The organism is Nitrospira sp. (assembly GCA_030653545.1).
Classification (GTDB): domain Bacteria; phylum Nitrospirota; class Nitrospiria; order Nitrospirales; family Nitrospiraceae; genus Nitrospira_D.
Genome location: JAURZE010000015.1, coordinates 1 through 57,204, shown reverse-complemented (window position 1 = coordinate 57,204; position 57,204 = coordinate 1). Strand labels below are relative to the sequence as shown.

Below are 57,204 nucleotides of genomic sequence, written 5' to 3'. Positions count from 1 at the left end.
CCATGCCGTATGAATCGTTTCCCAGGCCCGCCGGATCCGTGCGGCCTGCTTCGGGTCTGTCGGAACCACCTTCTTCGGCTGACGGTCTTTGCCATACATGAGGGTGGATCCGACGGTCACTGCGCCATATGAGGTACACAGAACTTCAGCGGTCGGACGCACCGCCCAATGCCATTGAGCCTGCCCGCCGACAGCAGACCAGACCGGGGCAAGTAGTCGCCCGACTTTCAAGGCAATCCCAGTCTCATCGATGCGAAAGACCGCACGGCTTTTTGCGCGCGTCAGGACACGCTTCAGAGAAGGCGGCGCTTCGCATTGATCCCCTGCGACTCCAAGGGGTACGGCACCGGCCTCCTCCGCTTTTTCAAAGTTCTGCGCCAGGTTGCCCGGCACGTTCCACGGCACCTTCTTGCCCATGCGGCACCAGGCGGTCGCAGCGGCGGGATCGAGCCACAGGGCTTCTTGCGCAATATCCTGCGCCAGTCGCTTGCACAGCCGCGCGAGCCGGCCATCCAGACCAGTCACCTGCGGTTTACCTTTGGGAAACAGCTCGTCGAGATAACTATTTTCGAAAAACTTTTCCTGACACTCAGCAAACAGCTGTTCGGCAAACTCCCGGCGGTCCGACTCCGTCCGCCACTGCTGCCAAATATCCAGAAAGTACACACAATCGTTCAGCGACTCGATCCACCCGACGACTTTCCAATTGGACAAGTCCTCAGCTTTCAACCTGCGACTGAGAAATTGCACATAGTCTGCTGGAAACACGAGCTGTGATGCCAATTCAGCGTAATCGTCCTGCAACTCCCGGCCGAGATCCTGGAGCAGCTTCCGCATGGACAATCGAAGTTCAAGATTCAGTGCGATGAGCGATGGGGAATCGAATAGCAGCACCTTCCGCCTCCCGTAACAGCCGTTTTGAAATGAAGGAGACTGTAACGTAGGAAGGACGGGCCTGCAAGAAGGAACCTGAGCTGGAAAGATTCGGAAACGGCAGGGAGAATATCCCATGCGTGGGTTCGGGCGCGGTCAACGCACTCAGATTGTGGCGAAGGCCCTGCACCAACCGATCAGGCGGTGGCTTTCAGATGCTCTGCAAACTCCGGCACCAGCACGCCAGGCTTCAGGAGCTTCATCGCTCCGGATTTCTGAATCATACGATGACGGAGAATCAACGGATCCACGATATTACCGCAGGACACACAGCGCATACCGCGCATCCACATGGGCACGCAGCTTTCCTGCAAATCGACCAGATTGTCGACCACCATGAGACCTTCGCATCTTGTGCACTTCATAGCATCCTCCAAATCACAAATGGCGCAGGCTGCTTCACAGATACCGCACGGCCGCTATACAGAGCCTAGCAGCTTGCTGAAATCCTGCTTACCCGTGAACAAAGCAAGCTGGATGCCAGCCAGCGCATCTTCATGCCCTTGCGGGTTTTTGCGTTGAATCGTAGAGTGTGCGCAGTCGAAACAGGGCTGCGGTGGAGGAGATTTGACCGAATTGGCCCCATGCGACATAAATGGAGAAAGACCGGTGCCGCCCCTCAACCCTACGGCGGAGTGACACAGACAAACAATGGCACTGACGGCGACAGAAATTACCCAGGTCGTAGCTGAACTGGCTCCGGCGCTGATCGGAGGCTGGATCCAAAAAGCCTATCAACCGACATCACGGACGGTCGTGCTGGAAATCCGAACGCCCGGACACACGCATCGCCTGCTGCTCTCGGCCCATCCCGCATCGACGCGCATTCACCTGATCACTCATGCGTTGCAGAATCCGCCAGCTCCGCCGCCCTTTTGCCAATACCTTCGGGCTCATCTCCACGGCGCACGGGTTGACGACCTTCGTCAAGAAGGGCGGGACCGTATCGTGGCCCTGTCGCTCACGACCAAAGCAGGTCCCCAACGATTGATTGCAGAACTGACCGGCAACCGAGCCAATCTTCTGGTGCTTGATTTTGAACGACGGCTGTTGAGAGATCTGAATCGTTCGACCGACATGTATGGCACACCATACCAAACACCGGCTCTTTCAGCCGGTGCCGGACCACGGGAACGAGACACCCGTTTCGCAGCCGATGCGCACGGGCCGTGCGGCTTATCCGCCGCAATTGAATCCTACTATGACGAGAAAGAATCGACGGACAACTCGGCCGCCGTCCGAGACGCCCGCGCAAACCAGATCAGAAAAGCGATCAAGAAACAGGGGCGGCGCGTGGAGGCCTGGCGAAGCGACCTCGTTAAAGCGGAGAAATATCGCCATTATGCCCGCTATGGAGAATTGTTGAAGGCCAACCTGGGCACGATCAAGAAAGGGCTGGAGTCGATCGTTGTCGTCGACTACTTCGATGAGGCCCTGCCCCAACTCACGATCCCGCTCGATCCGACGAAGTCTGCTCAAGGCAATATGGACGACTATTTCCGCAAACAACGGAAGCACGCGACAGCGGAGCGAGAACTGCTTCCTCGGATTGCACGGGGAGAAGCCGAGATCGATGCGCTCCGCCGGGAGCTCTCCGCCATCGAGCAAGGAACCTGGCAACCGGCACCGGTCAAACCGTCAACCACTGCGCCCACTCGGCAACGGGATCGATTGACAGCGAACGAACGGCCGGAAGAACGGCGCGGCCCCTTTCGCCGCTTCACCTCATCGGATGGGCTCCCGATCTTTGTGGGACGGAATGCACGGGAGAACGACGAATTGACCTTCGGCCTCGCCAAAAGTGACGACCTCTGGCTCCATGCTCGCGGCACACCGGGATCCCATGTGGTCGTGCGCCTCGAAAAGGGCAGCGACCCGCCACCGGAAACCATCCGGGACGCCGCAACATTGGCGTTACTTTATAGCGACCTCAAGAAAAGCGGAAAAGGCGAGGTGATCTATACGCGGCGCAAGTGGGTGAAGAAAGCCAAGGGTCAGGCGCCCGGCGCCGTCACAGTGACCCAAGATAAGTCTCTCCATGTCAGTCTGGATAAAAAACGGCTGGATGCCCTTAAGACCCGCTCAGCTCAGGATTAATCCGTCAGATCTCGCCTTACCTTCCCTAATATTCCCATGCCATGCTACAGTGCCCATATATGGGCACTGTAGAGCCACAGGAGAACTCTCTGCGAATTATCAGCGCTCTGCTCGCCTGTCGCGGGCTTCACGAGTTCGACCTGAAGCTATCACAAGAACTGCTCAAAACCTTGAAAGGCGATCTCGTAGGCTTCTACCTGTATAGCGAAACCACGAAGACCTTCGCCCCCGTCTCCAATCTACTCAGAACCCCCGGTTCCCCCGGCTATCTCATCGGTCAACTGCCGGCAGAGGGAACCATCAAGGAAGCCGTCGTCCGACAGGGACATGCGCTTCTCGAGAACAATTTAGCCGACTCCTCCTGGGCGGAAACCGTCGTGTTGAAGACCGCCCCGTTCCAAACCGCCTCAGTGCTGGCGGCTCCCGTCACTCTCGCATCCCCGCGAGAAGATCAGTCCGCTCGTACGATCGCGATCATCGCGACCATCGCCGTCAATAGGGTCAGCGCATTTACCGAAGAAGACCGCATCCTTCTTGAACAGCTCGGCGCCCGGTTGGGGCCGGTCCTCCAGAACGTTCTGGCCTCCGAAGAACGTGACGCGCTGATGACGATTAACAGCCGTGTTGTGGTCGGCACGATGACCATCGAAGAACTCATGCCGGTGGTGAACGAGGTTCTGCATCGTGTCATCCGGCAAGACATGACCGGGCTGGTCCGATTCGTTCAATTGCCACAGGGGCCCTGGTTCGAGATTATCTATCGCGACGGCGTCGAGATCGATCTCGCCCAACTCCGCCGGTTTCCCGTTGAACAGATGGCTCCCGCCGAGATGATGGCCACCGGAAAACCGCTCCTCATGACAGGGCACAATCACGAGCGTTTCCCCGAGCGCGCCTATATCGAGTCCGTCGGCATCCTCTCCTGTATGCTCTGCCCCCTGATCGTGCGCGGAACACCGTATGGATTTCTCGCCATCGGCAACCGACGCCGCAATGCCTTTTCCGATCGGGATCTGGCGTTCACCGAACAGATCGGATTTCACCTCTCACAGGCCATCGCGAATATCACGGCCTACGAAGAAATCCGTTCCTTGAAGGAGCAACTCGAACAGGAGAATGTCTACCTCCGCGACGAGATGGCCGCATCGGTCGATTTCAACAAACTGGTCGGAGAAAGCCCCGCGCTGCAGAAAACGTTGAAGGCGATCGAGCACGTGGCGCCGACCGAATCCACCGTGCTCATCACGGGGGAAACAGGCACGGGGAAAGAACTGGTCGCTCAGGCCATCCATCGCTTGTCGCCGCGAAAGGACAAGCCGTTGATCACGATCAACTGCGCCGCGCTGCCGCCGACCCTGATCGAATCGGAACTGTTCGGCCATGAAAAGGGCGCATTTACCAACGCCGCGGCACGCAAGATCGGCCGCTTCGAACTCGCGAACGGAGGCACGATCTTCCTGGACGAAATCGGCGAACTCCCGATCGATCTCCAGGCGAAATTCCTGCGTGTACTCGAAACGCAGGAGTTGGAACGCGTCGGCGGCACACACCCCATCAAGCTGAATGTCCGCGTCCTCGCCGCGACCAACGTCAATATTGAACAGGCAGCCAAGCAGGGCCTCTTTCGATCCGATCTCTTCTATCGGCTCAACGTCTTTCCGATCCGGATCCCCCCGCTCCGGGACCGTCGCGACGACATTCCGATGCTTGCCCGTCACTTCGTAAAGAAGTTCAGCGAGCGGCACCGCAAAACCATACGACGCATCGGGACCACCACGTTGAAAACCCTGGTTGCATACGACTGGCCCGGGAATGTGCGCGAGCTTGAACACATGATCGAACGGGCCGTGATCGTCAGCCCGGGACCAGTTCTGGTCATCGATGAATTGGACCCTCTGCCAAGCCATGCCGACGGAAAAGAATCCCCGCGCACATTGGCAGACGCCGAACGCACCCATATCATCCAGGCACTCAGCCAGACAAACTGGGTCCTGGCCGGAAAACAGGGCGCGGCCGCACGCCTCGGGATGAAGCGGTCGACACTGCAGCATCGAATGAAGAAACTCGGGATTACCCGCCCCCCGCGCCGCAAGAAATAATCTGCCCGCATATCGGCAGTTACACCCCGCGTTGCCCATCTGCCGGCACATTTCAGCTTGCGTCAGTACCGGCTCATTCCCGTCATTCTCCCGGCTCTTCCCATTTCATCAGGGACTTGCGCAACCATCATGCACACGTTCGCCGAGCTGGCATTGTCCCTGCTTTACATCGGCGGCATGAAACAGCATCTTCCTGTGACTCCGGAACATCTCAGCCGAACCATCGAAGCGTACTTCGCTGAGCGACAGGCCGCCATCCTTCCCTCCGGTGAACAGACCACAGACGGCAAGCAACTGTCTTGGTGTGGAGAAGTCTTGGAATATCTCACGGAAGGATTGGCCGAACGGCTGGCCGGGCGCGGCATTACATTTAGCAAGGCATTCCCCGGACCGTTCCGACTCATGGACGAAGATCAGATGGCCGACGGCCAACATGTTCGCCGATTCTGGACGATGGCGCTGGACCATGGCTGTCCCATCGCTCGTCTTTGCACCATTTTTTTTCATCGCCACGATAACGTGACTTTGCCTCAACCGCCCCGGGTGATGGCGTATCCTCCCGATCATCCGGAACCCCATATGGAGGAACCGGCGTGAACTACGTGGCGCTCAGAATGCTGTTCGGCGATCGCGCCAAGTATCTCATGCTGCTCTGCGGCTTGACCTTCGCCGTGATGCTCATCGTTCAGCAGGGTTCCATCTTCTGGGGGCTCATGATCTGGTCCCAATCCAGCGTCAGCAATCTCAACGTGCCGATCTGGGTCACGGATCCCGGCATTGCCCAGGTCGATGAAGTGAAGCCGATCGCCGACACCGCGGTGGACCGTGTGCGCAGTGTGCCCGGCGTCGAATGGGCCGTGCCGCTCTACAAAGGATTATTACGCGCCCGCCTATCGAACGGAGACTATCATCAGATCACTCTCACGGGGCTGGAATCCTCAACACTGATCGGGCGGCCGGCCGAAGTCTTAGAAGGACGGTTCGAAGATGTGCTGCAGCCCGATGCCGTCGTGCTGGACCAATGGGCGGTGGAACGGATGGGCGGCCCGAACGTCATCAAGATCGGCACGGTCTTCGAACTGAACGACAAGCTGGCCCGCGTCGTCGCCATCGCCAAGACCCAAAAGAGCTTCACCAACATCCCGGTCGTCTACACCACCTACGAACGGGCCATCCGCTACGTGCCTCGTGAGCGCCGGACCCTGTCCTATGTCCTCGCCAAAGCGAAAGACGGTGTCTCTCCCGCAGAAGTCACCGCACGCATCCATGAACAGACCGGGCTGGGCGCCTTCACCGCCGAAGACTTCGGCTGGAAAACTATCGGTTGGGTCCTCAAGAATACCGGCATTGGGATCAACTTCGGCACGACGATCCTGCTGGGATTCATCGTCGGCATGGCGATCGCCGGGCAAACGTTTTACTTGTTCACCGTCGAAAACCTCCGGCAATTCGGCGCCCTCAAAGCGATGGGCGCATCGACCTTTACGCTGGCACGGATGATCCTCTTGCAAGCCTTCACGGTAGGCCTTACCGGCTATGGAGTCGGCATCGGCCTCGCCACGGTGTTCGGGTTCTTCACGGCACGGAGCGGCGGCTTACCCTTCATCGAGACCTGGCAACTGCTGCTCCTCGTACTGGTGGCACTCTTGGCCATCTGCACATTTTCAGCGTTGATCAGCATCATCAAACTCGCCCGGCTCGAGCCGGCGATTGTCTTCCGGTGAGCATGATGGACCATCCAGTGGAACGACAGACACAACCGGCAGCCGTCAGGCTTCGCGGGATCGTGAAATCCTTCGGCACCGGCGACACGAAAGTGACCGTCCTCAGAGGAATCGATCTCGACATTTATCTGGGCGAGATGCTGTTGCTCGTCGGCGAATCCGGGGGCGGGAAAACCACCCTGTTGTCAGCCATTGCCGGCATTCTCGACATTGATGAAGGCGACATCGATGTGCTGGGGGTGCCGCTGAGCGATCTGCCGGCAGGGAAGCGCACGACATTCCGCGGCCAGACGATGGGCTTCATCTATCAGCAATTCAATCTGCTGCCTGCATTGACGGCAGCCGAGAACGTCGCCGTGCCGCTCCTGATCCAGAAGATCGGTCGCTCCGAAGCCTTACGGCGGGCGCGGGCCATGCTCGAGCGAGTCGGCCTCGGTGACCGGGCTGAATTCCTGCCCAAGAACTTATCCGGTGGGCAGCAACAACGAGTCGCCATCGCCAGGGCGCTGGTCAATGAACCGCGCCTGCTCATCTGCGATGAGCCGACTGCGGCACTGGATGGCCAAAACGGACAGAAGATCATGGAGCTGTTACGCGAAGTGGGACGCGCACCGGACCGCTGTGTCGTCATCGTCACTCACGACAGCCGCATCTTTCACTTCGGCGACCGTATGGCCAACCTCACGGATGGACGGATTGTCGGCATCGAAACGATTACGAGAGAGGGCACGGCATGATTATCCTCAAACGCGTCAGTGTATGGGCCGCCCTGGCCGGGATTGCCTTCGCAGCCTGGGTCCTGATGGGCGCCAATAAAACCGAACCGATGCCCACACCGATTTCTGAGCCGCCCCGTTCACCCTATGAACAGACCGTGGCGGCATCCGGAATCATCGAGTCCGTGAACGAAAACGTCCGCATCGCCCCACCGGTCGCCGGCCTGATTACCAAGATGTTCGTAGCCGTCGGCGATCAGGTGAAAGAGCAGGCCCCGCTTTTCCAACTCGACGACCGGGAATTGCGCGCCCAATTGCTGATCCGCGACGCGGCAATTCCGCCGCTGCAAGCCCAGATCGACGAGCAGAAATACCGCATCGGCGATCTCGACACCCAGTTGCGCCGACTCAAATCCGTGCACGATGAACGTGCCGTGAGTGAAGACGATCTCAAGCGCACGTGGTATGCCCTCGAGGTTGCGAAGCGCACGCAGCAGCGCCTCGAAGCCAATCTGAAGCAAGCCATCGCCCAGCGCGAGGAAGTCACGATGCTCCTCGACCGGCTGACTGTTCGAGCTCCCCGCGATGGAGCCATTTTGCAGGTCAATGTTCGAGCGGGAGAATACGCGACTCCGGGATCGAGCGAGCCGCTCATGCTCCTCGGCGACACCCAGCGGTTGCAAATTAGAGCCGACGTCGACGAGGTGAACGCCCCGCTGGTCGTTCCACAGGCATCGGGAGTAGCCTCTCTCAAATCGATGGCCGGCACAAAGATTCCGCTCACCTTCGTCCGCATCGAGCCCTATGTCGTCCCGAAGAAATCGCTGACGGGAGAGAATACCGAACGAGTCGACACCAGAGTCCTTCAGATCATCTACCGATTTGATCGTCCGCCGTTTCCCGTCTATGCCGGCCAACAAGTTGATGTGTTCATCCAACGCCAACCTGCCGGCCCGGCAGCATCAGCATCCCACCCTGCCGCAGCTCGCCAGCAGGAGCCGGCGCCATGACGCGGCGCACGTCGACCCTTACAATCGTACTCGCGGCTCTGAGTCTGACTGCCTGCGTACAGGGAAAGAACTATGAACGCCCGGCCGTCGACGTTCCGAGCAACTGGTCGAACATCGCAGAGGCAGATCCGGCGCAATTTCCCGCCGATCAGCAGCCCGATGCCGAATGGTGGTGCGCATTCGGAAACGACGAACTCACCGGTCTCATCGAGCGCGCCCTGCAGCAGAATCACGATGTGAAACGCGCGGTGGCCCGCGTGCTCGAAAGCCGCGCGGCCGTCATGTCTGCCTCGGCGGGACTCTATCCCCAGGTCAACCTACAGGGCAGTTACAGCAGTCTGGCCGTCTCGAAAAACACCTTCGCGGGCCTGGGGCTTGCCCGAGGCGGACAGCCGGGGCCGCAAGTCTTCGCCACCCCCGGCAGTACATTCAACCTCTGGAACGGATCCATGGATCTGCGCTGGGAACTGGATTTCTGGGGCCGCATCCGCCGCGGGGAAGAGGCTGCCGTCGCCGAGGTCGGCGCGAATGAACAGGATGCCAGGGCGGTCGCCCTGTCTTTGATCAGCGATCTTGGACAGTCTTACTTCCGCATTCGTGAGCTCGACGAACAGATTGAGATTGCTGCCAGAACCGTTGCAGTACGACAGGAATCCTTGGACATTATCAAGAAGCGGGCATCGGTCGGCCTCGCCTCCGACCTGGATGTGGCGAGAACCGACGTTTTATTGGCCGAAGCTGCCGGATTGCTCCCCGACTTGACGCGAAGCCGGACGGTGGAACTGCATCGCCTTGAGGTCCTCACGGGTTCATCGCCCGGCTCGATTGACCTTCCTCGCAAGGCTCTGAGCGCCGCCGTGACGCAACCGGAAATTCCCGTCGGTTTGCCCTCTCAGTTACTCGAACGGCGACCGGATATTCTCCAATCAGAATCCACGCTGATGGCCGCGAATGCCCGGATCGGCCAGGCCCGCGCCTACTTCTTCCCGACCCTGTCCATCACCGGACAGGGCGGCCTCCAAAGCGCCGAATTCGCCAACTGGTTTTCAGGAAACAGCTGGAACTACAGTATCGGTCCATCGATCACCCTGCCGATTTTCCTCGGCGGAACGAATGTGGCACGGCTCGATCAGGCGGAATCGCGCTACCAGCAAATGTTGGAAAGCTATCAGCAGACCATCCTCCAGGCCTTTCGGGAAGTGGCCGATCTGCTGGTGTCCCTGAATAGCAGAGGCGAGCAGTTGGCTCGCCAGCAGGAACAGCTCGCGGCTGCCAGGACGGCTGTGACCCTGGCCACAGTCAGGTATCGCAAAGGCCTGGTGAATTACCTGGATGTGCTTGATGCCCAACGGGTTGTGCTCTCGGCCGAAACCCAAGTAGTCCTGACTGAACGGGCACGATTGACGGATATGGTCAGCCTGTTCAAAGCGTTGGGGGGAGGATGGAAGCAGCCGGCCCCACCGATTTCTCCGTCATAATCCAGGCCGTCAAAACCGAGTCCCGGTCTCGATGATCGACCTGCCGTCCTGCCCCCCCTCCGCGACTAGCACAAAATACATATTTTCTGGCGCTGATGACGACTCAAGAATAGGCTGAGTCTAACCGATTAAGTAGTAGCCCCATATGGATCAGACTGCCGCCAATAGCCCAGCGTCTCACTCACCCGCAACAATTCTCGTCGTGGATGACGAGCCGTCCATCATCAAGTTATGCCGCGCACTCCTCCAGGCTGAAGGCTACACAATCCTGGAAGCGGATGGCAGTTCGGAGGCGCTGAAAATCTGTTCAAAGCACGAGGGGCCGATTGATGTCTTACTGACCGACCTGGTACTGCCTCCTCCGGGATTCCAGCTCGCTTCCGGTTCGAATGCGTTTCCCCATGTCCATGGGCATGAACTGGCCATGCGCGCCGCCACCATGCGCCAAGGGCTCCGAATCATCCTTATGTCGGGGAATCCTGACAAGGAACTCACCAGCCACGGCATCAAGCGAGGCGCACTGCCATTCCTGCAAAAGCCGTTTGAAAAAGCTGCTTTGATTCAGCTGATCCGCGATGTCCTCCAGAGTCCCCCTCCGGCGCTCAATCTGCATCTGGGGAAAGCGGCGAACGATGTCGACTGGTTCGGGTAACCCCTCCCTCAGACCTCATCCACATACACTATGAACGTTGTGCGTCCTTGAACCAGGCGGGATGGCTAGGCATGCTCCGTCATGAACCAGCCTGCGATGGAGAGGCGTCGGTGTTGACCGGCCGTTTGATCGACCCGACACACACGGTGAAACCGCGGCACGGTGAACATGACCAGGGACCCCGGACGAGGCTCGATACAATGCGTGACGGACAATGCCGGCTTCTCTGCCGTGTGGGTCGAACGAGTGGCATAGACGATCAGTTCCCCTCCCCAATCCGACTGCCACTCCTCGTGGAAATAACTCACCAGCGCAATTCGCCGTGACGGGGCCCGTCGGCCTCCGACCGGCTGCCCCTGATCGGTATCGTCGTGCGTCAGCAAGCAATCCCCGGCCGAATACGAGTAGTAACTGAACCCCATGTGGCGGCCGATGATGTTCGGAAACGATTCCATGTGTTCCTGAATACAAGGCAGCTGCAATCGGGACAAGAATCGATTCCCCTGCGCCGGGCCGATCTCCGCTTTCGCCCAATTGCCTGAATCCGGGAAATCTTCCCGCACCTTGGGAAGATCCGACAAACTCTTCCAGGCCGCCTGATTCATCGCGTCGCGGAAATACTGCCGCTCATCGGCCGACCAAAAGTTTTCCACGACCAGCACCGGACTCTGGCGGAATGAAAACGACTGCAGCTCCGAGAGCGCCACCGTCGACGAACGTACCTCTCCCTGACTCCCCACAATCTTCCTCCTTGGAACAACGGACCGGCGCCCCGACCAAGCTGTCTTATCACCCTCGTCTTTAGAATGACAAGGCCGCCGGTCGCAGAAACGCCGAAGGGGCTGCCACCTTGCGGTGACAGCCCCTTCACGACTCATGGCACAGAATGTATTACCAGCGGTCGCGCTTACCGCCGCCACCACCGCCGTTACCACCACGGCCACCCCCGCCCCCGCCAAATCCACCGCGTCCGCCACCACCGCCGCCGCCCGTGCGGGGCTCCTGTGGGCGCGCTTCATTGACGGTCAAGGTCCGGCCGCCGAAATCGGCGCCGTTCAAAGCCGTAATAGCCGCTTGAGCTTCTGAATCAGAGGCCATCTCCACGAAGCCGAAGCCCCGTGACTGGCCGGTGAACTTGTCCGTGATCACGCGCGCGGACTCGACAGCCCCATGCGCGGCAAACAGTTCACTGAGTTGTTGTTCGGTCGCCGCATAAGGCAACCCACCGACGTAGATCTTCGAACCCATGTGGGTTCCTCCTTTGAAAATGATGATATTGTCTTGGACTCGAGTGACGGAGGAAGGAGCGGGCCGAAGACGCGATCAATGCGGCGACTCAGGTCTGACTTCCGACGAAATTCCCGGGCAAGGCAACATCGTTGCGGGCCTGCTTTATTTTAACGATTCATCGCGAGGCCCTGGCGATGAGGTAATTGTAGCCTACCATAGGGGTCCGGTGAATTCAATGTCACTCCCCGACCCGAACCAGCAGACCCTGGTTCCGGCAATAGGCAAACGTCCGGTGAAACCAGGCGATCATGGCCGTCAAAAACAGGAGGTTCAGCCCGATCGCCCAGCAAAGATGCTCAACCGGCTGACCGGTCTGGCTGAGGACGCCGCGCATTCCTTCAAAGACATGCGCGGCCGGATTAGCCCAGGCGACCGGCTTCAGCCAGGCCGGTAGAACATCCATCGGATAGAACACACAGGAGATCGGCTGAAAGAGGAACACCATGCTCCAGGCCAACACCTCGGCCTCCTGCCCGAACCGCATGATCAGTGAGGTGGTAAAGACGCCGATGACCCATCCGGTGACCACCAAATTCAGCACGAAAGGGAGCAGCCAGAGTCCGATAATCAAAATACTGTAATCGTAAAACAGCCAGGCGCAGAACCCCATCACCAACGACACACAGGCGACCTTGAAGATGCTCATGATCATTGTCGCAGCAAGAAACTCACTCGGCTTCAGCGGACTCGCGAACAGATTCATCAGGTTGCGGGACCAGAGTTCTTCGAGGAACGAAATCGTGATCCCCTGTTGCGACCGGAACAGCACGTCCCAGAGGATCAGCGCTCCGAGGAAAAAGGTCACGAAACCGGGAACCTGCGTCTGATACCGCGCGAGATAGAGGGTAATAAATCCCCAGATGACGAGATCGAGAAACGGCCAGTAGAAAATCTCCATTATCCGGGGCAAGCTCCGGCGATAGAGGTAGAGGTGACGGAACACGATGGCAGTAATTCGGTGGAGCTTCATTGGGCCTTAGTGGTGATGTTCCTCACCGCATCCTCCGCACTCATGATGCCGTCCCAGCATGGTATCCATCATCGTCTGGGCTCCACCCACGAGCCGCTCGCCGACACGCGTGCCGTCCGGTAATTTTCTCAGACCCAATCCGAGCAGCGTCACCGGAATTCCCGCCACTCCCAGCAGAAAGGGCCAGGTACCCACGCGCGCGCTATCCATCATCCACGCCACCGCTGTCACCATCAGGAGAGGGACCAATCCCGCCGTCAGGCTGGCCCGCACCACTTGCCACTTACTGGTGCCGCGCAGCACACCCACGATGGCCAGGATCGACCAAAAGAGTCCCCAACAGGCACTGATTCCAAATCCGCCCAGCACCAGCCCTAGTACAAACGAGATGGCTGTCTCTACCATGATAGGAGCGCTCCATTCCTTCCCCGCCTTGCGGGGCCGCTACGATTCTCGGGCTAACTTCAAAAACACATCTTCGAGATCTGTCTGTCCGAAACGGGAGACAATTTGAGCAGCCGTACCCTCTGCCACAAGATTTCCTTTTTGGAGGAAGATAATGCGATCCGACATTTCTTCCATCTCCCGCATGTTATGCGAGGTATAGAGAACACTCAAACCGGAAGCGCGCTGTTCATCCTTCAGCAAGGCCCGGATCTTATGCGCGATATCAGGATCCAGGCTGGCTGTCGGTTCGTCCAGGAAGAGGATCTTCGGCTCAGTCAAAAAGGCCTTCGCCAACGTGAGCCTGGTCATCTGCCCCGACGAAAGCTTGCGCGTGACCTTGTGCCGAAACTCCCCCATCTCCAACTTCTTCACAATGTCATCGATCTTTCGCTGGACATCGGGCAGGCCATAGAGCCGGGCCACGACCCACAGATTTTCTTCGACCGTCAGCGATTGCGGCATCGACATATACGTGGATGAAAAATTCACCCGCTGCAGAATCGCCTCCCGATGAGTCTCCAGATCCATCCCGAACATCGAGATCGTCCCGGAAGTGGGTGTAATGAGACCCAGCAGCATGTGCATCGTCGTCGTCTTGCCCGCGCCGTTCGGCCCTAAGACTCCGAGGATCTCACCAGGGTGCAGGGCGAACGAAATGCCGTTGACGGCCGTAAAGTCGCCGAACGTTTTGGTCAGATTACGGACTTCAAGAACGGGTGACGCCATCGCAAAAGTCTCAGATCTCAATTGAACAATAAGGCCGCACTGATTTTTTCAGGGATATGGCACGTCTCGCACTTTCGGCTGACCGGCTTCCCCTGATACTCCTGCTTGCCGTCATGGCAGCGAAAACAGTCGGACAACGTCCTGGTGCGGAGATACGATCCTTCGGGATGATCGGGATACCAGGGCTGGCTGTCAGCCGACACATGGCCACGAGGAATCACGATCGGATAGCCCTTGATCGGCTTTTCATGCACCACGGCTGAATGGCATGTGGTGCACCCCTCGCCCTGCCCCCTCACACCAAAGGCCTCCATATGCGCCCGGTGACTCATCACCAGCCCCACGTCCTTGACAGGCGGAGGCAGATCCCGCGTGGCGATTTCAGACACCCTCAGAATGTTCCGGTGACAACCCACACAGACATCCGACTCCACCTTCGCCTGAAGATTGTGGGAATCGGTCGGCGTGCCGAACAGATGAATCATCGAATCCTTCGTCCCATTCCATGCTTTGTCATGAATCCATCCTTCAAGGCCGGGACGGACATGGCAGGCCACACAGGTCACCTCTTTATGGGACGACGTCACCCAGCTGTCATACGAGGGCGTGATGGTATGACAACTGGCACAGAACTTCGGATGATTGGTCAGGGGAATTGCGATCCCGCCGAAGACGAATGCTCCGACGATCAGGGCCAGAACCAGCGTCGCTTTACGGTTCCAATTCATGCGTGACGCGCGGAAAGTGCTTGATGATGAGGGCCGCGACACCCGTGACATCGTTCAAATCGAGCACCGGCACAGGAAGATCGATCGGCTTATCGGATACCACCGCCAACAGCCCGTCGGGAGAGACCGGCACTTCGCCGACCTGTTCACGGATGACGACGATCTTCAGATACCCCTCACTCTTCCAGCCTTCCGCAATAATGAGATCGTAGGAGCCATCGAGAAACCGGTCCCGAATTTCCTCAACCTTCATTTCCTCCGGCACATCGGCAAACATCGCCAGACTGCCGCGGGACATCACGATGACACTGCTGGCCCCCGCACGTTTATGGCGCCAGCTATCTTTCCCTTCGGTATCGAGATCGAACCCGTGGCCGGCATGCTTCACCGTCGCCACGCGATAGCCCGCCCGCACCAACTCGGGAATCACGCGCTCAATCAGCGTGGTCTTGCCGCTGTTCGACCGGCCGACAAATGACACGATGGGCACCGGCATGAACTCAGTCCCTTTCCACGATCAACAACAGGACGTCTTATGCCCGATGCTGTGAGTCTCTTCCGACTGCGTCTTCCAGGCTTCCCCGCTCAATAATTGCACGGTCACCAGATCGCCAGGATTCACCCGTTCCACTTCGACCGGAATATCGATCAAGCAATTCGCCTTCACCATCGACGTCAAGATTCCCGACCCTTGCGCACCGGTCGTCCGAACTTTGAAGACACCGTCTTCCCGCGTCAGCACGCCGCGAAGGAAATGCCGGCGGTCCGTTCGTTTCGAAAACTTCTCCTGGATGACTGCATGCACCAGCGGCCGCCCGTAGGTCCGGTGCCCGTTCATCTTCAAGATGGCCGGCCGCACCAGTTGCTCGAAAGTCACCATCGACGAGACCGGATTCCCCGGCAGGCCGAAGGCCAACTTGCCCTGAATCTTGCCGAAGGCCAGGGGTTGCCCAGGACGGATCGCAAGCTTCCAAAAATTCATCTCGGCGCCCAATTCGCGGAATACGGCTTTGGTAAAATCGTAGTCTCCCATCGACACGCCCCCGGACAGGACCAACACATCCGCCGTCAGCCCATGGGAGATCTTCTCCTTCAACGCCGCCGGAGTATCGCGGGCAATCCCGAGCAGGAAAGGAATGCCGCCGGCCTCCTGCACCGCCGCGGCAATCCCGTAGCTGTTCGAATTGATGATTTTCTCTTCGCTGAATCGCTCATCCAGATCGGCCAACTCATCGCCCGTCGACAGAATGGCCACCCGCGGGCGCTGATAGACAAAGACAAAGGACTTCGCGAGAATCGCCAACATGCCCGCGTCACCGGGACGAATCTGTGTCCCCTTGGCAATGATGCATTCGCCCTTCTTCACATCTTCGCCTTGCGGCCGGATATTGGACCCGCGCGGTTCAGGTTTGAAGACGCGAACGGAATCCAGCGTGTGTTCCGTATCTTCCACTTTCAGTACCGTATCCGCTCCTTGCGGAATCGGCGCCCCGGTCATAATACGAATCGCCTGCCCGGGACCGACGGACTTCGTCGGCATTTTCCCGGCCGGGACATCTTCAATCACCTTCAGCGTGACGGTCTTTTCGATCGCATGCTCCTGTTTGATATCCTCCCAGCGCACGGCGAACCCGTCCATGGCGCTGTTGTTCCACGGCGGATTGTCCCGCTCGGCGACGATATCCTCGCCCAATACACGTCCCAGCGCGTCGAGGATCGACACTTTCTCCAGGCCCAGCGTCGGAGTGGCCTCCAAGACGATCCGCTGCGCCTCTTCAAGGCGCGTGAGTCCTTCTGTTGCGTCGTTCGCCTTCACAATCGCTCCCATCTCAATGTGGCGCGTGCCGCGGCGCCACTTTTACCAGCGACCCGCTCTTCTTGCAAAACGCTTCGATCTGATTGGCGATATTGTGATAGCACTCAGCCGTCGCCGTATCGGAATTGAACATCGCAAACGGCTCGCCCGCATCCGACTGCATCACGACATCGGGATCGAGCGGAATCCGCCCAAGGAACGGCACACCCATGTCGTTGGCGGAAGCTTCCCCCCCGCCCTTCCTGAACACTTCGATATTCTGATGACAATGCGGACACTCCAGACCGCTCATGTTTTCCACGATACCGATGATCGGCACTTCACTGTCTTTGCAGAACGTCACCGACTTGCGCGAATCCAACAGGGCGACTTCCTGCGGTGTCGTGATAATGACCGCGCCGCTCACATTGCCGAGCAGGTCGATCGTCGTGACCGATTCGTTGCCGGTCCCCGGCGGCAAATCGATGAACAGAAAGTTCAGATCCTGCCACTCCACGCCGCCCAACAGCTGATTGATGAATTCATACTTGTACGCGTCGCGCCAGATGATGGGGTCATCAGGATTCTGGAGCAGGAACGACATGGAAGCGATTTTCAGGTTATAGGCCTGAAAAGGAATGATGCCGCCTGAGGTGCTGATCTTGAGCTTCTGTCCTTCTGCCCCGACCATCTTCGGAATGTTCGGCCCATGAATGTCCATGTCGCAGATGCCCACGTGCCAGCCCTTGAGTGCCAGGCTGACCGCGAGGTTGGTCGTGCAGGTACTCTTCCCCACACCGCCCTTGTTGCTCATGATCAGCACTTTGTACTCGATGCGCTCCATCCGCTTGGCGACGAGCCATCGGCTATGGCCTTCTTTATCCTTCTGACAAGATTCGTTCTCGTCACAAATCGCGCAGGCCCACATGTAGGTGCAGGCATCGCTTCCCCCGGATGCGGACGGTTGAATGACATTCAGTTCACGGGCCATAGTGTGTCCTTCTATATGACATGAAGCCTCAGGCTTCGGTTATCGACGGGGATTCCCGCTCGGCACTCCAACATACTCGCTGTCGCCGGACTTCGACATGCGCGCGGCACCGGCCGGCACGGTCGCCGGCGTCAGCGGCGGCACATCCGCGGCGTCGGCTTCTTCCGGCGCCGGTTTCTTCTTATTGAAGAAGCCGGCGCTGATGATGCCGACTTCATAAAAGACATACATGGGCAACGCCATGAGGCACTGGTTGAAGGGATCGGGCGTCGGCGTGAGAATGGCGGCAATGATAAAGGCCCCCAGCAGCGCCCATTTTCGATAGCGCCGCAGAAACGGCGCATCGACCCAGCCTAGCTTGGCCATCAGCGTAATCGCCAGCGGCACTTCGAAGATCAGCCCGAAGACGAGCAAAAACCACAGGGCGAAACCGACATACTGGGCGATCGACAACTGGGGAATAAAGCCGGCATTCACGCCGTATGAAATGAGAAAATTCAAGGCGAAGGGCAGCACAAAGAAAAATGAGAAGGTCACTCCGGCCAGAAACGCCAGCGTGCTCAACATGACGAAGGGGCCGACAAAACGACGCTCCTGCACGTGCAGCCCCGGTACGACAAACTGCCAAAACTCCAAGAGAATATACGGCGTCGCCAGCACCACGGCGAACAAACCCGCCACTTTGACGTTCTGCCAGAGGGCTTCACCGGGAGCCAGAAAGACAAACGGGACCGTTGGCAGGTCCGTCGGCTCCCAGGACAACGTGCTGGGCACAAACATATTCTGGAGGGGGATGCGGAGCCACTTCACAAGGGCATCGGCGTAGAAAAACGTGACGACAAACACGATCGCCGTCACGATGACGGCGCGTGTGAGCCGGACCTGGAGCTCCACCAGGTGCTCCATGACCGGCATTTTTTTGTCTTCCAGAGGCTTGAAGACCGAGTCTTGCAACCACCGGTTGAAATCGTTCAGCACCGCGCCCTCATCGTACAGAACGATGCGGCGCCGGATCACACCTGATCACCGGCGCCGCATACTCATCTACTTTGGATTGACTGCCACGAACAGGCTATTGCCCTGCCGATTCACCAGCAGCACGGCCAATTCGTCTTTCTTGATCTTGTTCGCAGCCTTCAGAAAGTCGTCCACGGTCTTGACGGTCTCGTGATTGACCTCCTGAATGATGTCTCCACGCTGCAATCCCGCCGCTTCGGCCTGACCGCCCGGCTCCACGCTTGTGACGACCACGCCCGTCGTCTTGGCCGGGATGTTCAGCTGGCTCATGATCGCATTGTCCAACGCTTGAATCTTGAGCGACGCCAGCACATTGTCCGGCAACTTGATCGTCTCACCCTGTTCCTTGGGTGGAGCCGCATCCTTCTTGGCCAGCAACTCGTCGGACGGCCGTTCAGCGACCTTCACGGAGATGGTTTGCTCTTTCCCGTCGCGCAGGACTTTCACTTGGGCATCTTTGCCTACCATGGTCCGCGCCACCAGATTACGCAGCTGGCTCACGCTTTGAACTTCCTTACCGTTGAACGCGATGACCACGTCGCCGCGCTTCATTCCGGCGGCAGCCGACGGTCCATTTTCATTCACGTCGCTGATGAGCACGCCCTTGCGTTGCTCCGGCAACTTAAACGACTTGGCCAAGGCCGGCGTAATTTCCTGAATCGCCACGCCCATCCAGCCGCGGACGACTTTGCCGGTTTTTTGAAGGCTGTCGACAATATCCACCGCAATGCTGCTGGGAATGGCAAACCCGATTCCCTCTGAACCACCGGTGCGGGAGAAAATGGCGGTATTGATACCCATCAATTCGCCGTTCATGTTGACCAGCGCCCCGCCGGAGTTACCCGGATTGATCGCCGCGTCGGTCTGAATAAAATCTTCGTAGTCGGCGATGCCCACGTTCCCGCGGCCCAACGCACTGATGATGCCCAATGTCACGGTAGAACTCAGCCCGAACGGACTGCCGACGGCCAACACCAAATCTCCCACGGCTAGCTTGTCGTAGTCGGCCCATTTCAGTGAAGGCAGGTCCTTCGCCTCGATCTTGATCACCGCCAAATCGGTCTTCGGATCGGTTCCCACGGTCTTGGCCGTGAACTCCCGCCGATCACTCAGCGTCACCGTAATCTGTGTCGCACCTTCGACCACGTGGTTGTTCGTGACGATATAGCCATTAGGATCCAGAATGACCCCCGACCCGGCACTCTGCTCAGGTCGTCCATGCCCCCCTGGAGGGCCCGGCGGCATCGGAGGCGGCGTCGGAAGATCTCCTCCACCCGGCTCTTCACCACCACCAGGAGGTCCGCCGAACGGTCCGGGGGGAAGCCCGCCCCGGCGACGACCACCTTCCCCGCCACCGCCTGTCACGGCGATATTCACAACCGCAGGGGTCACTTTCTTGACGATCTCAGAAAAACCTTGGGTAAATGCCGGAGGAACGCCTGCCGCCAATGCAGCGGGGGCTCCGATCAACCCGCCTGCGACCGTGGCCGCAAGTACAAGCCCACAACCAATCACAAACTTGGTCGCCTGCTGACTCCGATAGACCATGCTCAGTTCCTCCCGACGGTTGAACTCACAAGACACCTCACTCTGATCGGTAACCAGCTGGGTAGCGACCGACCGAACGGTACATCTTACACTAATCATTCCTTGGGCTTCAAAGAGGAAAAGTCCTCTTCAGGCTGCCTATACAGCGACCTGAAGAGGACTTGCCGAAAGACATGAACGCCAGACGTGACGAGCCAGCCATAAGACTCAACTGCTTCGGCGAGCCGCCGCATCGGCTTCCAGCTGACCCAGCCAGGAGTTCTGAAGCTTCAATGCAAGCCGTTTCTCGGCTTGCTCAAACGATACCACGCGCAAGGTATTGGGAGCTCCTTCATAAGTTGGCGGCCAGATCCGCCGCTCAGGCTCCTGCGGCCTGAGATAGACGACCGGGTACCATTGATTGATCCCCGGGGCTGTGGGGCGATCCAACGTCGCCCATCCTCGCCCCTCGGCCTGCATGACCGCCTTGCCGGACTTGACCTCGATCAACGCAAACTCCAAGAGCGACCAATTATCCCGTCGGTAGCCCGGCTGCGCATGCGAGGTCCATCCCAGGAAGAGCGTGACGGGATATTCCTGCTCTGCGCTCGAGACCACCACCACCGCCAAATAATCCAAACCCTTACTCTTCGCCAGATCGACCAGTCGGGTGAGATCTCCGCCTTGATCCTGAGGACGCACCCCTCCCGCCGAAAATACCTCGGTCACGGTCACAGGTAAGACCCGCGCAATATCCTGCTTGAGCGTATCCCCTAATCGCACGAGCGCCTCTTCGGGTAACACGGCTGCGGCAGTTTGATCCGGCTCATCCGGCACGAGCACCAAACCGGCTTTTAACGGACGCGGCTCCGTTTTGAGGAGCGATTCAGGGGCTGAGGGTTGGTCAAACTTGAGATAGTGGCCCATGCGACTCGGAGGAACCGCGTTTGCACAGGCGGCAACGAGCACACACACTGTCAGAAGAGCGGCACCGCGAACCAGATTGTGCATGAGGCACCTCCAGGCTCAAGTGGATGGTAATATATCGACCCTCACTTAAGTATACGTTCGCTCCCCCTCTGCAGATCTGTCAAGTCCTCTTAGGGTCGATCGGCCCCACTTGAAATCGCGCACAGAGTCCTTTACCGTGGCATCACTTCAAGGGTACTTCCACGCAGGACGCGAAGGGGAAGATCCGGTGACGCAGGAAGAATTCTACAGAGTACTGGATCTCTCCATCGTCATCCCAGCCCACAACGAAGCCACGCGTATACTCCCCCATCTACGCTCGATTCACGACTCGCTTTCCCGACAAGACCGCTCCTATGAAATCATCGTCGTTGATGACGGCAGCCAGGACGACACGATCAAAGTCGTCCGTAGCTTTGCCAAAACCGACCCGGCGTTACGGGTGATTCCGCTCCCGACCTGCATGGGAAAAGGCGGGGCCGTCAGGCAGGGCATGCTGGCCGCACGAGGCCGGCTGCAGCTATTCACTGACGCCGACGGGGCCACCGCCATTACGGAACTCGACCGGCTCGAACAAGCCATCAGGAACGGCGCCGACGTGGCCATCGGTTCACGGAGCCTGGCCTCCCGGCAGCGAGGATTCGAAGTGAACGCCCGCTGGCACCGGAGCATCCTGGGCGGCTGCTTCAACGCGATGGTCCGCTTGGGAGGAATTCGTGGAATCGGCGATACGCAATGCGGATTCAAACTATTCGAACGATCAGTCGCTCGCGATCTTTTCTCCGTGTCGACCATCAATGGCTACGGCTTTGACCTTGAACTCTTGTTCATCGCTCAGCAGCGCGGCTATCGGATCGCCGAAGTTCCCGTGAATTGGGCCGATCAACCGGGATCGAAGGTGCGGCTCGTTCGGGATAGCATCGCCATGCTCCGTGAATTCACCATCATTCACCGGAACGCGGCCAGAGGATACTACTCTCCGCTTGCGGCACCAGACGCTGTCGCCTCCCTCAGTAATTCTTCCCCGATCACGGAGTAGCGCCCTCAGCCGGAAACTTCCCCCTCGTATAAATCACCACCTTCATATCCTCGTATTCGTGGCTCCACCCCGGCGTCGCGGCCAACAGAGCCGCAAGCGCCGTCCCTCGTTTCAGCAACGCCCAATCCACCGCGTATTTGTCGAGGAGATCCGTCCGAGGAACCGGTGCCGAAAGAAGATCGACATAATCCTTGAAGATCCACCGATCTCCGATTTGCCAGGCCGGCATCCGCCCATCAATAAATGTCTTGAGTCCCGGCAGCTGCCACAGCAGAAAGCCGCCATACTGATAGTCGTGGACCGGTCTGGTCCCCAAGCGATCGCGATGGGCGCGAATCCACTGGACCGCTTCAATAGGATAGGACGTTTGGCGAAATGCGACGTCAGGGTTCGCTCCGAACCGCCACACCGCTCTCACATGATCGGGACCGAGAACGATCAGCAAGCAGGCCAGTGCCCCCGTGATGCCCATCGCCCACTGTGCCGATCCACGCTGCTGTAGCTTCAGGACCGAAATTATCCGGTCACACCCAATTTGTAGCAACTCAACGGCGAGAGGGAGACTCACGATCAAGAAAAGCGGGATGTTCCGCAGATGCCGGCAGGCTACGAAGAGAAATGCCAATAACACTCCAATGCGCACGGGCTCAAGTCGCCGATACCAAAGCACCACCGCAACCGTCAGTCCCCCCAGATAAACACCAAACAGTCGGCCAGCCAAGGTCTCCAGGGAAGGCGGCTGCCATTCCTGGAGCGTCGCCACCATAAAGTGATTCGCCAGCGAATCCATAATTTCTTGGTGGAGCCGCCAGCCATAGGGATTCAGAAGCGTCACCAGACCGGCAAGCCCGGTAGCCAGCGTCAGCCGCCACAGATCAGCCGAAGGCAGATGCCACTCATCCAACCTTCCAACCACATCAAACCGCACACGAACAATCATGGCCACACACCAATTCAACCCGACCACGACCGCCACGAGAAAGAGCCCCGCCGTAAATCCGCCGTGCAGATTGGCCCAGAAAAGAAACAGCGGCGGGAGGATCCAGACCATCCAGCTTGCACCTTGTCGCAACCGATCAAGCACCATCAGGACCACCGCCACACCAAGCAAGGTCACCACTTGCGTACGCGCCCCCAGAAACGGCAGTGCCACCCATAAGGACAAGGCGCAGGCCGCCAGGCGAAGCGGCCAGATCGCCTGCCCGGTCCGCGCCGCAATGATCCAGGCCGCAGCTGTGACGAGACCGAAGAACGCGATGACAAGCAGGCCCCCGGCGGGACCTCCGGAGCTGTAGAGCCACCCGAGCACGAGATCAGTCAGCCACGCATGCTCCACCCAGGGCCAATCCGGCATCGTGTGCGAGTAGGGATCGAGCGACGGCAGATGCCCTCCGGTCATGAGCCAATCCAATCCGGTCCGCAAATGCCAGCCAAAGTCCGGCTCGGTCAACGGCTGGAGCGCAAAGTTCGCAATGATCAGAAGCAGAAGGGCATTCAATGCCGAAGTGCGAATGGCGGGTCCCTGACCTGAGCTCGCCGGCATACCATTCCGACGCGAGCGTTTCATAGCAGGCGGGAACCGGCCTGATTTGCCACAAGCAGGTTCCCCAATACCAGCCAATCGACCTCGGTGCGCTGGAAGCAGCGAACCGCTTCTTCCGGCGAACAGACGATCGGCTCCTGCACATTAAAGGAGGTGTTGAGGAGAACCGGGACCCCGGTCCGCCGGGCGAAGGCCTGCAGCAATTGATGAAAGAGGGGATTGGCTTGCCGATCGACCGTTTGAACTCGCGCCGACCCGTCCACATGCACCACCGCCGGGATAATGCCTTTCGCACTAGGCTTCACAGAGACCGTCAACATCATAAATGGAGAAGGGGCCGGCACATCGAAATACGCGTCCGCTTCTTCTGCCAGCACGGAGGGCGCAAAGGGACGGAATAATTCACGCTGTTTGACCTTGGCATTGATGAGCGCGCGAATGTCCTCCCGGCGCGGATCGGCCAGCAGGCTGCGATTGCCCAACGCCCGCGGCCCCCACTCCATCCGCCCCTGGAACCAGAAGACTAATTTGCCGTTTGAGAGCTCCTGGGCCACGAGGTCGCACAACGCCGCATCGCCTAACCGCTGAGCCTGTAACCCCGCTCGCCGCAATGTCGTCTGACAATCCATTTCACTGAACTGCGGCCCCCAATAGGCCGTCGTCATGACCGGACGCTGAGTCATTGCCCCGCGCCGAAACGTGTGCCACAACGCGGCACCCATCGCGGCACCGGAGTCACCGGCGGCGGGAGGAATATAGATTTCGCGAAAGCCCGCCTCCCGACACAGTCGACTATTGGCGACACAATTGTAGGCCACTCCGCCCGCGAGGCAGAGTTGATCAGCCTTCGTGTTCATGCGAAGCGCGCGGGCCAAGGCCAGCAAGACTTCCTCTAACACCAGCTGCACGCTCGCGGCCAGATCGCGATGTCGCTGCATCACCTCCTCGTCCGGTAGCCGCGCCGCCCCCAGCAAGGAGATCAACCCGGGAACAAAGATCCCGACACGCGCCAGATGGAAATCCAGCAACGTGGTATTCAGTGTAAAGGTTCCGTCGGGAACCAGCCGAAGGATATGTCGGCGAATGGTCTCGGCATAACGCGGCTCTCCATACGCCGCCAGCCCCATCACGATGTACTCATCGCGGTCCGGCTTGAACCCCAGAAATGCGGTCATGGCAGCATAGAATTGGCCGAGGGAATGAGGAAGCGGCGTGCGCCTGATCGCTTGAATCTGTTGCCGGCCGGCCATCGCCACCATGGTCGAATGCGACTCAGAGGCTCCGTCGACAACCATGACTGCCGCTTGTTCAAATGGGGAGACCAGAAACGCGCTGGCAGCATGGCACATGTGATGATCGAGGAACGTGACAGGCGGGCATGGCGTCCCGTCGATCTGCTCACTCAGCTTCCGTCGCATCCAGGCCAGTTCCCACCACTCCTGACGCAGACGCTCAATCGACCGCCGGCCCTTCTCTCGAAACAGTTCGGGCGAGCGGAACATCGCGCTGAACGCTAACCTTGCGCGCGCGCCGACTTCCCAATACTTCCACGGCACCGCCACCGCGTCGAGATCGCAGAGACGAAGTCCGGCTTCTTTCAGGCAGTATCGAATCGCATGAACGGGCAAGGCGGACACATGCTTGATGCGAACGAACCGTTCCTCTTCCGCAGCCGCCACAATCCGCCCGTCTTGGACGAGGGCGGCTGCCGCATCGCGCATATTGGAAAGCCCCAGAGTCAGCATGGGCACCGAGCATAGATCGAGTGGCCGCAAGGCCGCAAGAGATGGGCGGCTCCGTGTTGCTTTCACCTTTTGAATCCGGTACGGTGACCCGTCCAAATTAACCCCAGCCCTCGGAGCGAGAACTCCATGAACGGTTCCTTGTCCATGCCCGCCAGCCCCCCCAGAAAGCCACTTCGAACCATCTTGACGGTGCTCTTCCTGATCACTGGGGTCGGATGTGCGAGCCGCTTGGAGTTTCCTCCAATGGGTGATCCGTTGCCCGTCTCGGTCAAGCTGGAAATCCCTGCTTCGATCAAAAATCTGCGGGCGGAGTATACCGACGGATGCGGACATCTCATGCAGGTCCCGCTCGGAACTCGACTCGAAGAAGCTCTCGTGGAAGGGGCCTATCGGACATTCAAATCCGTCTCCTACGAAGGAGGCGGAAGCAAAGATGCAGTTCCGGAAGCCCTGGTGCGCGTGGATCTGGTGAATTGGTCATTCAAACTTCAGCAAGACAACGTCTACGACCGCGTCCCGGCGAATATTCAATTGAATGCCATCGCACGGGTCTACGATCTCACAGGGAAAGTCTTGCGCGAATCCGAGGTGAAGGTCGTACGCCAAGAACGACTGCGCCTAGAGGCCACCCAACGCAACTGCGACTACATCATCGACCCATTTATCCAAGACACCTCTGTCGACTTTGCCGCGAAGGTCTCGATGGATGTTCGGCAAGCCTTCGGAGGAGCGACCCAGGGGGCTGCGCCGGCAGTGGCCTCCGCCCCGGCGACGCTGCCCCAGCCTGCAGCGGGACTCCCGACAAGCAAGCCTCAGCCTCCGGCTGCAACGGCGACCGCGGCTTCTTCCCTCCGCTTTAAAGCGATGGTCCTTGATGAAAATGGAAACCTTGTCTTGGAAGGCGGTGAACGCGTCCGGGTCCGCGTTGATATTGTGAACGTCGGCACGACGGCGATTCAGCAGGCCATCGTCTCCCTCTCCGGCAGTCAGGCGCTGATTACGCATTTCCCGTCAGCCGTGCTTCCCGTCCCGACGTTGCAAGCGGGAGAGACCAAGTCTATTGAGTTTGTGGCCACTCTGCCGCCTTCCGTGCAGCCGCAGAAAGCCGAACTCCATGTCACGGTCGAAGAACCGGCCACGCACCAGGCGGCCCCATCACAAACGTTGGCAGTCGTGATGCAAGCGACCGGGATTAAAACCGATGACGTGGATCAAATCCCCGTCTCCACCACGGAATTCCGCCAACCCAACACCTACCTGATCTCGATCGGAATCGGATCCTACCGAGACCAGCAACTCCTCCCCCGCAAGTTCGCGTCACTCGATGCAGAGATGGTGTCCAACTACTTTCAGGCCCTGGGGGGAGTTCCTTCATCCAATGTGCGCCTCCTACAAGACTGGAAAGCCTTACGCCCGGATATCGACGAAGCTCTCCTGGACTGGCTCCCGCCGCATATGTCCAAGGACGCTGTGGTCATTGTGTACTTCGCCGGCCAGGCTCTGGTGAACCATACAGGAGACGTGCTCCTGGTTCCCTACGAGGGGAGCCCGACCGCGACTTCGCGCCTCTATCCGCTGAAGGATCTTGAAGCGGCGCTGGCACGACTCAAGGCGAAACAGACCATTCTGCTATTTGACGGGATGGTGTCGAGACTCCATAGCGACCCCAAAATAAAAAACCTCCCTCCCCGCTGGGACTCAGCAGGTTCATCAATGATCCGCATCATCAGCAGCGATAGCCTCAGCAAGGGCCTCGAAGACGACAAACACCGCCATGGACTGATGACGTACTACCTGCTCCGCGCGCTGCGAGGAGAGAGCGACTCAAATCGCGATGGGTCCGTCACCCTAGCAGAAGTAGCCGCGTACGTGAGCCAGAAAGTTAGCTGGGCGGCGAAGACTCAATTCAGCAGTGATCAACGCCCTCTCATCACCCCCCCGCTCAAACAGACAGATCCGTCCTCTGGTCTGGTGCTGAGTAAACTCGCAGCGATTCGAGGCGAGTAAGCTCTCTATCATCTGCTATCTGACCTAGAAGACATTTCCAGCCGGTCCAGCGTGGTGCACAGCCGCCGACCAGCTTCCATCCGTAACGAAGGCCTTCCCCCGACAGTTCATGGAACCAGTGACGAGTAACTAGACGTGGATTTTTAGGACAGCGGTGCCGCTGGAGTGGAAGACGCCGGCCTCGCTAACGCAGTCAGCTCAGGCCGGTCTCAACAAAAAACGAGAGGGGCGGGAGATCGCTCCCCCGCCCCTCTCTCTCAATCACAGCAACCTCTGAAGGAATTACTCGCCCTTGCAGAAGCTCCGCTCGTAGTTGATGATGTTCCAGGCTTCCTCTTCGTTGATGGCGGCAGGGATCAAAGACACCATACCGGTGCCCGCGCTGCCATTCTTGATGACCCAGAACAACTCGCCGTCTTTCCGCTTCTTGTGGAACTTGCAGTTGGTGAAGTCCCGGGGGCTCGGATCCAGAATCGCGCCGGCCGGTCCATCGCCCTTGCCTTCTTTTCCATGGCAATTGAAGCAGGTGCCTTTGCCCTCGAACAACGCCTTACCCTTGGCAATGCTTTCCGGAGACGAAGCAACCGGATTCTTCATAGCCTTTGCATCGCTCATCTGATCGGCTGGAACACGGGGCTTCAACGGATCTCTTTCCGCGGCTCCCGCCACCGTCACAGACATGAGCATCAGGGCTGCAGTGATTCCCAAGAACTTCGAGAAGTAACCCATCGCACGTCCTCCTTTGTGTTGAACCCACCACACGTGAACTCGGCCACAGGCCACAGGCCGCTGGCCGCTGGCTTTAGAATACCTGTACCAAAAGAATGCACTTAAACGGGCGGACTATAGCAACCGCGCTCATTTCTTGTCAAGAAATCCAACTCCTTCTTGACCACTCACAGCACCTGAACTCGCTTCCCTCCGCCTCGTTACGTTCAGCCTATGTATCAAGGGGCGTGCCACAAGAGTCACAACATGAAAGGCCTTATTTGAGCCACTTACAGCGATCAATCCGGACAAGATCCTCAACTGGACTTCGTCGTGACACCTTTGCGCCACAAACTCTCATTGTTGCCCCATGCCAGAACTAATAAAGATCGAGGCTGACCAATCTGCTCTGGTCATCGCCTCTGCCAATGGCGGGCGAACACTTGGAAGTGGGTACGAGACCTGATGGACGGGACTCCGCTTGAGGAGAAACAGAATGAGCGACACTACAGCCTTACCGCTTGATCACCACATCGCGAGCCACTTTCCCACTTGGACCAAATGGCTTAAGCGGCTTCCCATTGAGTTCAGCTTTTACGCCTCCGGCATTGCCCAACGTTAGGACGAATTGATCCTGCCCTTTCCAATGAGCTTTCTCTCCCGGGCGCAGCAATGCCTCCTGCGGACTCCCGCTGTCGATCTGAACCACAACCCAACTCAATTCATTGGCCTCAAGATCCAGGACCAATTGTCCGTCGGAAGACTGCCCAGTACCTTCGATTGAAATGCCACCAAGCGGGCCATCCGTGCCAGGCGAGGCCGTTGAAACGAGATCCGGCTCAGGCTTCGATGCAACCACCGGAGCATGGCTTCCTGCCGGTTCAGCTGCACGCCCCTCCACCGCAGGCTTCGTGGGGGCTGGAGGTACGACTTCACTGGACTTGGCTGGAATGGGAATAGGCTCTGGATCCTGGTGGGTGCTTGGCTCAACAGCTTCCTTTGTCGCCTGAGCGCTCCGCTTATTCGACGTCAGCTCGGAGGTGCTGCGTCGCAAAACCGACGATTGCTCACGGCTCAGCAAGAAAATGAGCGTCAACACCGCAATCCCGATCGCCACCGCCACCGCTTTCCGGTTGGCTTGGCGCTTCCGCTCTTCTTCAACCTGCCGAACCTTCAACCGCTCCCGCTCATCCTGCTTTTCATAAAAAGCCCCGGCTGACTGGACGAACCGGTGAATGGCATCTTCTTCGTCGAGCCCCAGGGATCGCGCATAGGATCGAACAAACCCTCTTGCAAAGACCTGATCGGGCAACTTGGCAAAGTTCCCATCCTCCAAGGCTTTGACAAAATCTGACCGAATGCGCGTCTTCGCCGCGACTTCATCGATGGTCAGCCCCTTAGTCTCACGAACCTGCCGAAAGAATTCACCAACCGATTCCATACGCCCTCGACTACTTTAACCGAGCCAAAAGTTCTGTTGCTGCCGCGGCATACTCGCCGCCCTTATCCATCGCTTTCACCTTACTGAGAATCTCTCGCGCCTTGACGGCATATCCCAACTTGGAATACACGCGCCCCAGTTCGAGATGGGTCAATGCCGGAGGCACACTGGCCGGATTCGCGGCCACCGCGTCCTCCAACGACTCCATCGCCTCCTGGAAATCTCCCCGTTGGGCCAATGCCCGGCCTAAATGGAACCGCGCCAAATCCGGAGTGGCATAGAGAGGATTGGCGAGTGCGGCCCGGTAAGACCGGATCGCCTCATCCCACTTCTCCTGGCTGGCCAGCACTTGCCCCAGATAGGTATGCGCTTCTGAATAGGCGTCGTCAATCTGGATGGCGGTTCGAAACTCTTCTTCAGCCAGGGCTAATTTCCCCTGAATCGCATAGACATGGCCCAGGCCATAGCGCGCCTCTTTATTCTTCGGATTCAACTGGACGGCTTTCTGAAACGACACGAACGCTTTTTGCCGATCCCCGCTGAGCGACGCGATGCCTTCCTGATAATGGCCCTGAGATTTCTGAATCGCCTCGTCCGTAGCCGCACAGGCGCTGATGAGCAGACAGACCCCTACGAGCAGGCTGCGCCCGTACTGAGGCTCTCGTCCCAGCTCTCGTCCACAAATCGGTTCACCCTCAGGCATTACGACACATCCTCAAAATGAGTCAATCGCTTGAATTCCTGGAAGCGCGCCTGAATCTCTTTGTAATCCAGGATACGTAAACGGTCAAGACTAAAGGATTCTACGGTAAAAGACGCCATCACGCTCCCGAAGATGATGGCTTGCTTCATCGCCTCAGGAGAACGATTTCCTGTGGCGGCGAGATAGCCTAAGAAACCGCCCGCAAAAGTGTCGCCGGCGCCAGTGGGATCCCGCACATCCTCCAGGGGAAACGCGGGAGCGCCGAACACCTGCGTCCCGTTGAACATCAGGACGCCATACTCCCCCCGCTTAATGATGAGATGCTTGGGGCCCCGTGCCAACACTTGCTTGGCCACCTTGACCAGATTGGAATCTTGCCCCAGCGCGCGAGCCTCACCGTCATTGATGATCAGGATATCGATTTTCTCTAAGACCTTCCACAAGGCATCGCGCTTCCCGTTGATCCAGAAATTCATCGTGTCGCACGCGACCAAGCCGGGGCGCTCGACCTTCTGCAAGACGTCGAGTTGCAGCTCGGGATCGATGTTGCCTAGAAACAGCACATCGGGCGAACGATACGCCTCGGGAATCTTGGGACGGAAGGTTTCGAACACATTGAGCTTCGTGTCGAGCGTCTTCGCCTCATTCAGTTGATGCGAGTATTCCCCCTTCCACCGAAACGTCGCCCCAGGTCGCTGCTCCAACCCCGTCAGATCAATTCCACGACTCTTGAGAAACGCAATGTGCTGGGCGGGGAAATCATCTCCCACGACAGCGATCAGCGCGACCGACGTAAAAAAGCTGGCCGACGTCGAGAAATACGTCGCGGACCCTCCAAGAATATCGGTCCCCTCTCCAAACGGTGTCTTCACCGTATCGAGCGCAACCGAACCCACCACTAGTAACTTCCCCATGGTTTACCGCGCTCCTTTCTTTGGCCCGAAGACACGCCGCGTAAGAATCCCGAACTTCTTCCGGACTGCGGCCGAGATGCCCGCTGGAGCAGTCACGATCGCATTATCCAGCGCCCGATGGCAGGGACAGGCTGGAGCCTCGGCCACAGACGGCACGACGGCCTTGAGCATCTGCTTGGCCAAAGCCACGTTGTGGTGGAGCGTGGCCAGAATCGCCTCCACCGTCACAGCCTCCTGCGTCTCATGCCAACAATCATAGTCCGTGGCCAGCGCCATCGTCGCGTAACAGAGCTCGGCTTCGCGCGCCAACTTCGCCTCCGGCATATTGGTCATCCCGATCACATCTACGCCCCATTGCCGATACAGCCGTGACTCTGCTTTGGTCGAAAACTGCGGCCCCTCCATGCACAGATACGTGCCGCCGCGATGAAGGTGCGCGCCAACCCCTTCACCCGCAACCGCCAGCGCCTGGGCCAGCGACGCACAAATCGGTTCTCCGAAGGCGACATGCGCCACGATGCCTCCTTCAAAAAACGTGGAGGCGCGCCGCTTCGTGAGATCAATGAACTGATCAGGGATCACCACGTCGCCGGGCTCAATCAGCTCCTTCATGCTCCCAACCGCGCTGACAGAAATGATTCGCTGCACACCCAACGATTTCATCGCATAGATGTTTGCGCGATAGTTAATTTCTCCGGGATTCAATCGATGGCCTCGACCGTGCCGGGAAAGGAACGCGATGGACACGCCATCCAACTGTCCCACGCGGATCGCATCCGACGGCGAGCCGAACGGGGTCCGGATCCGCACATCGCGCACACCTTTCAGCCCTTCAATGTCATACAACCCGCTCCCGCCGATCACCCCTACTGAAGCCTGTGACCCATTGCTCTTCCGTGCCATACACTCATACTCCCGGTTGCATGACTCACGAGACAGGTTCAGCACGCCGTGTGCCTAGCGATGCCATGAATTGCTCAATCAGCTCAACGACCCGATCGGCGGTGTGACCCGTCGACTCCTCTGCGTCGATCATCAACCACGTAATTCCCGGCTCCTTTCGAAACCAGGTCATCTGGCGTTTCGCAAATTGCCTGGTATCCTGCTTGAACCGTCGCACCATTTCTGTCGCATCATATTCGCCCGCAAGTTGCGCGGCGAGATGCCGATATCCCAATCCCTTCATCGATCCCAGCGCACGGCTATACCCGCGAGCCAATAGCGTCCGAGTCTCTTCTACCATGCCATGCGCCAACTGCCAATCGATACGGGCTTCGATCCGCCGATGGAGCTGCTCTTTGGAGCGCTGCAGCCCGATCAGCAATGTGGGGAACGCCGCTGCCTGCGATTGATGGTGTGCGTGCAAAGAAGCGAGAGAACAGCCGGCCAAGCGATAGACCTCCAGCGCCCGAATCACTTTCGACTCATCGTTGGGATGCAGCCGTGCCGCGGTGACAGGATCCACTCGTACAAGCTCGGCATAGAGACCTTCGCGCCCCTGCGCGGCCACCAACGCCATGAGCTCCCGCCGAATGTCCGCATCGGCCTCCGGCGCGTCGCAGATTCCCCGAATCAACGTGCGGATATAGAGCCCGGTTCCGCCGACGACCAACGGAAGACGACCCTCCTTGATCACCCGATCGATTTCTCCTAAAGCATCCCGCTGATAGCGCCCGGCGTTATAGGGCTCATCGGGATCCACCAGATCGATTAACCGATGCACAATACCCTGCCGCTCTTCCAAGGACGGCTTATCCGTACCGATATCCATCCCGCGATAGACCTGGCGGGAATCGGCCGTCAGGATCTCGGTGTCGTAGCGCCGGGCTACCTGGACTCCGACAGCGCTCTTCCCTGTGGCCGTAGGCCCCAGCAAGACGACGAGCGGGCGATACCGGCGAATCCGGTCGGCCATCATATCGGATTGAGTAGGCATGGCGAGAATCTCAATTCTGTCCGACTACCACCCGACCCGACCAAACAGCTTTTCAAGCTCTTCCGCAGTCAGTTGAAAGACCGTCCGCCGTCCATGCGGGCACGTTTGAATCTTTCCCTCGGCGAGCCAATCCTCGGTCAGCCGCTGGATCTCCGGAAGCCCCATCGCCCGGCCGGCCCGCACCGCACTGTGGCAGGCCAACGAGGCCAGCACGGGACGCACGCGCGCTTCAAGACTGGATGCTTGCCCCCACAGACTGAGATCTTCCAGCAAATCTTGCAAGAAAGCCGGAGCATTGATCGCGCCAACCCCGAGCGGCACGCTCCGCACAAGGACTGCCGACTTGCCGAACGGCTCGAGTTCGAGGCCCAGCTTCTCCAGCTCGCCTTGATAGCGCTGCAGCAGCGCCGCATGAGGCGCCGAAAGCTCTACAGCCTCCGGAATTAACAGGGGCTGCGAGGCCATCCCGCGCACGACCCAGGCTCGATACAATCGCTCAAACAAGACACGTTCATGAGTCGTATGCTGATCGAGTATGGTCAACGCACCGCCCACCTGCACCACCAGATACGTGTGGTGAAGCTGTCCGAACGCCACCACCTCCGACGACGGCACACGTACATACGGCTCAGCCGCTTCGTTTACAAACGTGAGCTGATCGGCTGAGGCTGGAATACTGCCGATAGCCGCCTGAGGGCTTGCCTGGCCTGTTCCCGCCGAAGGCGCCGTGGCCTGAGCGGGAAACCACGCCCGCGCCAGCTCCTTACTCACACCCGGGGCGTCCGGCTCCCGCGGGACGAAGGACTCCCCGGCGACCGGCTCGTTTCGACTGAGCGCCTGCCGCACCGCGCGCCGGACCAGCTGATGGATCGCTTCCTGCTCCGCAAAGCGAACTTCTCGCTTCGAGGGATGCACATTCACATCCACACGATCCGGATCGATCTCAAGAAATAAGACGAACTGGGGTTGCTGTCCCTTGGGAAGGAACGAACCATAGCCTTCGACTATCGCATGGGACACAGCGGCACTCCGAACCGGCCGGCGATTGACGAAGAGTTCTTGCGGGATGCGCGACGCCTTCGCATAATTCGGGTCGATGATGATGCCGCTGAGCTTCGCTCCCGGTTGTCCGGCCTCGACCGGAACGGGATGGTCGAGCATGAACCGTGGATACACTTGTCCGATACGATCCCGGTCCGTCGCCACCGCGGGATAGTTCAACGTCTCCTGCCCATTACCGATCAATTTGAAATGCACGGCCGGCCAGGCGAGCGCCGCCTGCTGTACGACGCGTGTGATGTGCGATGATTCCGTCGGGACAGATTTGAGAAACTTTTTCCGGGCCGGCTGATTGTGGAAGAGATCGGTGACTTCGATGCGCGTCCCGACAATCGGAGGCGCATCTAGGACCTGCGGGGCCGCTCCGCCCCGCATCTGTAACTCGGTACCCACCGGATCCGACTGCATGGCCGTGACGAGCCGCACATTCGAGACCGAGGCAATACTGGGCAGCGCTTCCCCGCGGAATCCCATCGTGCGGATGGACCACAGATCCTGATCGGACCGCAGCTTGCTGGTGGCATGACGCTCGAAGGCTTGCGGCGCATCGGCCCGGCTCATGCCCTCGCCGTCGTCCGTGACGCGAATACTCGCGAGACCCCCGTCCTTGATCTCGACGGAAATGGTCTGGCTCTGCGCATCCAGACTGTTTTCGATGAGCTCTTTGACAACGGCGGCAGGACGTTCGACGACTTCGCCGGCGGCGATCCGGCTCACGACGTCTCCCGGCAAGATGCGAATTTTTCCGCTCGAACTGGTCGTCAGCACAGCACTACGCTCCACAGTACCGCGATGAAGGCTGACTGCGTGAGGCGGGAGATCGCGCGCCTGCGACCGTCACCGAATGTCGGCGAGTTTATTCTTTGCGAGCTTGGCTTCATCCGAGGCAGGGAACTCCTCAATCACCCGCTTGAGATATTTCCTGGACTTCACCAAATCACCGGCTTCCGCCGTCGCCAAACCCAGCTTGTACAGTGCGGCAGAGACTTTTTCGTTCCCGGGATATTCTGCCACGAGATACTCGAACGTCGTCGTGGCGCGCGCGTAGTCTTTCTGATTATAGAGCGACTCTCCCAACCAGTAATGCGCGTTCGGCGTCAATGACGTCCCGGGGAAATCTTTGGTGAATCGCTGAAATCCCGACACCGCCAGATCGTACTTGCCGTTCAGGAAATCGTTGTACGCGAGATTGAAGGCGGATGTCGGGGTGATGCCAGGCATGCCAGACACAATAGACGCACTCTCGCCCTGCGCGGCGGGCTTGCTCGGCTTCGTCGCTTTGGGCGCGTCGGACGCGGCAACATCGGCCCGGGTGGATGCGAGTCCGGCTCCGTCTTCAAGCTTGGCCAGCTTCGATTCCAGCTTTTGAAGGCGCGCCGCCAGCTCGTCAACCCGCGGCTTTCCCGACTCAATATCCTTGACACGTTCGACCGATTCGAGGCGCCGCAAAACCGCGTCGACCCGCTGATGATCCTGCTCCTGGGAGCGGGACACCGTCGAGAGCTGATCCCGCAGCTCGACAAAGTCCGCATGTTTGGCACACCCCGGCAAGATCAGTAACGAACCCGCAACTCCGATCGCCGTCGCATAAGAGACAATGTAAGCTTGCATGAAATCTATCGACCCTCCTTCAACTGAACCAGCTTGTCAGATGCTTTTCCAGCTTCCGGACTTCTCGGATACAGCGTGACCACTTGTTTAAAAGCGGACGAGGCCCGTTTCTTATCCTTCAAGGCAAGATAGGCATAGCCCTTCTTCAGAATGGCGGCAGGCACTTTCTCGCTTCTCGGATAATCGGACTCGACCTTGTCATAGGCATCGATCGCACGCTTGAAGTCCTTGGACCCGTAGTAGGCTTCTCCGAGCCAATAGCGGGCATTCGGAGCAAGGTCCGAGTTCGGATAGTTGGCGATGAACGTCGAAAACCCCCGTCGCGCTCCCTCTAAATCGCCTTCGCGGAAGAGGGCCAACACCCGTTCATATTGTCCACGGTCTACAGCAACATCGACTGGAGCCGCGGCCGCAACAACCGGGGCTTCCACAGGAGCGGAGATCGCCGCCACCGGAGCAGCTAAATTTTCCCCTTCCTCCGATGAGCCCTGCTGAGACTGAGCCTGGTGCGAGGACAGAGCAGACTCAAACTCCTGCGCATGCCGCTCAGGCGCGGGGGCTTCCATTGAGGGAGAAAGGGTCGACCGCTGCGCCTGCCTGGAATTCTGCGTCCGCCCTGCGTTCTTTTGGCTTACTTGCTCCAATGACCGGCCTAAGGAATCGATGCGTCGATCCTGCTCGTCAAACCGGGCCGTGAATTTTTGGCTGACGGATTCCAGCGTCTTCACCACCGACGCGACGCTCTTGTTGACCCCATCGAGGTGGCCGCTCATGGTCCGATTGGACTCGTTAATGTGGGACACCGCCGCCTTGTTATCGGCATCGACCTTCCCTGAGATCGCCCGCGCCTCTTGCTCATCCTGCGTGACACGATCATTCAAGCTGGTGAACGCCGTCTTGAATCCGGTGAGCGATTGGTTGAACTGGGTCAGGTTCTGGGACACTTTCTGATCCAGATTTTGCTGACTAGCCTCCAGGTCTCTGCGCTGTCCGTCCAGCCGTTCGGCCACTTTCCGATCCAACACCTCATTGCTCTGCTTCACGGCCATCAGCACGTCACGCTTCAGATCCTCCGTCGCTTTGCTCACCGTCTTGGACAACTCATCAAGGCGCGCATTCACCTTGGCGTCTTGCGTCTCAAGACTCTTTTGCAGCCAGACATAGCGAGTGTTGGTATCCGTCTCTAGCTTGGCCGCCAGCTGTTCCAGCTTCTTCGTTTGCAGTTCCAACTGCGCCGAGCGATGCTTGAGATCTTCCTGCCTGGACTGAAGCTCCTCCGCTTGGTGACGAGCTTTTTCGAGTTCCCCACGAAGTTGCGGCAGATCCTGCTCCCGCAGATTGGAAATCTCCTGGCTCTGCCGCGCGCGCGTCTGAGAGAGCTGATCGTCCTGCTGCCTAATTTTCTGCTGCAGGGCCCGCTCGGTGTGCTTAAGATCGGCCTGCTGCGCCACACATCCGGACAACAGCGTGAAGAGCATGACTAGAACGACAGCCACCGCACACCTCACTTGCTGAACATGATCCTGATCTATTCTCGCCATCCGTGCAGCACCCCAAGGCATACGATCTTACTTCCCGGACTTCACGACCACATGGCCGCGACGATTCTGGGCATAGCAGGCTTCGCTGTGCTCTTTGCAAAACGGCCGCTCTTTCCCGTACGACACCACGCCCAAACGATTGGCGCTCACGCCGAGCTCCACCAAATAGTTCCGGGCAGCCTTCGCGCGCTTTTCCCCCAGCACCAGGTTATAGGCGGACGTCCCGCGCTCGTCGCAATGTCCTTCGATTTTCAACTGCGCCCCGGGGTTCGCCTTGATCCACTCCGCATTGCGGGCCAGAGCCTGCCGCCCTTCCTCTGAAATCGCAAAGCTATCATAGCCAAAGAACACATCTCGCAATCCAGCCGCATCCGCGGCGGCTTGCTCGGACCGGATTTCATCCATCTGCCGGCCGCTCTGGGAAGGATCCAGCTTCGCCATCATTGTCCCGCCGTTCACGCGCTCCTCGCCGGGATTCTTATCGAGTCCGCGCAACCCGCCTGATCCGTCGCGACCGGCCAGCGAGGTGTCAGGAAAATTGGAGCTGACTCCGCCACCGGTTGATCCAGTTGATCCGCCTGTTCCGCCGGCACCGGGAGTTCCTTTGGCCATGCCGGCCTGTGAGGACTGGGTGTCCCCGCCTGATTGCACGGACTTCTTCGAGCAGCCCGGCATCGTGACCAGTAACAGACCGGCCAGCATGGGAATCGACCATTGTGACAACGTTGCGCTCATAGATTCGCTCCTTCTACTAGAGACCTCTCCCGGCCTATCCGGCGAGACATCTTCAATGTGTGATCGTGTGTATCGACCAGGTGAATTACGACGCCGGCGACCAGGCCGGCGCACTGTTGTGCGTGCCAGTAAATGTGACCCGCTCCAAATCTTTTCCGTCTGCGTTGATCATATAAATCTGGCTCTTCCCATCGACGGTCGAACTAAAAACGAGATGCCTGCCGTCCGGAGACCAGGATGGCGAATCCTCAACTCCAGGCCCTGCCGTGAGTTGCACACGCTTCTGCCCGTCCGGCGTGATGAGGCACAACTTATACTCTTTTTTGGGCGTCCGGCACACATACGCAATCCAGTTTCCCCGCGGCGACCAAGCCGGTGCGGCATTGTAGTCCCCCTCAAACGTCAGGCGACGAACATTGGTGCCATCGGCGCTCATGAGAAATATCTGTGGGCCCCCACTCCGATCCGAGGCAAAAGCAAGTTCCCGTCCTGAGGGAGCCCAGGACGGTGAGAGATCTCCTGATGCGTGCGTTGTCATGCGCTGCATGGCCTTCGTTCTGGTATCCAGCTTGTACAACTCTGAATTCCCCTCGTGACTCGACGCGAATGCCAGGAAGTTGCCATCGGGGGACAGCGCCGGCGTGATGTTCAATCCAGCCAACGACACAATCGTCCACCGTTTTCCGGTGGCTAATTCGATCATATCGATATCCTGCGTGTTGCGATTGCGATATGCCGTAAACACCAGAAAGCGGCGATCGGGCGACCAGCGCGGCATCAGATTCAAGAAGCCATCCGAGGTCAGCTGGCGTGGCTCATACCCGTCATAGTCCATCACAAACAGCTCCCGCGCCGTTCCCTGCTCGGACACATAAGCAATTTTCGTGCGGGCAATACCCGGTTCGCCGGTATATCGAAACACTAATTCATCCGCGAAGCGATGGGCCATCAGACGGACAACCGAAGAAGACCCGACGTAGCGCTTTCCGCCGACAATCTCATCCGATTCGCCATCATAGACGAATCCGTCCATACTGACATCGGCTTCCTTGTCCCCGGTCTTCGCGCCAGCCTTCCCCCAGACCAGCACCGAGACACCATTTTCTTTGGCCTGCTTGAACGCCGGATGTGGGCCGGTGCCTACATCCCGCACCTTGATCCCGAGACTCGGGAGATCCACGAGGGAAAACACGAGCGATCGCCGGATGTCGGCCTTCAGCACCTCTTCGAGCCGTCCCCCCAGCCACTCCGGACCGCCCACGTTCTGGATCCCAATCACGCCCAACGGAATTTTTTGAAAGTCGGGTCTGGTCGCTTCAAGAAACACATCGGCCGCACCGGACTCGATGATCCCGATGAGCCCGACCGACACCAAGCAACCCAGCATGCACCACGTTCGGAATGTCATGAGTTATCCGTTTTGTTCTCCCACCGTAAACGTGAAATGGGCATCGAAGTAAGATTCCGTGAGATCCGCGGGAAACATCGGCAGCGGATGGGCCGTCACCACCGCCCGCTTCCCTGCCAAATCGAAATACTCGTTTCCTGACGACTGCTCGATCACCACCCCGCTCACACTCCCATCCCGATGCAATCGAAACTTCACCACCACGCGGTAGGTCTGCGCCGTCACATCAACCGGAGGCGCAGCCCACATACTGCTGATCTTCCGGCGAACCTGCGCCAAGTAGACATTGGACCCGGGAGCCATCCCGGGAACCTTCAATGTCGTATCCACCGCCTTCACGCTCGGCGCCTTCGCTTCAAGTTGAGGCGCCGGCGTCGGCTGAGACTCTGCGGGGGCCGCCTTGGATTCTTTCGGCAACTCCAGTTTTTTAATCTTATTGAGCTCTTCGTCCAGCTCCCGATTGAGTTCGTCGGTCAGAGACGGCCGCGGCTTCGTGTCTGCAGGCTTCTTTGTGGCGACCTTCGCCTCGGACACCACCGGAACATCCGGCAACTTCAGCTTGGGAACATTCGCAACCGCCGGCTCCTGAACTTTTTTCAACTTCTCGGCCGGACTGTAGTCGCCAAACTTCGGAGCGTCCGGAGGCAACTCAATATCCTTCAAGAGATCGCGCATCGGATTTTGCGCGGGCTTGGAAGGAGCAGCCGCTTCTCGCTGAACTACGGGCGGCGCCAATGGAACGGCTTTCACCGGAGGCGTCGGCACCGGAGTCTCCACCTGCTTCACCGGTGTTTTGAGCGGCTCAACCGCTTTAACGGGCTCAGCCGCCCTGACCGGAGGAGTCGGCAGGCTGGCCAGTGAAATCTCGATAGATGCCAACGGCCGCTCGCCATGCTGCGGTAACCGCACCCAGGTGATGAGAATAAAGACGCCGAGGTGAAGCGCTACGGACCACACCACCGCCCGCTTCAAGCGGCTGGTCAACTGGCCCTGCAGTCCCTCATCCAGCCAGGCCCGAGAGTGCGCTGCAACCTGTACCATGGCCAACCGATGTCCTATTTATTTCGACGCGGGATCGCCACGTCTGTCACCCGTTCAGGGCCGGCAGGATCCGTCACCATCCCCAATTTCTCAATTCCGGCCTTCTTCACCCCGTCCATCACCTGAATCACCACGCCATAGGGCACGTCGCGATCGGCCCGCAGATAGACCGAGACATCGGCGTGTTCTTCCTTGAGAAGCTTCAACTTGCGTTCTAATTGGACGGCACTCACTTGATCCTTATCGAGATACAGGCGTTGATCCTTTTCGATCGTCAGCACCGCCCGAATTTCAGGCTTGATCGTGTTCGACGCGGACACCGGCAACTTGATATCCATGCCCCGGTAGAGCATCGGCGCCGTCACCATGAAAATGACCAGCAACACCAACACGACATCGACCAGGGGGATAACGTTGATTTCCGCCATGAACCGGCGCTGGCGCGTTTCGAGAATCATCCCTTCGTCCCTATGGTAGCCGGCTTAGCTTTCGGTGCCATCAACGTCAGAAGCTCGACCGTCACCGTATCCATGCGGAACGCGGTCCCGCGGATACGGGACAGAAAGTAGTTGTAGGCGATGACCGCGGGAATCGCCGTGAACAGTCCGGCCGCCGTGGCCACCAGGGCTTCGGACACGCCGGGCGCGACCGCGGCAATACTGGCCGTCCCCTGCGAACCGATTTCTCTAAACGAATCGATAATCCCCATCACCGTCCCGAGCAATCCAACGAACGGGCTGATATTTCCCGTCGTGGCAAGAAAGGGAAGATACGATTCAAGGTGAGAGAGCTGTCCCTGTGCGATATGTTGCGCGGTGCGCTCCATGACGTGGCGGTCTACAGGAAGAGCGCCCCCACCGTCCTGAGCCTCGCGCCCTGTTCCAAGCCGATCGACCACACCATGAAAAATCTTGGCGCACGGGCTGCCGGTCGAACGCTGGGCATGGCGCACTACTTCATCGACATCCTTGGCTTTCAACAGCACAGTCATGAACCGCCGGTCTTCTGCGTCGGCGGATTTGAAGACTTTCAACTTGAGGAAAATCACGGCCCAGGATACGACTGACAGCAGGAGGAGAAGAAAGAGAACGACTTTCGACACCACGCCCAGTGATCCAATGAGAGCCATGGGACCTGACTGGAACATAGGACGCTAGCGTCTCCCTCCTCTATTCATGACACACCGTAGTGTGATGGAGTGTGCTCAACCCTGAAGAAAAATGGCGGGGCCGACGGGATTTGAACCCGCGACCTCCAGATTGACAATCTGGCGTCCTAACCAGCTGAACGACGGCCCCTCGCGATTCTTCTATACGGCGGATGGTCGGAACGACAAGACGATTGACAGAGCAGCCGTTCAAGTCCCGAAATCAGAAATGGTGCTATCTTCCTTTTTCGATCTGCCCCCACACACCAGCTTACCTCTGGTAGGCGGAACAGGGATCGAACCTGCGACATCCACCGTGTAAAGGTGGCGCTCTACCAACTGAGCTATCCGCCCGTTTTTCTTAGCAACGTTGGCGGATGCTACCAAGTCCATCCGGCCTTGTCAACCGATTCTCGCACTCTTCTTGCAGTTTTCTTGTGTTCCTGCAGTCTTTTCATTCGTCGCGACTCGCCGGCGGCAGGATGCTTATTTCTTAAGAGTCCCGGCCTGCCGAGGGAAAAATCTCCGATGAACCTGTTTCAGCCGGCCCCGCTCAACATGGGTGTAGATCTGCGTCGTGGCAATATCCGCATGGCCGAGCATCGCCTGCACCGCACGCAAATCGGCGCCCCCTTCAAGCAAGTGCGTGGCGAACGAATGTCGCAGCATGTGGGGCGAAATGGGCTTGGCAATCCCCGCGCGCTTGGCGCGTCGGCTCACGATTTTCCAAAAGGCCTGCCTGGTTAACGGTCCCCCGCGCCGAGACACAAAGAGCGCCCGCGACGCCCGCCGATTCAAAATGGCAGAGCGAACGTGATCGACATAGTGCGCCAGCGCCTCTCTCGCAGCTTCGCCGATCGGGACCAGGCGCTCCTTTGAACCCTTCCCGAGAATCCGCAGACAACCCACGCCCAAATCAAGACGCACCAGCTCCACCGACACTAACTCAGAAACGCGCAATCCCGACGCATACATCAACTCCAGCATCGTGCGGTCGCGCTGATCCTCCAATGCGGGCAACGGCGGCAAATCTAATAGCGCCGTGACCTCCACCATGGTCAGCGTTTTAGGCAACCGGACTGCCCGCCGGGCCACCGACAGATCCTGCATCGGGCTGGCAGGCAGCAATCCTTCGCGCACGAGAAAACGAAACCAGCCCCGTAACGTCGACAGCGTACGCGCCATCGACGCCGAGGACAGGCGCTGATCTTTCAAGGTCGCGAGAAATCCGGCGAGCTGGTGCGGCGCGACCGCCTCCCCCATTCCGATCCCGTGCGGAACAAGAAATGATTGCAACTTGTGCAAATCGCGCCGATAGGCTTCCAGCGTGTTGACCGATAATCCGCCTTCAACGCGAAGATGCCCGAGATAGCGTTCAGCCAGCGGGGCGAGGATTTGATCGGTCGATGTAACCATAAGAAGAGTCGCACGAGGAGCAGGCAAATCAGCACTTCTGCGAGCACCGCAGCCTGCCTATCGGCAGACTATAGCCAACTCGCCAGGTGAACTCAACGAACCAACCGCGGTTCTCCTTGACACTTCCGCACCCTTTCCGATACTAGTCACAACGTGTCATCTAATAACCAACCGCATCCCTATCGCTACCTCTACTAAATGGGTTCTCAGCGCACATACTCACGACTGCATGCCTGCCGCCGCTTGATCGTCGTCCTGGCCTTGAGCCTTGCAGGAGCCGCGGTGCAGCCCCAACCGGCCCCCGCGACGGAACTCAAAGCGCCGCTGCCTGATCCCCCGGTGCTTGCGCAAGCCAAGCGATTGCTCGACAAGGGCGAGGCAGAGTCCGCCGCCACCGTCCTTCGGCGGTTTCTCGCAACCTCCCCGCGCCCGGAGCATTTGGATGACACCTACCTGCTGCTCGGAGCCGCTCTGTACAACATGAAGGAATACTCCGAGGCCATACGATACTTGAACCAGCTGCAGACCGAATTCCCGGCGTCCGACTTGAGCGAGCGGGGGAAGATCATGCTGGCCCGCACCCACGCGGCGATGGGCAACATCGATCTGGCGCTGCCCCTGCTCACACAATTGCGCACCGGCACGACCGACGAAGACACGAAGCACGAAGCCCTCCGGCTCACCGCCGAATTTCTGGTGCAGAAAAAAGAGTATGTCCGCGCCATCGAAGCCCTGCTCCAAGAGAGCGCCGCCGGTACCGAAGAGCACGTAGCGGAGACGCGGGCACAGATTCGCGAGTTCATCAACGAGAAGCTGGACAAGAAAGCGCTCACGCGACTGCACGACCTCTATCCGAAATCGTTCCCCGGCGATCTGGCCGCCATCCGCCTAATCGAGCTCTATACCGGGCGCGGAGAAGACCATCTGGCCGAACGCCAGATTCAACAATTTCTCGCGCAATTCCCCGAACACCCCTACGGCTCCAAGGCCGCCGACACGCTGGCGCTCCTCAAGACCAGATTGAAGGCGAACCAATTCTTCATCGCCACGGTCCTGCCGCTGTCCGGACGCCTCGCGCCGTTCGCCAATGAAGTACTGGAGGGCATTCAGCTGGCGGTCGAACGCGCGCGCGAACAGTCGGGGATGCCGCCCGTCGGACTGATCGTGAAAGACAACGAGTCGGACAAACCCTCGTTTCTCGAAGACCACGCCGCACTGCTGAACGAAGACCGGCCAATGGCCGTCATCGGGCCGATGCTCTCGAAAAATCTCCCCGTGATGGCCGAGATGGCCGAACGCGCAAAAATCCCGCTGATTACCCCGGCAGCCACGTTTCCCAATGTCCGACGACTGGGAAGCTTCGTCTTCAGCACCACCCTGACCCATGCCCTGCAAGCCAAGCGAATCGCAGCCTATGCCACCGGTGAACAAGGCTATCGCCGGTTTTGCATTCTGTATCCCGATACCACGTATGGCCGTGAACAGGCTCGCCTCTTTGCGCAAGAAGTCCGGCAGCATGAGGGCGAAGTCATCGCCATGGAATCGTTCAAAGAGGGCGATTCGGACTTCTCGCCGCAGATCAAGAGACTCAAGGCCGAAGACCTCAAGAAATACGGCCTCGCGGTTCCCTACGATCCCTCGCGACCTGCGGGAAAGCCGGTCGGCAAAAGCGACAAACGGATTCTCTACACGCCGGGCTTCGACGCGATCTTCATTCCCAGCCGCGCCAGTGAAATCGGCCTGCTCGCGGCACAACTCGCCTTTCACGACGTCAAAGTCCCGCTCTTGGGAACCAACGGATGGAACTCGCCGGACTTCCTGCGCACGGCTGACCGCACAGTGGACGGCGCCGTGTTTGTGGACGGATTCTTCGCGGAGAGCGCCAATGCCGCCGTGCAGGATTTCGTTCAACGCTTTCAGAAACGGTTTCAGGGCAGCCCCACCTTGTTCACCATGCAAGGGTACGATGCCGCCAAGCTGGTCCTGGAAGCGATTCGCCGGGGAGCGACGTCGGGCGACGCCGTTCAAGAATTCCTGACCACGCAGCGCGATCTCCCCACGCTGATGGGACCGGCCGGCTTCGGAGCGGAAGGCACCCTCCAACGCCCCCTCGCGCTGCTCCAAGTCAAACACGGGAAATTCGTCCAACTCGACTAGCCGGATCACCCTATGGACACACTCGCTCCCATCCTCCATAAGATTTCATACATGGGTCTCCCGCTCCTCGTCGCGATGGTGCTGCATGAATATGCCCACGGATGGGCCGCCGATAAATGCGGCGATCCGACCGCGAAGCTGCAAGGCCGCCTGACCCTGAATCCCCTGGCGCATATCGACCCGCTCGGCACCATCATTCTGCCGTTGCTCTGCCTCGCGTTGCCGGGAAGCTTCCTCCTCGGCTGGGCCAAGCCGGTGCCGGTCGATCCGCGCAACATGCGCCAGCCGCGCCGCGACATGGCGCTGGTCGCCGCCGCAGGGCCCGGCATGAATCTCGTCTTAGCGGTCCTCGGTGCGCTGGTCGTCGCGGCGCTCTTTGCCGTCGATCCATCCCTGCTGGCCAAACGTCCCGGCAATGCCGACGGCGAACCCGCGAGCCTGGCCACGATGATCCTGCTGCCCATCAGCGTCATGGCCCTCTACTCGGTGATGATCAACGTCTTTCTGGCGCTCTTCAATTTGATTCCGATCCCGCCGCTCGACGGCGGGCGCATCCTGACTTGCCTCTTGCCCCCCGCCCCGGCGCTCGCGCTCGCGCGGTTGGAGCCCTACGGCATGATGATTCTCATGGGCTTGATCGTCTTCGATAAAGAACTCCGGGTCATCCACACCATCACCAGCACATTCGCCACGGCCCTGTCCGGCACGATCTTGTCGACGGCACTGGGCCTCGGCGCAGGAGCCTCGCAATGACCACTGCACCACGTAAGCGCGTTCTCAGCGGTATGCAACCCAGCGGCTTGATGCATTTGGGCAACTATCTCGGCGCCTTGGAAAACTGGAAGGCGCTGCAGGAAGACTATGAGTGCTTCTTCTTCGTCGCCGACTGGCACGCCCTCTCGACGAACTACGCCGACACCAGCCGGATCCGCGAATTCGTGCGCGAACTCCTGATCGATTGGCTGGCCGCCGGCATCGATCCGAAACGCTCGACCGTCTTCATCCAGTCCCACATTCCCGAGCATGCCGTGCTGCACCTTCTCCTTTCGATGATGGTCCCCGTGTCCTGGCTGGAGCGGAATCCGACCTACAAAGAGAAGCAGGACGAGATCAAAGAAAAGGACCTCAGCACCTACGGCTTTCTCGGCTACCCCGTGCTGCAAGCTGCCGACATCTTGCTATACAAGCCGGACTTCGTTCCGGTAGGCAAAGACCAACTGCCTCATCTGGAACTGACGAGGGAACTCGCGCGGCGCTTCAACGATATCTACAAAAAGTCCGTCTTCCCCGAGCCCAAAGAACACCTCACTAAATTTCCCAAGGTCCTGGGCACCGATGGGCGGAAGATGAGCAAGAGCTACGGCAACACGATCAACCTGTCGGATGCGGAGCCGGTAGTCCGGCAAAAACTGAAGACGATGGTCACCGACCCGGCGCGCGTGCGGCGCACGGACCCGGGCAACCCCGACGTCTGCCCCGTCTATGAGTTCCACAAGATCTACTCGCCGCAAGCCGTGCAGGCGCAGATCAACACGGACTGTCGCACCGCTGCTATCGGCTGCATCGATTGCAAGAAACTGGTGGCGGATAAGATGGTCGAGCGCATGGCGCCCATGTGGGAAGCCCGCGCATCCCTCATCAGCCATCCCTCGCGCATCGACGAGATCGTGCAGGACGGCAGCCAGCGCGCCGCGAAAGTCGCGAAAGCGACCCTCGCCGAAGTAAACGAGGCGATGAAGATCTAAAGGACCGGCCCCACTCTCTGTAGAATTACTGAAAACGCTAGAAGAACGGCGGGTGGCATGGAAAAATGCCGACAGCTGTTCACCATCAGACCGCGCTGGATGATCCTTCCCGCACCAGCGAGCAAGAGGTTGGCATGACACGGACTCGACTTTGGCTTGGCGCGCTCGTGATTGGATGTGCCTGGTCCCTGACCGGCTGCGGCACCTGGATGCACGGAGACCATCAATCCGTCACGCTCTTTACCACTCCGGCAGAGACCAACGTCGTCGTCGACGATCTCGTGCACATGCTCGCACCGGGCACCGTCAATCTCAGCCGCAAGGCCGACCATCGCGCGACCTTTTCCAAAGACGGCTACGACCCCGCTACCTATACGATCAAGCGAACCTGGTCCTGGTGGGTGGTCGCCGACGTGCTCGGCTGCGCGATTATCTTCTCGCCTTTCTGCATCATGCACGACATCGATGAAGGCGGGTACTACACATTCGACGAGAAGATCTACTTCACGCTCGACCGCAAGACGTCGGAGCCAGCGCCGACGAAGTAACGTGCCCTGCGATCAGACGCTCCCGTCACATAGCGCGTCTCGCGACGAGATTCAGCCACCGGCCTTTGCGCTCTTGGTTCGACACGACACGCAGCGAGTCAATCGTCCAGCCGTTTTGTTCCACCACCCTGGCCCATTCAGCCCTCTGCCATCTGGCAAAGTAGCGGCCGGGCATCCACCCATCGGTCAAAATGCGGCTCTGAGTGCCATACGTGACGGTTGCCGCCAGCATCCCGCCGGGACAAACGATGCGACTCAGCCTCTTGAGCACCTGCGCGGCTTCAGACTTGGGCACATGCATCAAGCAGGCAGCCGCCCAAACCGCATCAAATGATGCGTCTCGAAACGGCATGTCACGCATATCGGCAAGCACCAGCGGTACAGATGGAGCCGTGCTCTGCGCGGCCCGCAAAAACGCCGTCGTCAGATCCATCCCGACGACACGAAATCCTTTTGCATGAAGAACCCGCGCGTCTTGCGCGCCGCCACAGCCGAGATCGAGAATGCTCGAATGCTTTGGCAGCCGGGTGAGCGAGTCGAGTAACAGAGCCGGAGGTCGCTTACGACGACTGATCCAGCGCTGCAGAAACGTTGTCGCCCCTTGCTCATAGATCCGGATGGTCGGCGCAACGATTTGACTTGTGGTATGGTGCCGTTCACGCTTCGTGGTCATGGATAAGAAGGACCGGCTGGATATGAAACTTTTGACGATTGTGCTCGCTGGACTCTTGTCAGTGCCGGCCATCGCCAGGGCTGCGACGATCGATCCTCCCTGCGACGCCTACCCAACGGCGAAACAGGCGCGTTGCGTTGTCATCTGGAAAGAGCTCAATAAGGAGGACGGCGCGGCGATCTCCCAGTTCGGACTCGATCAATTAAAGCGGCGCGAAGAAGGGAAGATCAACGCGCAGCAGCATCTCTCCGAGAACATGACCTTCATCAAGCAATCGACCGAGAAGCGCCTCGCCCGCCTGAAAGAGCGGATGGCAAAAGAATAGCCGTCCGTCACTCCACGCGAAAAAACTGGTTCGATTCCTTCTCGACTCCGATCTCCGTTTCCGGTCCGTGTCCGGTCACCACCGTTGTCTCATCGGCGAGTGTATAGAGCCGTTCACGGATCGACCGCTCAATCGCATCGAAATCCCCGCCCCACAAATCGGTCCGGCCGATACTGCCCCGGAACAGGGTATCTCCGGCCAACACCACACTCTCACCAGGAAGATGGAAGCTCATTGAGCCGGGCGTGTGACCCGGTGTGTGGAGGCCCACCAGGGTCACACCGCCGACCATGATCCGTTCTTCATCTTTGATCCAATATTCCGGCAGCGGCACAGCCACATAGGGCACACCGAACATCCGGCACTGCGCCTCCAGATTCGTCCAGAGATCGAGATCATCCTGGTGCAGACAGAGCGTTGCACCGGTCAACCGCTGCATTTCGCCGGACGCAAGAAAGTGATCGAAGTGAGCGTGCGTATGCAGAATGTGGCTGACGGTCAGGCCTAACTGCTGGACCTCGCGAAGAATCCGCTCAGGCGCGCCGCCTGGATCGACGACAATGGCCTGCTTCGTCACCGGATCGCCGATGATGGAGCAATTGCACCCGAGCGGGGGAACAGAAAAAGTCTTGCGAATTAACGTCGGCATAGCAGGCTGTAAAGAAACTGGTTACGGCAACCTCTCATTCATAAGCACAGCAGGGGAGTCTACCAGGGGTGCTCAAAAAGACCGTCCAGCAAGGCCGCAGCACGCGAAGAGGCGGGGAGGTACATACCAAGCTTCGCTTGACCCGCTCGCTTCGATCTTATGCGAGCGGATAGGTACTTTGCCTCCAGTCAGCTTTTGTCTACGTTGAGCCTCTGAGCACCGCGAGAACGCTGCTGGCAGACTTTTTCAGCATCCTGCAGGCGCGCGCATGCTACCGCTGAAACCGCTCACGGTGCAAGCAGCGGCCCGCCGTCGGACTCCGGTTCGACACGAACCGTCCACACTACCTCCGTATCCCAGATCGACCAGGCCGTCCCTTGCCGGCGCAACCAGACCAGAAAACCGGCCCCCGAACCATCGGGACGCGGATTGCCGACATAGACCAAGGCTTGAGTTTGAGGGAGATTGTACCCGATGCGCGAAAACACCAGCCGGTCCAGTACCGGCATCGCCTGCACGGATCTGAGCCAGGCGGCCAGAACCGGTTGTGCCAGCGACACTTCCGGATCTTCGACCGCGTTGCCCAACACAAACCGATACCTGGTTCCGAATTGAAACCGGCCTTCCAGTTTTGCCGGCTCCTGATTCGCCGCGACGAAATCGCGGACCAGTTCGACGGGAAGCGTCCCATCGAAATACCCTTGCTTGTGAAACCACACGCTCGTCAGCGGCCCTTCCTGGTCCGGCGAGATCTGCGTCGCGGTCTTTCGTTCGAGCAGCACGAGTTGGGTTTCTGAGTGGAGAAACTTGCCGGCGATGATCTGGTCGTAACGGGCGTAGTCCTCGGCTGGAATCGAGACGACCGTCCCCTCCCCGGCCAACCCGACAGCCGGGAGCGTCACCATGAGGCTCAACAGAATCAGGAGTAGAAACATCCTAGACCGCATGACGTGAGCATAGCCGCCAGGCCGGAGACCGGTCAAATCGATCACTCCATCCGGCAGCAAATCCGCGTGGACAAGCTCAGGCGAACCGTAGATAATCGCCGGATGAATATTCACAGGGAATGGACGGTGACGCCAACGTTGTCCAACATGGCAGGGATCGGCCTGCTGGCCTGCTGTCTGCTGACGGCCGGGTGTAAGCCGGACGAATCGCCCTTCAAATCCGAGAACGATGCTTTAAAAAAACAGGTGACGAAGCAGGAATCTTTGCTGTCTTCACTGCAAGACGGGAACAAGGTCATGCAGCAGCAGATCGACCTGTTGAATCAGGAACTGCGTGATGCGAAGAAGGCCACGGAGTCGGCCAAGGCCGAGATGAGCCAGCTGACCGATCAATTGAATGCGCAGCTCGCCCAGGCGAAACGCGCGAGCGCCGAAGCGGTGAAAACCGCCGCGGCTCAGGCGGCTCAGCAACTGCGCATCGAGGAAAAGGGTGCGCAGATCGAGACCGTCGCTCGCCCGCTGGCCGCCGTCGCGAAGATCGTGGAAGAGACCCTCGCCAAGAACGGCTATCCCGTGAAGGTCAGTTATAAGAATGATCAAAAAGCCGTGTATGTGACGGAACGAAAGATTTCGAACCCGGCCTCGCTGGAAGTGGCCGGCTTTCGCAATCAATATCTCATCACCCTGCAGGCCCTTCCCGCCAATACCACCAGACTCGGGGTCCGCGCCGAATTTGAAAAAGTGGCGCAAGGCGGCCGGATCTTGAGCGTGAGCCAGGAAGAGACGGCCGAAATCGAACGGCGCCTGATCGGTGAAATCCATAAGGCGCTGGAATCCCCGAGCAAGACCTGATGCCATTCCTTCGCTGGCTCCCCTCGCTCTTCCTTCTACTTGCCCTATCGACGCCGGTATCGGGCGCCACTGTCGCGCCCAAGCCATCGCAAGAATTGGCGCGCCACCTCACCGCCATCGCGGCGCTGGCGAAGCCGGCGCCCACAGTCACCATACCCGCAGGCATCTTCCTCCTCGGAAGTAAGCGCATCGACGACGATCCGTACGGAATCGGGACACAATTCGACGATACAGAACTCCCGCAGAATCATGTTTGGCTCGATGCCTACGAGATGGATCGCGACGAAGTGAGCCTGGGAGAATACCTCGCGTTCTTGCAGCAGCGGAAAACGCCGCCCTCCGACGAGCTCCAGAAGTTGATCTGGCACGTCATCACCATCCACTCCGTCACCGACGACACGCTGTCGCGCTGGCCGGCCCTCTATGTGACGTGGAAGGAAGCACAGGATCTGTGCCTCGCCGCCGGCAAGCGGCTCCCCACTGAAGCCGAATGGGAAAAAGCGGCACGCGGAACGGAAGGCGCCCTCTTTCCTTGGGGCAATGCGATCCCCGACCAGAAACGGGCGATGTTCGGACAATATCATGTGCATGAGATTCCGATTCTCGCCCCGGTCGAGTCGCTGGAAGAAGGCCGCAGCCCCTACGGATTGCATCACATGGCCGGGAATGTCGCCGAGTGGGTCCAGGACTGGTTCGGCTTCGACTACTACGCCTACATGACGGAGAAAAATCCGCCGGGACCGACGAGCGGCCGTTACCGGAGCGTGCGCGGCGGATCATGGAAGAGCAAAGTCATCATGCTGCGAACGGCCACCCGTAGCGGCTCGCCCCCGGCGCAGCGCTCGGCCACGATCGGCTTTCGCTGTGCGAAGTCCGTATCGGTCCCGGCGCCTGAGTCTAAGTAGCAAACAGCCGTTCTCTTGGTGACGCGCACCTCACATGCTAGCATGGCATTCGTATGGCCTTAGCAACCAGCGTCCACGACCTCCGCACCTTGATCCGCTCCTGCCATCCGCTGGTCATCATCGAGACCGTGGAAGAAGAGCGCGTGCTGGCCTTGCTGCAATCCGTGGCCGCGCAAGAGCGCATGCCGCTGTTCGAATGGTCCATCACGAGAGGGCTTACCCGGGCCGACGACGGCCCCACGCTCAGCAAGATGACCGCGACTCCGCTGGCGCTGCTTCAGCACCTGAATGGGCTGACCGTCGAAGCGGTCTTCTGGCTGAAGGATCTTGTCCCGCATTTACAAGACGCGGCCGTCACTCGACAGCTGCGCGAAGTATCGGCGGTCTATGGCCGATCAAGATCTACCTGCATCCTCACCGGCCATCCCATCGCCCTGCCGCTCGATCTTGAAAAGATTGCCGTCCGCCTGGATCTCCAATTGCCGGATCGCACCGAGTTACAGTCCATGCTCCAGAACGTCCTCTCCTCGCTCGGGACCAGAGCCGCGCCTCGTCGTCCACGCTCCACAACCATGGCACAGAGCATCCTCGGCTCTCTCACCGACACCAAGCCGGCCGATGCAAGCCTCTCGACTCAGGAACGCGAGGCCATTCTCCGCGCCCTGCAGGGACTGACCCTGCATCAAGCCAGACAGGTCATCACGCGGTGCGTCGTCGAAGACGGCACGCTGTCCGCCGACGACGTGCAGAAGATCTTGAAACGCAAAGTCCAGACGATCAAAGACGGTGGGCTGCTGGAATACTATCCGCTTGAAGACAACCGATTTGAGTTGGGCGGATTTACGAACTTGAAATCCTGGCTGGAACGCGCGAAGGTCGGATTCACAGCCGAGGCCAAAGCGCTCAACCTGACCCCGCCACGGGGGATCATGCTGGTCGGAGTGCCGGGCTGCGGGAAATCGCTCGCAGCCAAGGCCATCGCGCGGGAATGGCAGCTCCCGCTGCTCAAACTCGACGCAGGCCGGTTGTTCGATAAGTTCGTCGGGGAATCGGAAAAGAATTTCCGCAAGGCGATCGAGATGGCCGAATCACTCTCGCCCATCGTGCTCTGGATCGATGAAATTGAAAAGGCGATGGCCGCAGGCGGCGGGAGCGGCGACGCCGACGCGGGCTTGAGCCGCCGGCTCTTCGGCGCGTTTCTCACCTGGTTGCAGGAAAAGAAGCAGGAAGTGTTCGTCATCGCGACCGCCAATAATCTCGCGCTGCTGCCGCCGGAACTCCTCCGCAAAGGCCGGTTCGATGAAATCTTCTTCGTCGATCTGCCGGATGACGGCGAACGAGAATCCATCTGGAAGATTCACCTGGGGCTCCGCAAGCAAGACAAGACACGGTTCGATCTGGTAAAAATCGTCAGCGCCAGCGACGGCTTCAGCGGCTCGGAGATCGAACAGGCCGTCGTCGCAGCACTCTATCGCGCGCTGCACCAAAAGACGCCGCTCACGACCGATTTACTGATTGAGGAATTGACGCACACCGTCCCGCTGTCGGTCACGCGGCGGGAAGATATCGATCAACTCAGGGAGACGGCGCAGGGCCGTTTCGTGAATGTCCGCTAACCCGCGACGCCTCACACTGATCGGCACCACGGTGGTCATCCTGACACTCGTCGGCTGCGCCAGCACACCCGTGGCGCGCGTGCCCGCCTCCCGCTTCGAGGTCACGCCGGTCCAGAAATCGCCCTCTGCCACCGCCACCAGAACCGGAATCGTCCACACCGCGACCAAGCTCCTCGGCGCCAGACTGATCGAGAGCAACGGGAGACGCGTGGCCTATGACTGCGCCGGTGTCACCCGCGCCATCTACCTCGAACACGGCATCGATCTGTATAACAGCAGCACGACGGATCGGCGAGCGAACGGCGTTCGACTGATTTACAACCACATGCGGCAGCACGGACGGCTCCACCAGGGACCGATCGTGCAGCCCGGCGATCTCGTCTTCTTCGACAACACCTGGGACTTCAATGGCGACGGCAGGTTGAACGATCCGCTGACCCACGTCGGCGTGGTCGAACGGATCGAACCAGACGGCACTGTGGTGTTTATCAGCCGCGTCGCGGAAGCCGTCGAACGCTACCGCATGAATCTAGCGCTCCCCCACGTCCATAAGACGGCAGACGGACGCATCCTGAACGACTACATCCGCCGCAAACGGCAGACCGATCCGGAAGAGATGGGCCATCTGGCCGGCGAGCTCTTCACCTTCTACGGAACCCGCATCACGCAATAACCCACCGGTTCAGCCAGGACCGGGACGAAGCATCCATCACACGCAGTGCTGAAACTCTGCGGTCTTGTCCTTGTCGTGGACGAACACGACGACACAACCGTCAGGCGCTCGACGAGGCGGGCTGTGATTGAAAGTTACTGACCAGAGGCCGGTCGATGATTCAAAGATCACGCTCGTGATCCCGTAGTCATGGAATCGCTTACCCAACTCTTTCTTCTCTTCCACTTTGGCCAATTTGATGACCTCAGCCTGACTCAGCGTTGGACTGACCTGGGGCGGTGACAAGCGATCCTGTTCAGGGCGCGGGCGCTCCAGCCGTTCGGACGGGATATCGAGCGGCCTCGCGATCTCCAGCCATTCGCGCGCACCGGCATTCCCAGCCAACACCTTCCCCCAGGAACGGTGACCAAGAAGCGTCAGACTCGCAGCGAGTGCGACAGATATGACAATGAAGACGCGCATGAGATTACCCATGAGAAACACTCGCCGTCAGTCGCAACGTGAGGAGGTATTCATATGACGCGCTCGAGAATGAAATGTAAACAGGACGAGATCTCTGGAAGAATACTCGACCGGGGAGTAGAGTGAATCGTACTGAGGCATGCGCGAAAGCCGATGAAGCGGACACTGACATCGCTCACGATCACAATGGCGTGCCTGGCATTGTCTGCCGTGACCGGCTTGGCCGAGAGTCGCATTGTTCAGAATCATGACGGCACTAGCGGGCACCTCTCCCACCTCGGCGACGACATCGGCATCTATTCCGATCCGCATGGCAATCAGACTATCGTCACCAAACCAGGGACTGAAAGCCCGATAGGCTTACAACCGCACGGCGAGACTGAGAGCGGAAACCGCTCCACGTTCGGCACTCCCCTGCCGCCGAACAACCTGACACCGGCACCGATCCTCCCGTTGAGTCCGAATCGCGCCTTATCCCCAGCCCCTTCTCCAAACAGCCACACCCCTCCCAGTGGAGGCGGTCGATTCGGCCGGTAACATAATCATGGGACTCTACAGTGTAGAAAGCGACCTGCCGATAATGTAGCCAGGCCAAGAAAGACATCACGGGGATCGACGGCCTGCAAAATTTAAAAACCCTGGTAGAATTCTCCTATGGCTACTTCATCGCAGCAGTCCACAATACAAAAAACCAATCCGCTCCGCCAAACCCTGACCGATGTGCGGCATGGGCTGCTGGGGCTTCACAAGGCCCTGATCGTGGCAGAGCAGCTCACGTTCGAGCGGATCTACGGCCGTGTGGATTCGACCGGCCAGTTGCTGCAACTGGTCATGAACGATCCCTGGTTCACCTGGCTGCATCCGCTGTCCAATGTGGTGGTCCGCATTGATGAAATGCTGGACGAAGAGTGCAATCTGACTACGGAGGATGTCGCGCAGATCCTGACGGAAGTTCGGAGCATGATCCGCCCCTCCGAACTAGGTGATGGGTTTGAACGAAGCTACTACGAAGCCCTGCAGCGCGCCCCTGATGTCGTCATGGCCCACAGCGAAATGAAGAAGCTCCTGACACTTCCTGCGGCCTAGCCAGCACGCAACCGCCTGCTACCAGTGCGGTGACAAACAAGACAACGCCACCAACACGCCACCACTTCCGAGGTCGCTAACAGAAGCTGAATAGCCCGCAGGCTGTTCAGAAAGGCCGCCCAGCAAGGCCGCAGCAAGCGAAGAGGCGAAAGCGTACTCTCTGCCGTACGTTGAGCCTCTGAGCGCCGCGAGAACGCCGCTGGCGGACTTTATCAACAGCCTGCTAGACAATCTGAGTGCAGGGCCATGCAAATACGCGAATGGATGGCTTCTGCCACCCAGGATGTTTTGCCGACTCCTCACACCAGCCTCTCACCGCCGACGCCACACGCGCCTGATGATCGTCATCGAGAGAAACCAGAATCACCGAGTTCGTGCCGGGATAGAAGGCCAGCCCCTCGGCAGGACCAGTCTGACCATAGCCCACCGACTCATTCACTTCCGTGAACGCCTTCACGTCACAGCGGTGAAGCAACGCATGGACCTGCTCCTTCAGCGACGAGCGGAAGACCAGCATCACCATCTGCATGGAAGCCTCCTACATGCGGCCTTCGTCGAGTTCGATCGCATCGACCCAGGTGGACGCGGGCGGAAGTGCACTGACGGGTACGCCCCGTTTCTTGGCGATCTCGTCGAGGCGGCCCTGAAACCGCACGCGCGTCGCATCCTCTTTCGGGGCAGATGACAGAAGGCCCTGCGACCACTGAGCAATCTCCTCGTGCGAGTGCGGCTTGCTATTCGCCACCACCCAGGCGAGCAATTGCTCATCAGTCCCCCCGGCCAAGACTTTTTGTTCAAACGCCTTCGGATCGATCCCCAGAAAATCGACCAGGTATTTGTCGAACCCGACCGTGATGTAGTTGTAGTCCTGAATCTGCCCGGCATTGCGGAGCTTGATCTTGTCGATAAACCGCCCCAGGTGAGCAATGCCACCAAGCAAGGCTTTGGGACTGCGGGGATAGTTCGTCATGACTGCGCTTACCTTTCTTTACCCTTCGAAGGAATAAATGACCGTAACGGACCCTCAACAAAGTGATGTGGTTTCCACCCTGCAATCATCTGCTCTACAATGGCAGCATCAAAAGCACTTAATACAACGCCAGCAACAGTACCCAATCCACCAGCCCCAACAAGATCAACTCCTACACCAAGTCCAGTAAACACACTCCAACGGACGACTCTAGTAGGCAATTTGTCAACCCATGTTTTCTTAACTATTGCCTGATAATACTCTTTTACCAGCTCACTATCATTAGGCTTACCTTGGACTTCCCAGCCTTTTGTGGACACATCGTTAAGCCCGGTTTGACACGGCTTCAAACGCCTCCGGACTGACCCCCTTCAGATGACTGTGTCGGCGGGTGCGATTATAGAACATCTCGATGTACTCGGCGATCTCGGCT

The 57,204-nt window shown here is 58.9% G+C and carries 60 protein-coding genes and 2 tRNA genes (1 of these 62 only partly in view); 21 read left to right on the top strand and 41 right to left on the bottom strand.

Translation table 11 applies throughout. The annotated features are described in order from the left end of the window. Window positions 1–894, bottom strand: the 5' portion of a protein-coding gene (locus tag Q7U39_05865) for an HEXXH motif-containing putative peptide modification protein (protein ID MDO9117461.1). It extends 672 nt beyond the left edge of the window; 894 of the gene's 1,566 nt are visible here — the first part of the coding sequence; its start codon is at window positions 892–894; its stop codon lies off the left edge, out of view. Window positions 895–1,070: 176 nt separating this feature from the next. Continuing rightward, the gene (locus Q7U39_05860) at window positions 1,071–1,298 is read right to left on the bottom strand and encodes a hypothetical protein (GenBank protein MDO9117460.1); all 228 of its coding nucleotides are present in this window, start codon (window positions 1,296–1,298) and stop codon (window positions 1,071–1,073) included. Between the two features lie 286 nt (window positions 1,299–1,584). Between Q7U39_05860 and Q7U39_05855 the strand changes: the two genes are divergently transcribed. From Q7U39_05855 to Q7U39_05820, 8 genes are all read left to right on the top strand, one after another. Continuing rightward, window positions 1,585–3,030 carry an NFACT family protein gene (locus Q7U39_05855; GenBank protein MDO9117459.1) on the top strand — a complete coding sequence of 482 codons (1,446 nt, stop codon included), beginning with the start codon at window positions 1,585–1,587 and terminating at the stop codon, window positions 3,028–3,030. A 59-nt stretch (window positions 3,031–3,089) separates the two neighbouring features. Beyond that, on the top strand, window positions 3,090–5,129 hold the full coding sequence (locus Q7U39_05850) for a sigma 54-interacting transcriptional regulator (protein ID MDO9117458.1): 2,040 nt from the start codon (window positions 3,090–3,092) through the stop codon (window positions 5,127–5,129). A gap of 129 nt (window positions 5,130–5,258) precedes the next feature. After that, window positions 5,259–5,726, top strand: a complete 468-nt coding sequence (locus Q7U39_05845; GenBank protein MDO9117457.1) for a hypothetical protein — start codon at window positions 5,259–5,261, stop codon at window positions 5,724–5,726. Then, window positions 5,723–6,853, top strand: coding sequence for an ABC transporter permease (locus Q7U39_05840; GenBank protein MDO9117456.1), 1,131 nt, complete (start codon window positions 5,723–5,725; stop codon window positions 6,851–6,853). Before Q7U39_05845 ends, Q7U39_05840 begins: the two co-directional genes overlap by 4 nt. A 17-nt stretch (window positions 6,854–6,870) precedes the next feature. Continuing rightward, a complete protein-coding gene (locus tag Q7U39_05835) occupies window positions 6,871–7,590 on the top strand; it encodes an ABC transporter ATP-binding protein (GenBank protein MDO9117455.1) in 720 nt (239 codons plus the stop codon). Next, window positions 7,587–8,579 carry an efflux RND transporter periplasmic adaptor subunit gene (locus Q7U39_05830; GenBank protein ID MDO9117454.1) on the top strand — a complete coding sequence of 331 codons (993 nt, stop codon included), beginning with the start codon at window positions 7,587–7,589 and terminating at the stop codon, window positions 8,577–8,579. Before Q7U39_05835 ends, Q7U39_05830 begins: the two co-directional genes overlap by 4 nt. Continuing rightward, window positions 8,576–10,057, top strand: coding sequence for an efflux transporter outer membrane subunit (locus Q7U39_05825; GenBank protein ID MDO9117453.1), 1,482 nt, complete (start codon window positions 8,576–8,578; stop codon window positions 10,055–10,057). The genes Q7U39_05830 and Q7U39_05825 overlap by 4 nt, the downstream gene beginning before the upstream one ends. Window positions 10,058–10,202: 145 nt before the next feature. After that, window positions 10,203–10,709 (top strand): response regulator, encoded by a 507-nt coding sequence (locus Q7U39_05820; protein ID MDO9117452.1) that lies wholly within the window; start codon window positions 10,203–10,205, stop codon window positions 10,707–10,709. A 65-nt stretch (window positions 10,710–10,774) separates the two neighbouring features. On the opposite strand, the gene Q7U39_05815 is transcribed toward Q7U39_05820, so the two are convergent. The 12 genes from Q7U39_05815 to Q7U39_05760 form a co-directional block, all read right to left on the bottom strand. Then, window positions 10,775–11,449 (bottom strand): 2OG-Fe(II) oxygenase family protein, encoded by a 675-nt coding sequence (locus tag Q7U39_05815; GenBank protein MDO9117451.1) that lies wholly within the window; start codon window positions 11,447–11,449, stop codon window positions 10,775–10,777. A gap of 151 nt (window positions 11,450–11,600) precedes the next feature. Beyond that, on the bottom strand, window positions 11,601–11,957 hold the full coding sequence (locus Q7U39_05810) for an RNA-binding protein (protein ID MDO9117450.1): 357 nt from the start codon (window positions 11,955–11,957) through the stop codon (window positions 11,601–11,603). Window positions 11,958–12,177: 220 nt separating this feature from the next. Further along, window positions 12,178–12,969, bottom strand: a complete 792-nt coding sequence (locus tag Q7U39_05805) for an ABC transporter permease (GenBank protein MDO9117449.1) — start codon at window positions 12,967–12,969, stop codon at window positions 12,178–12,180. 6 nt (window positions 12,970–12,975) lie between these two features. After that, on the bottom strand, window positions 12,976–13,374 hold the full coding sequence (locus Q7U39_05800) for a hypothetical protein (protein ID MDO9117448.1): 399 nt from the start codon (window positions 13,372–13,374) through the stop codon (window positions 12,976–12,978). Window positions 13,375–13,413: 39 nt separating this feature from the next. Then, window positions 13,414–14,142 carry an ABC transporter ATP-binding protein gene (locus tag Q7U39_05795; protein MDO9117447.1) on the bottom strand — a complete coding sequence of 243 codons (729 nt, stop codon included), beginning with the start codon at window positions 14,140–14,142 and terminating at the stop codon, window positions 13,414–13,416. A 17-nt stretch (window positions 14,143–14,159) separates the two neighbouring features. Beyond that, on the bottom strand, window positions 14,160–14,870 hold the full coding sequence (locus Q7U39_05790) for a NapC/NirT family cytochrome c (protein MDO9117446.1): 711 nt from the start codon (window positions 14,868–14,870) through the stop codon (window positions 14,160–14,162). After that, a complete protein-coding gene (gene mobB / locus Q7U39_05785; protein ID MDO9117445.1) occupies window positions 14,854–15,366 on the bottom strand; it encodes a molybdopterin-guanine dinucleotide biosynthesis protein B in 513 nt (170 codons plus the stop codon). The genes Q7U39_05790 and mobB overlap by 17 nt, the downstream gene beginning before the upstream one ends. A 21-nt stretch (window positions 15,367–15,387) precedes the next feature. Next, window positions 15,388–16,686 carry a molybdopterin molybdotransferase MoeA gene (locus Q7U39_05780; protein MDO9117444.1) on the bottom strand — a complete coding sequence of 433 codons (1,299 nt, stop codon included), beginning with the start codon at window positions 16,684–16,686 and terminating at the stop codon, window positions 15,388–15,390. A 13-nt stretch (window positions 16,687–16,699) separates the two neighbouring features. After that, window positions 16,700–17,656, bottom strand: a complete 957-nt coding sequence (locus tag Q7U39_05775; GenBank protein ID MDO9117443.1) for an Mrp/NBP35 family ATP-binding protein — start codon at window positions 17,654–17,656, stop codon at window positions 16,700–16,702. Window positions 17,657–17,695: 39 nt separating this feature from the next. Beyond that, window positions 17,696–18,673 (bottom strand): twin-arginine translocase subunit TatC, encoded by a 978-nt coding sequence (gene tatC, locus Q7U39_05770; protein ID MDO9117442.1) that lies wholly within the window; start codon window positions 18,671–18,673, stop codon window positions 17,696–17,698. Between the two features lie 27 nt (window positions 18,674–18,700). Further along, window positions 18,701–20,221: a Do family serine endopeptidase gene (locus Q7U39_05765; GenBank protein ID MDO9117441.1), complete on the bottom strand. Its 1,521-nt coding sequence runs from the start codon at window positions 20,219–20,221 to the stop codon at window positions 18,701–18,703. Window positions 20,222–20,428: 207 nt separating this feature from the next. Continuing rightward, window positions 20,429–21,211, bottom strand: coding sequence for a hypothetical protein (locus Q7U39_05760; protein MDO9117440.1), 783 nt, complete (start codon window positions 21,209–21,211; stop codon window positions 20,429–20,431). 136 nt (window positions 21,212–21,347) lie between these two features. On the opposite strand from Q7U39_05760, the gene Q7U39_05755 reads away from it, so the two are divergent. Next, window positions 21,348–22,208 (top strand): glycosyltransferase family 2 protein, encoded by an 861-nt coding sequence (locus tag Q7U39_05755; protein MDO9117439.1) that lies wholly within the window; start codon window positions 21,348–21,350, stop codon window positions 22,206–22,208. On the opposite strand, the gene Q7U39_05750 is transcribed toward Q7U39_05755, so the two are convergent. Further along, window positions 22,198–23,751, bottom strand: a complete 1,554-nt coding sequence (locus Q7U39_05750; GenBank protein MDO9117438.1) for a hypothetical protein — start codon at window positions 23,749–23,751, stop codon at window positions 22,198–22,200. The two genes, Q7U39_05755 and Q7U39_05750, sit on opposite strands and share 11 nt — an antisense overlap. Before the next feature lie 20 nt (window positions 23,752–23,771). Then, the gene (locus Q7U39_05745) at window positions 23,772–25,496 is read right to left on the bottom strand and encodes a carbamoyltransferase C-terminal domain-containing protein (GenBank protein ID MDO9117437.1); all 1,725 of its coding nucleotides are present in this window, start codon (window positions 25,494–25,496) and stop codon (window positions 23,772–23,774) included. Window positions 25,497–25,739: 243 nt separating this feature from the next. Here Q7U39_05745 and Q7U39_05740 point away from each other — a divergent pair, with 243 nt between their 5' ends. After that, on the top strand, window positions 25,740–27,503 hold the full coding sequence (locus tag Q7U39_05740) for a caspase family protein (GenBank protein MDO9117436.1): 1,764 nt from the start codon (window positions 25,740–25,742) through the stop codon (window positions 27,501–27,503). Between the two features lie 282 nt (window positions 27,504–27,785). Here the strand turns inward: Q7U39_05740 and Q7U39_05735 are convergent, their stop codons facing one another. The 17 genes from Q7U39_05735 to xerD form a co-directional block, all read right to left on the bottom strand. Further along, window positions 27,786–28,232 carry a cytochrome c gene (locus tag Q7U39_05735; protein ID MDO9117435.1) on the bottom strand — a complete coding sequence of 149 codons (447 nt, stop codon included), beginning with the start codon at window positions 28,230–28,232 and terminating at the stop codon, window positions 27,786–27,788. A gap of 493 nt (window positions 28,233–28,725) precedes the next feature. Next, window positions 28,726–29,652, bottom strand: a complete 927-nt coding sequence (locus Q7U39_05730; protein ID MDO9117434.1) for a DUF4115 domain-containing protein — start codon at window positions 29,650–29,652, stop codon at window positions 28,726–28,728. A gap of 10 nt (window positions 29,653–29,662) precedes the next feature. Beyond that, window positions 29,663–30,355 carry a tetratricopeptide repeat protein gene (locus Q7U39_05725; GenBank protein ID MDO9117433.1) on the bottom strand — a complete coding sequence of 231 codons (693 nt, stop codon included), beginning with the start codon at window positions 30,353–30,355 and terminating at the stop codon, window positions 29,663–29,665. Beyond that, a complete protein-coding gene (locus Q7U39_05720; GenBank protein MDO9117432.1) occupies window positions 30,355–31,269 on the bottom strand; it encodes a PfkB family carbohydrate kinase in 915 nt (304 codons plus the stop codon). The genes Q7U39_05725 and Q7U39_05720 overlap by 1 nt, the downstream gene beginning before the upstream one ends. Window positions 31,270–31,272: 3 nt before the next feature. Further along, the gene (gene mtnP, locus Q7U39_05715; protein MDO9117431.1) at window positions 31,273–32,172 is read right to left on the bottom strand and encodes an S-methyl-5'-thioadenosine phosphorylase; all 900 of its coding nucleotides are present in this window, start codon (window positions 32,170–32,172) and stop codon (window positions 31,273–31,275) included. A 25-nt stretch (window positions 32,173–32,197) separates the two neighbouring features. Continuing rightward, window positions 32,198–33,205 (bottom strand): tRNA (adenosine(37)-N6)-dimethylallyltransferase MiaA, encoded by a 1,008-nt coding sequence (gene miaA, locus Q7U39_05710; protein ID MDO9117430.1) that lies wholly within the window; start codon window positions 33,203–33,205, stop codon window positions 32,198–32,200. A 24-nt stretch (window positions 33,206–33,229) separates the two neighbouring features. Beyond that, on the bottom strand, window positions 33,230–35,032 hold the full coding sequence (mutL, locus tag Q7U39_05705) for a DNA mismatch repair endonuclease MutL (GenBank protein ID MDO9117429.1): 1,803 nt from the start codon (window positions 35,030–35,032) through the stop codon (window positions 33,230–33,232). Between the two features lie 69 nt (window positions 35,033–35,101). Beyond that, window positions 35,102–35,875, bottom strand: a complete 774-nt coding sequence (gene ybgF / locus Q7U39_05700) for a tol-pal system protein YbgF (protein ID MDO9117428.1) — start codon at window positions 35,873–35,875, stop codon at window positions 35,102–35,104. 5 nt (window positions 35,876–35,880) lie between these two features. Next, the gene (ybgF, locus tag Q7U39_05695) at window positions 35,881–37,371 is read right to left on the bottom strand and encodes a tol-pal system protein YbgF (GenBank protein MDO9117427.1); all 1,491 of its coding nucleotides are present in this window, start codon (window positions 37,369–37,371) and stop codon (window positions 35,881–35,883) included. 72 nt (window positions 37,372–37,443) lie between these two features. Beyond that, window positions 37,444–38,151 carry a peptidoglycan-associated lipoprotein Pal gene (gene pal / locus Q7U39_05690; protein MDO9117426.1) on the bottom strand — a complete coding sequence of 236 codons (708 nt, stop codon included), beginning with the start codon at window positions 38,149–38,151 and terminating at the stop codon, window positions 37,444–37,446. An 85-nt stretch (window positions 38,152–38,236) separates the two neighbouring features. After that, window positions 38,237–39,559, bottom strand: a complete 1,323-nt coding sequence (tolB, locus tag Q7U39_05685) for a Tol-Pal system beta propeller repeat protein TolB (GenBank protein MDO9117425.1) — start codon at window positions 39,557–39,559, stop codon at window positions 38,237–38,239. Between the two features lie 3 nt (window positions 39,560–39,562). After that, on the bottom strand, window positions 39,563–40,600 hold the full coding sequence (locus Q7U39_05680) for a TonB family protein (protein MDO9117424.1): 1,038 nt from the start codon (window positions 40,598–40,600) through the stop codon (window positions 39,563–39,565). A gap of 14 nt (window positions 40,601–40,614) precedes the next feature. Further along, window positions 40,615–41,058, bottom strand: coding sequence for a biopolymer transporter ExbD (locus Q7U39_05675; GenBank protein ID MDO9117423.1), 444 nt, complete (start codon window positions 41,056–41,058; stop codon window positions 40,615–40,617). Beyond that, the gene (locus tag Q7U39_05670; GenBank protein ID MDO9117422.1) at window positions 41,055–41,747 is read right to left on the bottom strand and encodes a MotA/TolQ/ExbB proton channel family protein; all 693 of its coding nucleotides are present in this window, start codon (window positions 41,745–41,747) and stop codon (window positions 41,055–41,057) included. The genes Q7U39_05675 and Q7U39_05670 overlap by 4 nt, the downstream gene beginning before the upstream one ends. A gap of 74 nt (window positions 41,748–41,821) precedes the next feature. Then, window positions 41,822–41,898, bottom strand: a tRNA-Asp gene (locus tag Q7U39_05665). Between the two features lie 127 nt (window positions 41,899–42,025). Beyond that, window positions 42,026–42,101 (bottom strand) — tRNA-Val (locus Q7U39_05660). Between the two features lie 132 nt (window positions 42,102–42,233). Beyond that, on the bottom strand, window positions 42,234–43,163 hold the full coding sequence (gene xerD / locus Q7U39_05655) for a site-specific tyrosine recombinase XerD (protein ID MDO9117421.1): 930 nt from the start codon (window positions 43,161–43,163) through the stop codon (window positions 42,234–42,236). A gap of 282 nt (window positions 43,164–43,445) precedes the next feature. Between xerD and Q7U39_05650 the strand changes: the two genes are divergently transcribed. The 4 genes from Q7U39_05650 (at window position 43,446) to Q7U39_05635 (ending at window position 47,613) form a co-directional block, all read left to right on the top strand. Further along, complete coding sequence (locus tag Q7U39_05650) at window positions 43,446–45,320, top strand: penicillin-binding protein activator (GenBank protein ID MDO9117420.1); 1,875 nt, start codon at window positions 43,446–43,448, stop codon at window positions 45,318–45,320. 12 nt (window positions 45,321–45,332) lie between these two features. After that, the gene (locus tag Q7U39_05645) at window positions 45,333–46,073 is read left to right on the top strand and encodes a site-2 protease family protein (protein ID MDO9117419.1); all 741 of its coding nucleotides are present in this window, start codon (window positions 45,333–45,335) and stop codon (window positions 46,071–46,073) included. Continuing rightward, window positions 46,070–47,065, top strand: coding sequence for a tryptophan--tRNA ligase (gene trpS / locus Q7U39_05640; GenBank protein MDO9117418.1), 996 nt, complete (start codon window positions 46,070–46,072; stop codon window positions 47,063–47,065). The genes Q7U39_05645 and trpS overlap by 4 nt, the downstream gene beginning before the upstream one ends. A gap of 134 nt (window positions 47,066–47,199) precedes the next feature. Beyond that, complete coding sequence (locus Q7U39_05635; GenBank protein MDO9117417.1) at window positions 47,200–47,613, top strand: hypothetical protein; 414 nt, start codon at window positions 47,200–47,202, stop codon at window positions 47,611–47,613. Between the two features lie 25 nt (window positions 47,614–47,638). Here Q7U39_05635 and Q7U39_05630 read toward each other — a convergent pair whose 3' ends face one another. Further along, window positions 47,639–48,286, bottom strand: a complete 648-nt coding sequence (locus Q7U39_05630) for a class I SAM-dependent methyltransferase (GenBank protein ID MDO9117416.1) — start codon at window positions 48,284–48,286, stop codon at window positions 47,639–47,641. A gap of 22 nt (window positions 48,287–48,308) precedes the next feature. On the opposite strand from Q7U39_05630, the gene Q7U39_05625 reads away from it, so the two are divergent. Beyond that, window positions 48,309–48,611 (top strand): hypothetical protein, encoded by a 303-nt coding sequence (locus Q7U39_05625; protein MDO9117415.1) that lies wholly within the window; start codon window positions 48,309–48,311, stop codon window positions 48,609–48,611. A gap of 7 nt (window positions 48,612–48,618) precedes the next feature. Here Q7U39_05625 and Q7U39_05620 read toward each other — a convergent pair whose 3' ends face one another. Next, window positions 48,619–49,260: an MBL fold metallo-hydrolase gene (locus tag Q7U39_05620; GenBank protein ID MDO9117414.1), complete on the bottom strand. Its 642-nt coding sequence runs from the start codon at window positions 49,258–49,260 to the stop codon at window positions 48,619–48,621. A 287-nt stretch (window positions 49,261–49,547) separates the two neighbouring features. Then, on the bottom strand, window positions 49,548–50,321 hold the full coding sequence (locus Q7U39_05615; protein MDO9117413.1) for a hypothetical protein: 774 nt from the start codon (window positions 50,319–50,321) through the stop codon (window positions 49,548–49,550). Window positions 50,322–50,333: 12 nt separating this feature from the next. Here Q7U39_05615 and Q7U39_05610 point away from each other — a divergent pair, with 12 nt between their 5' ends. The 4 genes from Q7U39_05610 to Q7U39_05595 are packed head-to-tail and all read left to right on the top strand — an operon-like array spanning window position 50,334 to window position 54,253. Further along, complete coding sequence (locus Q7U39_05610) at window positions 50,334–51,059, top strand: hypothetical protein (protein MDO9117412.1); 726 nt, start codon at window positions 50,334–50,336, stop codon at window positions 51,057–51,059. Next, window positions 51,059–51,964: an SUMF1/EgtB/PvdO family nonheme iron enzyme gene (locus Q7U39_05605; protein ID MDO9117411.1), complete on the top strand. Its 906-nt coding sequence runs from the start codon at window positions 51,059–51,061 to the stop codon at window positions 51,962–51,964. Before Q7U39_05610 ends, Q7U39_05605 begins: the two co-directional genes overlap by 1 nt. A gap of 53 nt (window positions 51,965–52,017) precedes the next feature. Then, window positions 52,018–53,580 carry an AAA family ATPase gene (locus tag Q7U39_05600; protein MDO9117410.1) on the top strand — a complete coding sequence of 521 codons (1,563 nt, stop codon included), beginning with the start codon at window positions 52,018–52,020 and terminating at the stop codon, window positions 53,578–53,580. After that, entirely contained in the window at window positions 53,570–54,253 is a 684-nt protein-coding gene (locus Q7U39_05595; GenBank protein MDO9117409.1) for an NlpC/P60 family protein, read from the top strand. The genes Q7U39_05600 and Q7U39_05595 overlap by 11 nt, the downstream gene beginning before the upstream one ends. A 36-nt stretch (window positions 54,254–54,289) precedes the next feature. Here Q7U39_05595 and Q7U39_05590 read toward each other — a convergent pair whose 3' ends face one another. Continuing rightward, a complete protein-coding gene (locus Q7U39_05590) occupies window positions 54,290–54,727 on the bottom strand; it encodes a hypothetical protein (protein ID MDO9117408.1) in 438 nt (145 codons plus the stop codon). A 141-nt stretch (window positions 54,728–54,868) separates the two neighbouring features. Between Q7U39_05590 and Q7U39_05585 the strand changes: the two genes are divergently transcribed. Then, window positions 54,869–55,252, top strand: a complete 384-nt coding sequence (locus Q7U39_05585) for a hypothetical protein (protein ID MDO9117407.1) — start codon at window positions 54,869–54,871, stop codon at window positions 55,250–55,252. Between the two features lie 117 nt (window positions 55,253–55,369). After that, a complete protein-coding gene (locus tag Q7U39_05580) occupies window positions 55,370–55,801 on the top strand; it encodes a hypothetical protein (GenBank protein ID MDO9117406.1) in 432 nt (143 codons plus the stop codon). Between the two features lie 223 nt (window positions 55,802–56,024). Here the strand turns inward: Q7U39_05580 and Q7U39_05575 are convergent, their stop codons facing one another. From Q7U39_05575 to Q7U39_05560, 4 genes are all read right to left on the bottom strand, one after another. Next, a complete protein-coding gene (locus tag Q7U39_05575) occupies window positions 56,025–56,330 on the bottom strand; it encodes a hypothetical protein (GenBank protein ID MDO9117405.1) in 306 nt (101 codons plus the stop codon). Window positions 56,331–56,339: 9 nt separating this feature from the next. After that, complete coding sequence (locus Q7U39_05570; GenBank protein MDO9117404.1) at window positions 56,340–56,771, bottom strand: DUF5069 domain-containing protein; 432 nt, start codon at window positions 56,769–56,771, stop codon at window positions 56,340–56,342. A gap of 8 nt (window positions 56,772–56,779) precedes the next feature. Further along, window positions 56,780–57,091, bottom strand: coding sequence for a hypothetical protein (locus tag Q7U39_05565; GenBank protein MDO9117403.1), 312 nt, complete (start codon window positions 57,089–57,091; stop codon window positions 56,780–56,782). 4 nt (window positions 57,092–57,095) lie between these two features. Further along, window positions 57,096–57,204: IS3 family transposase (locus tag Q7U39_05560; GenBank protein ID MDO9117402.1), on the bottom strand; the 109-nt coding region annotated here is incomplete at its 5' end.

Coding starts and splice junctions, on each gene's coding strand:
- Q7U39_05860 (MDO9117460.1), bottom strand. CDS start 1,298: ATGAAGTGCACAAGATGCGAAGGTCTCATGGTGGTCGACAATCTGGTC.
- Q7U39_05855 (MDO9117459.1), top strand. CDS start 1,585: ATGGCACTGACGGCGACAGAAATTACCCAGGTCGTAGCTGAACTGGCT.
- Q7U39_05850 (MDO9117458.1), top strand. CDS start 3,090: ATGGGCACTGTAGAGCCACAGGAGAACTCTCTGCGAATTATCAGCGCT.
- Q7U39_05845 (MDO9117457.1), top strand. CDS start 5,259: ATGCACACGTTCGCCGAGCTGGCATTGTCCCTGCTTTACATCGGCGGC.
- Q7U39_05830 (MDO9117454.1), top strand. CDS start 7,587: ATGATTATCCTCAAACGCGTCAGTGTATGGGCCGCCCTGGCCGGGATT.
- Q7U39_05825 (MDO9117453.1), top strand. CDS start 8,576: ATGACGCGGCGCACGTCGACCCTTACAATCGTACTCGCGGCTCTGAGT.
- Q7U39_05820 (MDO9117452.1), top strand. CDS start 10,203: ATGGATCAGACTGCCGCCAATAGCCCAGCGTCTCACTCACCCGCAACA.
- Q7U39_05810 (MDO9117450.1), bottom strand. CDS start 11,957: ATGGGTTCGAAGATCTACGTCGGTGGGTTGCCTTATGCGGCGACCGAA.
- Q7U39_05805 (MDO9117449.1), bottom strand. CDS start 12,969: ATGAAGCTCCACCGAATTACTGCCATCGTGTTCCGTCACCTCTACCTC.
- Q7U39_05800 (MDO9117448.1), bottom strand. CDS start 13,374: ATGGTAGAGACAGCCATCTCGTTTGTACTAGGGCTGGTGCTGGGCGGA.
- Q7U39_05795 (MDO9117447.1), bottom strand. CDS start 14,142: ATGGCGTCACCCGTTCTTGAAGTCCGTAATCTGACCAAAACGTTCGGC.
- Q7U39_05790 (MDO9117446.1), bottom strand. CDS start 14,870: ATGAATTGGAACCGTAAAGCGACGCTGGTTCTGGCCCTGATCGTCGGA.
- mobB (MDO9117445.1), bottom strand. CDS start 15,366: ATGCCGGTGCCCATCGTGTCATTTGTCGGCCGGTCGAACAGCGGCAAG.
- Q7U39_05775 (MDO9117443.1), bottom strand. CDS start 17,656: ATGGCCCGTGAACTGAATGTCATTCAACCGTCCGCATCCGGGGGAAGC.
- Q7U39_05765 (MDO9117441.1), bottom strand. CDS start 20,221: ATGGTCTATCGGAGTCAGCAGGCGACCAAGTTTGTGATTGGTTGTGGG.
- Q7U39_05760 (MDO9117440.1), bottom strand. CDS start 21,211: ATGCACAATCTGGTTCGCGGTGCCGCTCTTCTGACAGTGTGTGTGCTC.
- Q7U39_05750 (MDO9117438.1), bottom strand. CDS start 23,751: ATGCCGGCGAGCTCAGGTCAGGGACCCGCCATTCGCACTTCGGCATTG.
- Q7U39_05745 (MDO9117437.1), bottom strand. CDS start 25,496: ATGCTGACTCTGGGGCTTTCCAATATGCGCGATGCGGCAGCCGCCCTC.
- Q7U39_05740 (MDO9117436.1), top strand. CDS start 25,740: ATGGGTGATCCGTTGCCCGTCTCGGTCAAGCTGGAAATCCCTGCTTCG.
- Q7U39_05735 (MDO9117435.1), bottom strand. CDS start 28,232: ATGGGTTACTTCTCGAAGTTCTTGGGAATCACTGCAGCCCTGATGCTC.
- Q7U39_05730 (MDO9117434.1), bottom strand. CDS start 29,652: ATGGAATCGGTTGGTGAATTCTTTCGGCAGGTTCGTGAGACTAAGGGG.
- Q7U39_05725 (MDO9117433.1), bottom strand. CDS start 30,355: ATGCCTGAGGGTGAACCGATTTGTGGACGAGAGCTGGGACGAGAGCCT.
- Q7U39_05720 (MDO9117432.1), bottom strand. CDS start 31,269: ATGGGGAAGTTACTAGTGGTGGGTTCGGTTGCGCTCGATACGGTGAAG.
- mtnP (MDO9117431.1), bottom strand. CDS start 32,172: ATGGCACGGAAGAGCAATGGGTCACAGGCTTCAGTAGGGGTGATCGGC.
- miaA (MDO9117430.1), bottom strand. CDS start 33,205: ATGCCTACTCAATCCGATATGATGGCCGACCGGATTCGCCGGTATCGC.
- ybgF (MDO9117428.1), bottom strand. CDS start 35,875: ATGCAAGCTTACATTGTCTCTTATGCGACGGCGATCGGAGTTGCGGGT.
- pal (MDO9117426.1), bottom strand. CDS start 38,151: ATGAGCGCAACGTTGTCACAATGGTCGATTCCCATGCTGGCCGGTCTG.
- tolB (MDO9117425.1), bottom strand. CDS start 39,559: ATGACATTCCGAACGTGGTGCATGCTGGGTTGCTTGGTGTCGGTCGGG.
- Q7U39_05680 (MDO9117424.1), bottom strand. CDS start 40,600: ATGGTACAGGTTGCAGCGCACTCTCGGGCCTGGCTGGATGAGGGACTG.
- Q7U39_05675 (MDO9117423.1), bottom strand. CDS start 41,058: ATGATTCTCGAAACGCGCCAGCGCCGGTTCATGGCGGAAATCAACGTT.
- Q7U39_05670 (MDO9117422.1), bottom strand. CDS start 41,747: ATGTTCCAGTCAGGTCCCATGGCTCTCATTGGATCACTGGGCGTGGTG.
- xerD (MDO9117421.1), bottom strand. CDS start 43,163: ATGGTTACATCGACCGATCAAATCCTCGCCCCGCTGGCTGAACGCTAT.
- Q7U39_05645 (MDO9117419.1), top strand. CDS start 45,333: ATGGACACACTCGCTCCCATCCTCCATAAGATTTCATACATGGGTCTC.
- trpS (MDO9117418.1), top strand. CDS start 46,070: ATGACCACTGCACCACGTAAGCGCGTTCTCAGCGGTATGCAACCCAGC.
- Q7U39_05635 (MDO9117417.1), top strand. CDS start 47,200: ATGACACGGACTCGACTTTGGCTTGGCGCGCTCGTGATTGGATGTGCC.
- Q7U39_05630 (MDO9117416.1), bottom strand. CDS start 48,286: ATGACCACGAAGCGTGAACGGCACCATACCACAAGTCAAATCGTTGCG.
- Q7U39_05625 (MDO9117415.1), top strand. CDS start 48,309: ATGAAACTTTTGACGATTGTGCTCGCTGGACTCTTGTCAGTGCCGGCC.
- Q7U39_05620 (MDO9117414.1), bottom strand. CDS start 49,260: ATGCCGACGTTAATTCGCAAGACTTTTTCTGTTCCCCCGCTCGGGTGC.
- Q7U39_05605 (MDO9117411.1), top strand. CDS start 51,059: ATGCCATTCCTTCGCTGGCTCCCCTCGCTCTTCCTTCTACTTGCCCTA.
- Q7U39_05600 (MDO9117410.1), top strand. CDS start 52,018: ATGGCCTTAGCAACCAGCGTCCACGACCTCCGCACCTTGATCCGCTCC.
- Q7U39_05595 (MDO9117409.1), top strand. CDS start 53,570: ATGTCCGCTAACCCGCGACGCCTCACACTGATCGGCACCACGGTGGTC.
- Q7U39_05590 (MDO9117408.1), bottom strand. CDS start 54,727: ATGGGTAATCTCATGCGCGTCTTCATTGTCATATCTGTCGCACTCGCT.
- Q7U39_05585 (MDO9117407.1), top strand. CDS start 54,869: ATGAAGCGGACACTGACATCGCTCACGATCACAATGGCGTGCCTGGCA.
- Q7U39_05580 (MDO9117406.1), top strand. CDS start 55,370: ATGGCTACTTCATCGCAGCAGTCCACAATACAAAAAACCAATCCGCTC.
- Q7U39_05575 (MDO9117405.1), bottom strand. CDS start 56,330: ATGCAGATGGTGATGCTGGTCTTCCGCTCGTCGCTGAAGGAGCAGGTC.
- Q7U39_05570 (MDO9117404.1), bottom strand. CDS start 56,771: ATGACGAACTATCCCCGCAGTCCCAAAGCCTTGCTTGGTGGCATTGCT.